Origin of the sequence: Salinispora pacifica CNR114 (genome assembly GCF_000514775.1) — a bacterium.
Lineage (GTDB): Bacteria > Actinomycetota > Actinomycetes > Mycobacteriales > Micromonosporaceae > Micromonospora > Micromonospora pacifica.
Genome location: NZ_AZWO01000015.1, coordinates 1 through 57416, shown reverse-complemented (window position 1 = coordinate 57416; position 57416 = coordinate 1). Strand labels below are relative to the sequence as shown.

Annotated in this window: 51 protein-coding genes, 2 tRNA genes and 1 riboswitch (1 of these 54 running past the window's edge); of the genes, 24 read left to right on the top strand and 29 right to left on the bottom strand. The window is 69.7% G+C overall.

Features of this window, described 5'->3' with window-relative positions:
* Positions 1-90 carry the 5' portion of a hypothetical protein gene (locus tag B118_RS0111030; protein WP_028192769.1) on the bottom strand. Its footprint begins 264 nt before the window's first position, so only the first 90 of its 354 coding nucleotides appear in the window; the start codon lies at positions 88-90; the stop codon falls past the left edge of the window.
* A 299-nt stretch (positions 91-389) separates the two neighbouring features.
* Here B118_RS0111030 and B118_RS0111025 point away from each other — a divergent pair, with 299 nt between their 5' ends.
* On the top strand, positions 390-1148 hold the full coding sequence (locus B118_RS0111025) for a VOC family protein (protein ID WP_018222443.1): 759 nt from the start codon (positions 390-392) through the stop codon (positions 1146-1148).
* Here B118_RS0111025 and B118_RS0111020 read toward each other — a convergent pair.
* The 7 genes from B118_RS0111020 to mqnE all read right to left on the bottom strand — a co-directional run bounded on the left by B118_RS0111020 (position 1135) and on the right by mqnE (position 8304).
* The gene (locus tag B118_RS0111020; RefSeq protein WP_018222442.1) at positions 1135-1950 is read right to left on the bottom strand and encodes an ABC transporter ATP-binding protein; all 816 of its coding nucleotides are present in this window, start codon (positions 1948-1950) and stop codon (positions 1135-1137) included. The genes B118_RS0111025 and B118_RS0111020 overlap by 14 nt on opposite strands.
* A complete protein-coding gene (locus B118_RS0111015; RefSeq protein WP_018222441.1) occupies positions 1947-3047 on the bottom strand; it encodes a FecCD family ABC transporter permease in 1101 nt (366 codons plus the stop codon). Before B118_RS0111015 ends, B118_RS0111020 begins: the two co-directional genes overlap by 4 nt.
* 33 nt (positions 3048-3080) lie before the next feature.
* Positions 3081-4019, bottom strand: coding sequence for an ABC transporter substrate-binding protein (locus B118_RS0111010; protein ID WP_028192768.1), 939 nt, complete (start codon positions 4017-4019; stop codon positions 3081-3083).
* A gap of 81 nt (positions 4020-4100) precedes the next feature.
* Positions 4101-4224, bottom strand: a riboswitch (cobalamin riboswitch).
* A gap of 82 nt (positions 4225-4306) precedes the next feature.
* Positions 4307-6187, bottom strand: coding sequence for a M14 family metallopeptidase (locus B118_RS0111005; protein ID WP_028192767.1), 1881 nt, complete (start codon positions 6185-6187; stop codon positions 4307-4309).
* A 119-nt stretch (positions 6188-6306) separates the two neighbouring features.
* Complete coding sequence (locus B118_RS0111000; RefSeq protein WP_018222438.1) at positions 6307-6639, bottom strand: DUF4229 domain-containing protein; 333 nt, start codon at positions 6637-6639, stop codon at positions 6307-6309.
* Positions 6640-6674: 35 nt separating this feature from the next.
* Complete coding sequence (locus B118_RS0110995; protein ID WP_018222437.1) at positions 6675-7097, bottom strand: hypothetical protein; 423 nt, start codon at positions 7095-7097, stop codon at positions 6675-6677.
* Between the two features lie 37 nt (positions 7098-7134).
* On the bottom strand, positions 7135-8304 hold the full coding sequence (gene mqnE / locus B118_RS0110990; RefSeq protein WP_018222436.1) for an aminofutalosine synthase MqnE: 1170 nt from the start codon (positions 8302-8304) through the stop codon (positions 7135-7137).
* A gap of 266 nt (positions 8305-8570) precedes the next feature.
* Here mqnE and B118_RS0110985 point away from each other — a divergent pair, with 266 nt between their 5' ends.
* The 3 genes from B118_RS0110985 (at position 8571) to B118_RS0110975 (ending at position 12936) form a co-directional block, all read left to right on the top strand.
* On the top strand, positions 8571-10178 hold the full coding sequence (locus tag B118_RS0110985; protein WP_080678041.1) for a C40 family peptidase: 1608 nt from the start codon (positions 8571-8573) through the stop codon (positions 10176-10178).
* Between the two features lie 530 nt (positions 10179-10708).
* Positions 10709-11347 carry a hypothetical protein gene (locus B118_RS32790; protein WP_238323902.1) on the top strand — a complete coding sequence of 213 codons (639 nt, stop codon included), beginning with the start codon at positions 10709-10711 and terminating at the stop codon, positions 11345-11347.
* Between the two features lie 197 nt (positions 11348-11544).
* Entirely contained in the window at positions 11545-12936 is a 1392-nt protein-coding gene (locus B118_RS0110975; RefSeq protein ID WP_043541198.1) for a DEAD/DEAH box helicase, read from the top strand.
* 33 nt (positions 12937-12969) lie between these two features.
* On the opposite strand, the gene cds1 is transcribed toward B118_RS0110975, so the two are convergent.
* Both cds1 and B118_RS0110965 read right to left on the bottom strand, forming a co-directional pair.
* Entirely contained in the window at positions 12970-14070 is a 1101-nt protein-coding gene (gene cds1, locus B118_RS0110970; RefSeq protein ID WP_018222433.1) for an L-cysteine desulfhydrase Cds1, read from the bottom strand.
* 156 nt (positions 14071-14226) lie between these two features.
* Positions 14227-14685: an Lrp/AsnC family transcriptional regulator gene (locus tag B118_RS0110965; protein WP_018222432.1), complete on the bottom strand. Its 459-nt coding sequence runs from the start codon at positions 14683-14685 to the stop codon at positions 14227-14229.
* 289 nt (positions 14686-14974) lie between these two features.
* Here B118_RS0110965 and B118_RS0110960 point away from each other — a divergent pair, with 289 nt between their 5' ends.
* Positions 14975-15247 carry a BldC family transcriptional regulator gene (locus B118_RS0110960; RefSeq protein ID WP_018217206.1) on the top strand — a complete coding sequence of 91 codons (273 nt, stop codon included), beginning with the start codon at positions 14975-14977 and terminating at the stop codon, positions 15245-15247.
* A 75-nt stretch (positions 15248-15322) separates the two neighbouring features.
* Here B118_RS0110960 and B118_RS0110955 read toward each other — a convergent pair whose 3' ends face one another.
* The 9 genes from B118_RS0110955 to hemL form a co-directional block, all read right to left on the bottom strand.
* Entirely contained in the window at positions 15323-15952 is a 630-nt protein-coding gene (locus B118_RS0110955) for a UbiX family flavin prenyltransferase (RefSeq protein WP_018222431.1), read from the bottom strand.
* Between the two features lie 55 nt (positions 15953-16007).
* On the bottom strand, positions 16008-16958 hold the full coding sequence (gene mqnP / locus B118_RS0110950) for a menaquinone biosynthesis prenyltransferase MqnP (RefSeq protein ID WP_028192764.1): 951 nt from the start codon (positions 16956-16958) through the stop codon (positions 16008-16010).
* Positions 16958-18418 carry a menaquinone biosynthesis decarboxylase gene (locus B118_RS0110945; RefSeq protein WP_027648930.1) on the bottom strand — a complete coding sequence of 487 codons (1461 nt, stop codon included), beginning with the start codon at positions 18416-18418 and terminating at the stop codon, positions 16958-16960. The genes mqnP and B118_RS0110945 overlap by 1 nt, the downstream gene beginning before the upstream one ends.
* A gap of 84 nt (positions 18419-18502) precedes the next feature.
* Positions 18503-19495 carry a c-type cytochrome biogenesis protein CcsB gene (ccsB, locus tag B118_RS0110940; protein ID WP_018811872.1) on the bottom strand — a complete coding sequence of 331 codons (993 nt, stop codon included), beginning with the start codon at positions 19493-19495 and terminating at the stop codon, positions 18503-18505.
* Positions 19495-21132, bottom strand: a complete 1638-nt coding sequence (gene resB / locus B118_RS0110935) for a cytochrome c biogenesis protein ResB (RefSeq protein WP_027648929.1) — start codon at positions 21130-21132, stop codon at positions 19495-19497. Before resB ends, ccsB begins: the two co-directional genes overlap by 1 nt.
* Positions 21132-21989: a cytochrome c biogenesis CcdA family protein gene (locus B118_RS0110930; RefSeq protein ID WP_028189334.1), complete on the bottom strand. Its 858-nt coding sequence runs from the start codon at positions 21987-21989 to the stop codon at positions 21132-21134. The genes resB and B118_RS0110930 overlap by 1 nt, the downstream gene beginning before the upstream one ends.
* Positions 21989-22564: a TlpA family protein disulfide reductase gene (locus B118_RS0110925; RefSeq protein WP_018222425.1), complete on the bottom strand. Its 576-nt coding sequence runs from the start codon at positions 22562-22564 to the stop codon at positions 21989-21991. Before B118_RS0110925 ends, B118_RS0110930 begins: the two co-directional genes overlap by 1 nt.
* Entirely contained in the window at positions 22564-23217 is a 654-nt protein-coding gene (locus tag B118_RS0110920; protein WP_018222424.1) for a histidine phosphatase family protein, read from the bottom strand. Before B118_RS0110920 ends, B118_RS0110925 begins: the two co-directional genes overlap by 1 nt.
* The gene (hemL, locus tag B118_RS0110915; RefSeq protein WP_018222423.1) at positions 23217-24554 is read right to left on the bottom strand and encodes a glutamate-1-semialdehyde 2,1-aminomutase; all 1338 of its coding nucleotides are present in this window, start codon (positions 24552-24554) and stop codon (positions 23217-23219) included. Before hemL ends, B118_RS0110920 begins: the two co-directional genes overlap by 1 nt.
* A gap of 136 nt (positions 24555-24690) precedes the next feature.
* On the opposite strand from hemL, the gene B118_RS0110910 reads away from it, so the two are divergent.
* Positions 24691-25014, top strand: coding sequence for an STAS domain-containing protein (locus tag B118_RS0110910; RefSeq protein WP_018217216.1), 324 nt, complete (start codon positions 24691-24693; stop codon positions 25012-25014).
* A gap of 3 nt (positions 25015-25017) precedes the next feature.
* Here B118_RS0110910 and B118_RS0110905 read toward each other — a convergent pair whose 3' ends face one another.
* Both B118_RS0110905 and B118_RS0110900 read right to left on the bottom strand, forming a co-directional pair.
* Positions 25018-25575, bottom strand: a complete 558-nt coding sequence (locus B118_RS0110905; RefSeq protein WP_018222422.1) for a response regulator — start codon at positions 25573-25575, stop codon at positions 25018-25020.
* Positions 25572-29111, bottom strand: a complete 3540-nt coding sequence (locus B118_RS0110900) for a HAMP domain-containing protein (RefSeq protein WP_028192763.1) — start codon at positions 29109-29111, stop codon at positions 25572-25574. Before B118_RS0110900 ends, B118_RS0110905 begins: the two co-directional genes overlap by 4 nt.
* Before the next feature lie 181 nt (positions 29112-29292).
* On the opposite strand from B118_RS0110900, the gene B118_RS0110895 reads away from it, so the two are divergent.
* Together B118_RS0110895 and B118_RS0110890 are read left to right on the top strand one after the other, a co-directional pair.
* Positions 29293-31392: a SpoIIE family protein phosphatase gene (locus B118_RS0110895; RefSeq protein WP_026271045.1), complete on the top strand. Its 2100-nt coding sequence runs from the start codon at positions 29293-29295 to the stop codon at positions 31390-31392.
* Positions 31393-31447: 55 nt separating this feature from the next.
* On the top strand, positions 31448-33544 hold the full coding sequence (locus tag B118_RS0110890) for a S9 family peptidase (protein ID WP_018222420.1): 2097 nt from the start codon (positions 31448-31450) through the stop codon (positions 33542-33544).
* A gap of 88 nt (positions 33545-33632) precedes the next feature.
* Here B118_RS0110890 and B118_RS0110885 read toward each other — a convergent pair whose 3' ends face one another.
* Positions 33633-34577: a threonine ammonia-lyase gene (locus B118_RS0110885; protein ID WP_028192762.1), complete on the bottom strand. Its 945-nt coding sequence runs from the start codon at positions 34575-34577 to the stop codon at positions 33633-33635.
* A 44-nt stretch (positions 34578-34621) separates the two neighbouring features.
* Here B118_RS0110885 and B118_RS0110880 point away from each other — a divergent pair, with 44 nt between their 5' ends.
* Entirely contained in the window at positions 34622-34816 is a 195-nt protein-coding gene (locus B118_RS0110880) for a hypothetical protein (RefSeq protein ID WP_018222418.1), read from the top strand.
* Positions 34817-34911: 95 nt separating this feature from the next.
* Complete coding sequence (locus tag B118_RS0110875; protein WP_018222417.1) at positions 34912-35262, top strand: STAS domain-containing protein; 351 nt, start codon at positions 34912-34914, stop codon at positions 35260-35262.
* Positions 35263-35327: 65 nt separating this feature from the next.
* Here the strand turns inward: B118_RS0110875 and B118_RS0110870 are convergent, their stop codons facing one another.
* Positions 35328-36629: an MFS transporter gene (locus B118_RS0110870; protein ID WP_420329453.1), complete on the bottom strand. Its 1302-nt coding sequence runs from the start codon at positions 36627-36629 to the stop codon at positions 35328-35330.
* 182 nt (positions 36630-36811) lie between these two features.
* Between B118_RS0110870 and B118_RS0110865 the strand changes: the two genes are divergently transcribed.
* The 4 genes from B118_RS0110865 to B118_RS0110850 all read left to right on the top strand — a co-directional run bounded on the left by B118_RS0110865 (position 36812) and on the right by B118_RS0110850 (position 39007).
* Positions 36812-37495: a FadR/GntR family transcriptional regulator gene (locus tag B118_RS0110865; protein WP_018813041.1), complete on the top strand. Its 684-nt coding sequence runs from the start codon at positions 36812-36814 to the stop codon at positions 37493-37495.
* Positions 37496-37577: 82 nt separating this feature from the next.
* A complete protein-coding gene (locus B118_RS0110860; protein ID WP_018821796.1) occupies positions 37578-37823 on the top strand; it encodes a hypothetical protein in 246 nt (81 codons plus the stop codon).
* Between the two features lie 29 nt (positions 37824-37852).
* On the top strand, positions 37853-38209 hold the full coding sequence (locus B118_RS0110855; RefSeq protein WP_018813039.1) for a hypothetical protein: 357 nt from the start codon (positions 37853-37855) through the stop codon (positions 38207-38209).
* A 78-nt stretch (positions 38210-38287) separates the two neighbouring features.
* Positions 38288-39007, top strand: a complete 720-nt coding sequence (locus B118_RS0110850; RefSeq protein WP_018222412.1) for a PP2C family protein-serine/threonine phosphatase — start codon at positions 38288-38290, stop codon at positions 39005-39007.
* 56 nt (positions 39008-39063) lie between these two features.
* On the opposite strand, the gene B118_RS0110845 is transcribed toward B118_RS0110850, so the two are convergent.
* Together B118_RS0110845 and B118_RS0110840 are read right to left on the bottom strand one after the other, a co-directional pair.
* Positions 39064-40497: an MFS transporter gene (locus tag B118_RS0110845; RefSeq protein ID WP_027646606.1), complete on the bottom strand. Its 1434-nt coding sequence runs from the start codon at positions 40495-40497 to the stop codon at positions 39064-39066.
* A 131-nt stretch (positions 40498-40628) separates the two neighbouring features.
* The gene (locus B118_RS0110840) at positions 40629-42104 is read right to left on the bottom strand and encodes an FAD-binding oxidoreductase (protein ID WP_028192761.1); all 1476 of its coding nucleotides are present in this window, start codon (positions 42102-42104) and stop codon (positions 40629-40631) included.
* Between the two features lie 476 nt (positions 42105-42580).
* Between B118_RS0110840 and B118_RS0110835 the strand changes: the two genes are divergently transcribed.
* Positions 42581-43114, top strand: coding sequence for a YbhB/YbcL family Raf kinase inhibitor-like protein (locus tag B118_RS0110835; protein ID WP_018222409.1), 534 nt, complete (start codon positions 42581-42583; stop codon positions 43112-43114).
* Between the two features lie 99 nt (positions 43115-43213).
* Here the strand turns inward: B118_RS0110835 and B118_RS0110830 are convergent, their stop codons facing one another.
* Positions 43214-43927 carry a class I SAM-dependent methyltransferase gene (locus tag B118_RS0110830; protein ID WP_026185657.1) on the bottom strand — a complete coding sequence of 238 codons (714 nt, stop codon included), beginning with the start codon at positions 43925-43927 and terminating at the stop codon, positions 43214-43216.
* Between the two features lie 210 nt (positions 43928-44137).
* Between B118_RS0110830 and B118_RS0110825 the strand changes: the two genes are divergently transcribed.
* The gene (locus B118_RS0110825) at positions 44138-45949 is read left to right on the top strand and encodes a DUF6311 domain-containing protein (RefSeq protein ID WP_018813036.1); all 1812 of its coding nucleotides are present in this window, start codon (positions 44138-44140) and stop codon (positions 45947-45949) included.
* Between the two features lie 82 nt (positions 45950-46031).
* On the opposite strand, the gene B118_RS0110820 is transcribed toward B118_RS0110825, so the two are convergent.
* Positions 46032-46811, bottom strand: coding sequence for a hypothetical protein (locus B118_RS0110820; protein WP_018813035.1), 780 nt, complete (start codon positions 46809-46811; stop codon positions 46032-46034).
* Between the two features lie 327 nt (positions 46812-47138).
* Here B118_RS0110820 and B118_RS0110815 point away from each other — a divergent pair, with 327 nt between their 5' ends.
* A complete protein-coding gene (locus tag B118_RS0110815; protein WP_027648919.1) occupies positions 47139-48659 on the top strand; it encodes a peptide deformylase in 1521 nt (506 codons plus the stop codon).
* Between the two features lie 94 nt (positions 48660-48753).
* On the opposite strand, the gene B118_RS0110810 is transcribed toward B118_RS0110815, so the two are convergent.
* The gene (locus tag B118_RS0110810; protein WP_018813034.1) at positions 48754-49872 is read right to left on the bottom strand and encodes a globin domain-containing protein; all 1119 of its coding nucleotides are present in this window, start codon (positions 49870-49872) and stop codon (positions 48754-48756) included.
* 143 nt (positions 49873-50015) lie between these two features.
* On the opposite strand from B118_RS0110810, the gene B118_RS0110805 reads away from it, so the two are divergent.
* The 4 genes from B118_RS0110805 (at position 50016) to B118_RS32360 (ending at position 53017) form a co-directional block, all read left to right on the top strand.
* Positions 50016-50786, top strand: coding sequence for a CPBP family intramembrane glutamic endopeptidase (locus B118_RS0110805; protein ID WP_027648918.1), 771 nt, complete (start codon positions 50016-50018; stop codon positions 50784-50786).
* Positions 50787-50989: 203 nt separating this feature from the next.
* Positions 50990-51080 (top strand) — tRNA-Ser (locus B118_RS0110800).
* A gap of 35 nt (positions 51081-51115) precedes the next feature.
* Positions 51116-51188: transfer RNA gene (locus tag B118_RS0110795), tRNA-Arg, on the top strand.
* A 383-nt stretch (positions 51189-51571) separates the two neighbouring features.
* Entirely contained in the window at positions 51572-53017 is a 1446-nt protein-coding gene (locus B118_RS32360) for a helix-turn-helix domain-containing protein (RefSeq protein WP_028192760.1), read from the top strand.
* Positions 53018-53026: 9 nt separating this feature from the next.
* Here the strand turns inward: B118_RS32360 and B118_RS0110785 are convergent, their stop codons facing one another.
* On the bottom strand, positions 53027-54058 hold the full coding sequence (locus tag B118_RS0110785; protein ID WP_043541191.1) for an NAD-dependent epimerase/dehydratase family protein: 1032 nt from the start codon (positions 54056-54058) through the stop codon (positions 53027-53029).
* Positions 54059-54497: 439 nt separating this feature from the next.
* On the opposite strand from B118_RS0110785, the gene B118_RS0110780 reads away from it, so the two are divergent.
* The 3 genes from B118_RS0110780 to B118_RS0110760 form a co-directional block, all read left to right on the top strand.
* Positions 54498-55862 carry a helix-turn-helix domain-containing protein gene (locus tag B118_RS0110780; RefSeq protein ID WP_028188825.1) on the top strand — a complete coding sequence of 455 codons (1365 nt, stop codon included), beginning with the start codon at positions 54498-54500 and terminating at the stop codon, positions 55860-55862.
* A gap of 14 nt (positions 55863-55876) precedes the next feature.
* Positions 55877-56359: a GNAT family N-acetyltransferase gene (locus B118_RS0110775; RefSeq protein ID WP_028188826.1), complete on the top strand. Its 483-nt coding sequence runs from the start codon at positions 55877-55879 to the stop codon at positions 56357-56359.
* Between the two features lie 888 nt (positions 56360-57247).
* Positions 57248-57416 (top strand): helix-turn-helix domain-containing protein (locus tag B118_RS0110760; protein ID WP_028192759.1); only part of this gene is annotated, 169 nt, incomplete at its 3' end.

Below are 57416 nucleotides of genomic sequence, written 5' to 3'. Positions count from 1 at the left end.
CTCAATAGCCGAATAGGTCAGCCCGCCGTCTGACACCACCGACACCAGTGACGGCCAGCTGGCTCCAACGAGGATCTCCGCGTCGCCCACCTACTTATGGTAGCGATCTGGGTGCGCCGAGACCCTACACAGCCGGGCATACCTCACCCGACCGGGGCAGTCAGCCAGGAGTTGTTCGGCGACAGATTAAGCATTTTTTGTTCAGTAACGCATTGGTGGCCCACGTGGGGTCCAGCCGCTGCGAAACCACCAGCAGCCAGGGCAACGCGGAAGCCCGAGTCACCTCTTGGCGTTGACGTTTGCCCATTTCCCGCCGGACGGGCTGTGGCAGTGTCATCATGCGGGTCGGGGCCGTGTCACCGGGGCCGCCCCGGACGAGAGGGGTTGAGGTGGGCATCGTTCCGGCGGGCACCCCCTGCTGGGCTGACCTGGCCGCGCCGGACCTCGACGACGCGCGCCGCTTCTACCCGGAGCTGTTCGGCTGGACCGGCCGGATCGCGCCGGAGCCCGAGGCGAACGGCTACACCGACTTTCTCCGCCACGGCCAGGCGGTGGCGGGTGCCGGGCTGCCGGCCATTCCCGAGCAGGTGCCGATCTGGTCGATCTACGTCGCCGCCGACGACGCCGACCTGGTGGCCGCGCGGGTCGAGGAGGCCGGCGGGCAGCTCGTGGTGCCCCCCTTCGACGTTTTCGACCGGGGGCGGATGGCGGTGTTGAGCGACCCGGCGGGCGCGACGCTGTGTGTGTGGCAGCCGTTGGGGATGCCCGGCGGCGAGGTCTTCGGGGTACCGGGGGCGATGAGCTGGACCGAACTGGTCACCCCCGACCCGGAGGGCGCGAAGGTCTTCTACGAGCTGGTCTTCGGCTGGCAGCCGGACGAGCCGCCAACCGGTCCGGCCGGACACACCGGCTGGCGCCTCGGCAGCCAGATCGTCGCCGGGATGACCACGCCGCTCGGCGACTACCCGGCCGGCGCGCCCGCGTACTGGTCGGTGTACTTCGGAGTGGCGGACGTGGACGCGACCGCCGCCCGGGCCGCCGCCCTGGGCGGGGCGATCCTGGTGCCGCCCCGCGACACCGCGGCCGGTCGCTGCACAGCCCTGCGCGACCCACAGGGCGCCCTCTTCCACGCGATCACCCCGCCCTGATCTCCAGCATCCGGCCGGGTGCGGAGGTGGGGCGGACGGGTACCACCAGTGGGCCGTGCTCGCCGTCGATCACCTTCACGGTGGCGCGGTAGTGGCGAGCCAGCAGCTCCGTCGTGAGCACCTCCCGGGAGGTGCCGACGGCGGCCACCTGACCGTCCGCGAGGAGCACCATCCGATCGGCGTACTCGCCGGCGATGGAGAGATCGTGCATGGTCGCCACCACGGTCAGGCCATGCGCCCGGCGGAGCTGGTCGACCAGTTCGAGGACGTCCTGTTGGTGGCCGATGTCCAGCGCGCTGGTCGGTTCGTCGAGCAGCAGCAGGGTGGCCCCCTGGGCGAAGGCCCGGGCCAGGAAGACCCGCTGTCGCTCGCCACCGGAGAGGGTGGCCAGTTCCCGGGCGTGGAATCCGGTGAGGTCCAGCCGGTCCAGGACATCGTGCGCGGCGGCCAGGTCGGCGGTGGACTCCCGGCCCAGCGGCGCGATGTACGGGGTGCGGCCGAGCAGCACGTAGTCCAGGACCGACATTCCGGCCGGCACCACCGGCGACTGGGCCACCGTCGCCACCACCCGGGCCCGGTCCCGGCGACGCAGCTGCTGGATCGGCGTACCGAAGAGGGATACCGCACCCTCGGTGGGCAGCAGGCCACCGACGGCGCGCAGCAGCGTCGACTTGCCGGCGCCGTTCGGGCCGATCACGGTCACCCACTCGCCGGCGGCGACACTCAGGTCGACCCCGGTGAGGATGGGTACGCCGGCCAGCCGGACCCGCAGGTCGCGTACCGCCACCGCCGGTGCGCTCATCCCAGCACCCGCCGGGCGCTACGCAGGACCAGCACGAAGAACGGGCCGCCGAGCAGGGCGGTCACCACGCCGATCGGGATCTCCTCGGGGGCGGCGGCGGTACGGGCGACCACGTCGGTGAGCGCCAGGAACGCCCCGCCGAAGAGCATCGACAGCGGCAGGATCACCCGATAGCTGGCGCCGGCGAGCAGTCGTACGGCGTGCGGCACGATGATTCCGACGAAGCCGATCAGCCCGGACGCGGAGACCGCGGCGGCGGTGCCGAGGGAGGCGGCGGCGATCAGCAGGTAACGGGACCGTTGCGGGTGTAGGCCCAGGCTGGTCGCCTCGTCGTCGCCGACCGAGAGGACGTCCAGCTCCCGCCGGTGCAGCAGGACCACCACGGCGGTCAGCAGGAAGTACGGCAGGACCAGCCACACGTCGTGCCAGCCGGCGGTGGCGAGCCGCCCGAGCAGCCAGGCATAGACCTGTTGGATGCTGTCTGAGTTGCGTTGCAGCAGGTACGTCTGGCCGGCGGAGAGGAAGGCGGAGACCGCCACCCCGGCCAGGATCAGGGTCGCCGGTGATCGGCTTCGGCCACCGGCGGAGCCGAGCAGGTAGGTCAGCGTGACCGCGCCGATCGCGCCGACGAACGCGGCCAGCGGGATGGTGACCGGCAGTCCGGTGATCGCCCCGCCAACCCCGCCAGCGGTGATCACCACGGTGACCGCGAACCCGGCGCCGGCCGCGACCCCGAGCAGGTACGGGTCGGCCAGCGGGTTGCGAAACACGCCCTGGTAGGCACCGCCGGCCAGGGCGAGCAGGCCGCCGACGAGCAGGCCGAGTACGGCCCGGGGCAGGCGCAGCTCGGTGATGATGGCGATCTCCCGCTCGGTGAGCCCGCTGTCGAGGCCGACCCCGGGGAGAAGGTTCAGCAGCTCGACCGCGACGCTGCCGGGTGGCAGGCTGACCGGGCCGAGGGAGACGCCCGCCACCAGGGCGGCCAGGACCGCGGCCAGCCCGGCGACGAGCCAGCCGGGCCGCAGCCCGGCGGGTCGAGCCGCGGCCGGCCGCCCCTCCGGCGGGCCGGAGGGGCGCTGGGTTACCACCTGCCGCATGGGAAGGCCTCTGCTATCGCCACCGGCCCAGCGTCACGCGGGGACCTTGGCGGTCGCCTCGATGATCGTGCGGAGCAGGTCGACGACGCGCGGGCCCCACCGGGAGGCGATGTCGTCGTCGAGCTCGACGACCTGGTTCTCCTGTACGGCGGTGATCGTCGCCCAGCCGGGTCGATCCTGGACCGACGCGACGCTCTGCTGGCAGCACTTGGTGTCGGCGAGGAAGACGAAGTCCGGGTTGGCCTTGACGATGACCTCCTCGGAGAGCTGCGGGTAACCGCCGCTCTCGCCGTCCGCGTCGGCCGGGTCGGCGATGTTCTCGAGCCCGGCGAGCGCGTAGAGCGAGCCGATGAAGGTCTTGCTGGTGGCGGTGTACAGCTCGGGGCCGAGCTCGTGGAAGTAGGTGAGCTTCTCCGCCCGCTCGGGCAGGTCGGCGACCAACTCCGCGATGTCGTCCTGCATCTGGCTGACCACGTCGGCGGCCTCGGCGGGGTGCCCGGTCAACGCGCCGACCTCGGTGAACTGCCGATAGGTGTCTTCCAGCGTGACCGCCGCCGGGGTGCGGAAGACCGGGATCTCCAGCGTGGTGAGTTGGTCCACGATCTTGTTCTGGTCGCTGGCGAGCAGCACCAGGTCGGGGTTGTGGGCGGCGATCGCCTCAGCGTTCGGCTGGAAGCCGGAGAGGTCGGTCCGCGGCGCCTCCGCCGGATGGTTGGAGTTGTCGTCGACCGCGACGACCTGCGGCCCCGCCCCGATCGCGAAGAGCATCTCGGTGGCGGTCGCCGACAGCGAGACGATCTTCTCCGGCTGCTGCTCCAGCGTCAGCGAGCCGACGGTTACCGGGAAGGTCGCGGCGCTGGACGCGCCGTCTTCGGCTGCGGGGGAGTCGGTGGTCTTCTCGGCGCAGCCGGCGAGTGCGAGCGCGGCCACCGCGAGGGCCGCGGTGAAGAACCGGGGGGTACGTCTGGACATCGGGCCTCCTGTCGGTCGAGGATTTGGTGCTTCGCCGACAGGGACCGAGGTGCCCGTCCACGAGGCGCCCTTCCTCGAGAGCGCGTATCGCGACCGACCGCAGGCGACCTGACTCGTCCCCGGGATGACCCCGGGGCATCACAGTTGCGGGACAGTGCCGGTTTCCCACCGGCTTCGCTGCGGAATGGTCGGTAGCACCGTAGCGCACGGTCGCGCCGGCGCCCGGAGGGCCGCAGACGTGTGACGAGGTGGGGGTGGGGGCCCAGGGATGGGCCCCCACCCGGAATTCAGGAAACGGTGATGGTGACGTTGTCGACGGCAGCCTCGACGAGGCTCCCGCCGGCGGCATCCGCCGCCGCCACCTGGATCTGGATCGACTGGCCGGCGTACGGCGTCAGGTCGAGGTTGGCCACCGACCAGGAGGCGCTGCGGTTGGTCGCCGCCCCGGCCTGGTTGAGCAGGGTGGTGGTGCCGCCGCTGTGCACGACGCTGACCCGGAAGTAGTCGGCTGAGGAGGCGTTCGAGTAGTGCGCCAGGTACCAGGCCAACGAGAGCGTCAGCGTGCCATTCGAGGGCAGGGCCACCGCCGGGGAGCGGGCGCTGGTCACGCCGCCGTCGATGTCGTGGGTGCCCGCCGAGGAGCCGGCGAGCCGGCCGGTGACCAGGTCGTTACCGCCCGCGTACGGGGTGAGCTGCTTGGCGCCGGAGTAGCTGGTCGCCTGGGCGGCACCCCGCTCCCACTGGCCGGTGGTGGCGCTGTCGGTGCCGTTGGGGTTGATCGTCCAGCCGGTCGCGGTCTCGAAGGTGTCCGCCCAGACCGTCTCCCCGCCGCCACCATCGCCGCAGTACTGGTCCTCCTTGCCGATCGCCCGGTACGGGCAGTCGGCGTACTCGGAGAGGAGCAGCACCGCTTCGCGGTTGCGGGCGGTCTCCGCCGGAATGACCTCATCGGGTGGGTAGAAGCCGCCGCCCGCGGCGGAGCGGGGGTACAGCTCGAAGGTGTACGCCCAGATCCCGTGCGCCCCCCACATCCAGTCGATGCTGCTGCCATCGGTGATGTACAGGTCGCTGGACTGCTGTGGGGTGTAGCCGTTGGTGGCCGCCATCTCCCCGCCGATGGTGGCGAAGGTGTTGTACTGGTCGGCGGTCATCCCCGGGGCGGTGTTGCTGTATGTGTAGCCGAATGGCCAGAGCACCAGCTCGGAGTAGGTGTGGAAGTCGATGTTGGCCTTGATCTGCTGGACTCCGCCGACGACCCGGCTGTCCACGAAGTCGCGCACCGCATCGGTCTCCGGGGCGGAGAAGGGCGACGGGCCCCGGTAGGTGCTCGACGAGGTGGAACCGGAGGAGCCGCCGCAGCAACCCCAGAGGTAGTCCCAGTTGCGGTTCAGGTCGGTGCCGACCCAGGACGAGCCGCTGTTCGGCTGCCGATTCTTGCGCCACGACCGGTACGAGCCGGTGGCGATGTCGTACTCGCTGCCGTCCGGGTTCACGGTCGGGACGATCCACAGTTCCCGGCTGTTGACCACGTTGGTGACCCGGGAGTTACTGCCGTAGTTGTCGGTGAAGAGGTTGAGCAGGTAGATCGCCATCTCCACGGTCAGGTGCTCCCGAGCGTGCTGCTGGGAGTTGAAGAGGATTTCCGGTTCGTCCTCGTCGGTCCCGACGTTGTCGGAGATCTTCACCGCCATCAGGTCCCGGCCCTCGTGCGAGGTGCCGATGCTGATCTTCCGCGCGATGCTGGGGTGCTCCGCCACCACCTGGTTCACCACCGCCGTCAGCTCGGCGTAGTTGTGGTAGTCGGAGTCGGCGGGCGGAAAGTCGGAGATGCCGACGTCCCCGTGGTCGTGATCGTGGTCGGCGTGGGTTACCGGAACCTCCTCCAGCTCGAAGCCCAGCTTGGTGATCGCGGTGGCCTCGGCGGCGGTGGCGGTGACGTGCAGGACGCCGTGCTCGGAGTAGTCGATCGCGGCGCCGGTGCTGGCGACCGCGCTGCGGTCGGTCAGGGTACGCGGGCCGAGCACCCGGTACTGGATGGCGGCCGACTCACCGCTGGGGTCCGGCGTGGTGTTCGCGGAGACCGGTGCCGCGGCGAAGGTAAGCAGGCCGAACCCCGCGGCGACGACGAGCGCGAGGCGGCGGCGAAGGGTGGGGGTGCGGAAGGCCATGGACAACCTCCTGATGAGCGCGGGAAACCTTCCCGCCTGGTACCGCACACTCCACCACCCAGCGCATGGTCATATCAATATTCTTCCATGCGTAAATTTGATGGGATCCCGGCCCGAGGTCAGGACTTCGGCGGGTCGCCACCCTGCTCCGCCGAGCCCATCCCGGTGGCGTCCTCGCCGCCCCGCTCCGCCGAGCCCGTCCCGGCGTCGTCCTCGCCGGCCAGCGCCGAACGCAGCCGCTCCTTCTCCGCGCGCCGTCGCTCGGCGGCGGCGGCCATCTCCTCGGCCATCTCCTCCCGCCACGGCCGCAGCAGGAAGAAGGCGAGCGCCGCCGAGAAGATCAACGCCACCATCAACTTGATAAAGAGATTCAACTCCACAAACCAGAGGGCCGCCAGCACGACGACAAACAGCCCGATCCGGCCCAGCGTGTACTTGACCGCCGCGCTCATCTCCGTACTCCGTTCTCCGCCGTCGACGGGCGGCCTCAGCCCGTCCTCCGGGCCAGCCACCGCACACCGTGGAACCACACCACCGCGTACCCGACGGTGAAGGCCGCCGCGCCCAACCCGCCGGAGACCACCGGCGGCAGGTCAGCGGTGAGGCCGGCCACCACCAAGCCGAGGGTCAGCCCCACGGCCCCGGCCACCAGGCCCGCCACCACCCGGGCGGCGCCAAACCCCCAGGCGCGGAAGTCATCCCAGTAGAGCCAGGCCGGCAGGATCACCGCCAACCACCCGTTGGCCTGGCCGAACTCCCCCGAACTGAGCGAGGTGAAGCCCCAGTCCAGTGCCACCAACGCGAGCACCCCGATGACCCAGCCAGCCAGGCTCACCCCGAGCAGGTCACCCAGGGTCAGCACCCGCCCCTCGGCATCTCGCCGGGGAATTCTGTTGCGCTGCTCGGTCATGGCCCTACGAGGGTACGCGAACCGCCGGCCAGGACGATCAGGCCCACACCTGCTGCGGCTGCGCGCGACGGTCGGCGAGCGAGGGCGCGGCGTCGTACTCGCGCACGACGTCGTACCGGGTGTTGCGCTCGACCGGGCGGAACCCGGCGTCCCAGATCAGGTCCAGCAGGTCAGCCCGGTTCATGGTGCTCGGCGTGCCGTACGAGTCGGCATCATGGGTGATCTTGTATTCGACCACCGAGCCGTCCAGGTCGTCCACGCCGAAGTTCAGCGACAGCTGGGCGACCGAGAGCCCGTGCATCACCCAGAAGCACTTCACGTGCGGGACGTTGTCGAAGAGCAGCCGGGACACCGCGTACGTCTTCAGCGACTCCGCCGGCGAGGCCATCGTCGTCCGCGCCTGGATCTGGTTACGGATCTTGCCGTCCGCCGAGTCGACGAAGTCATGCTGGTAGCGCAGCGGGATGAAGACCACGAAGCCGTTGGTCTCGTCCTGCAGCTCCCGCAGCCGCAGCACGTGGTCAACCCGGTGCCGGGGCTCCTCGATGTGCCCGTACAGCATGGTTGACGGGGTCTTCATGCCCTTGTTGTGCGCCAGCCGGTGGATCCGGGACCAGTCTTCCCAGTGGCAGGCGTGGTCAACGATGTGCTGCCGCACCTCCCAGTCGAAGATCTCCGCACCGCCGCCGGTCAGCGACTCCAGACCGGCGTCCATCAGCTCGTCCAGGATCTCGTCGGCGCTCAGTCCGCTGATCTTCTCGAACCACTGCACCTCGGTCGCGGTGAAGGCCTTGAGCCGGACGTTCGGCAGCGCCGCCTTCAGCTCACGGAGCACCTTCGGGTAGTAGCGCCACGGCAGGGTGGGGTGCAGCCCGTTGACGATGTGCAGCTCGGTGAGCTGCTCGTCCTCCATCTCCTTGGCCTTGCGGACCGCCTCGTCGATCCGCATCGTGTACGCGTCCTTCTCGCCCGGCTTGCGCTGGAACGAGCAGTACGCACAGCTGGCGCTGCAGACGTTGGTCAGGTTCAGGTGCCGGTTGACGTTGAACATCACCCGGTCGCCGTTGCGCTCGGTCCGCCGGTGATGGGCAAGCCGACCCAGCCAGGTCAGATCGTCGCTGTCGTAGAGGGCGATCCCGTCCGCGCGGGTCAGCCGCTCGCCGGCGTACACCTTCGCTTCGAGCTCGCGCTTGAGTCCGGCGTCCATCTCCAGCCCCGTCCTTCCGCCTGCGGTCCCGGTCGAGCCTACGTGGGCCGAGGAACCAGCGGTCAGCGCGGGCGGTGGGCCGCGACGAACCTCACCGCTCTCCTCCGTCGCCGTCAGCCGAATTCTCAGCCACTCGTAACCCGGCCATACATCGACATCGCTGCTCATCTGCGGTAGGACAGGGTGAGGCCGAGTGCGACACACCACTGGTAGCGTCCGGGCACCGTGTGCCCCCAATGCACGGATTAACCCAGACAAGGAGCGGAATGGGCGACAGCAGCTACGGACGGCGACCTCGACGAAGCCCAGTGATCTCGCCGGTGCTCCGTCCAAAGCTCTGGTCCGCGTTGCTGGGCATCATCGCCGCCGGTGCGCTCAGCGCGCCGGTCTACGCCGATCCGCCACTGCCCAACACCGTGCCCGACAGCGGCGCCCGCCCGGTCCTGTCCGGCCCACTGAGCCTGCCCGGCGGTGAATCGCCTGCCCCGTCGGCCACAACGCCGGTCAACAACCTCATCAACGGGCCACTCGCCACCCAGATCTACGCGGCCGAGGCCCGCATCGGCCAGCTGAGCGACGAGCTACTCCTGCTGAAGCAGCAGCGCACCGAGGCGGAGGCACAGCTGGTCGCCGCCGAGCAGGAGCTGAACGTGGCCCTGACCGCGCTGGCCAAGGCCCAGTCGCGCGCCGATGCCGCGGCCGCCGACGCGCTCAAGGCGGCTGCGGCGTTACCCTCCGCGCCCTTCGCCGACGATCTCCAGGATCTGAGCGAGCTCTCCGGCCTCGCCCGGGGGAAGGACGTCGCCGGCGGGGAGAGCACCGCGGCGACCCGGGAGCTCAACCGTGCCCGCGCCGACGAGCAGGCCGCGCAGCAGGTGATGACAGCGGCGCAGTCTCGGCTACGTTCCGTCAACACCTCCTACGCCAGCACCGAGCAGGCGTTGCAGAGCGAGAAGGCGAAGCTCACCACTCTCCGCCGGGACAACGAAGCCCAACTGCTGGAGCTGGAGCGTCAGCAGGAGGCGGCGGAGCAGGCGCTCGGCGCGCAGTGGGTCGCCGACGAAACGGCGAACGGGCTCGCGGCGCACCCCACCGCCCGCGCTGCGGTCGGCTACGCGCTGGATCAGCTCGGTGATCCGTACCTCTGGGCGGCCGAGGGACCGGATCGGTTCGACTGCTCGGGCCTGATCTGGGCTGCCTACCGCTCGGCCGGCTACCGCAGCCTGCCCCGGGTCTCCCGCGACCAGTACTACGCGACCCGAAACCGCACCGTTCCGCGGACCGGCCTACTCCCCGGTGACCTTCTCTTCTTCGCCTCCGGGTCGAGCTGGACCAGCATCCATCACATCGGCATGTACATCGGCGGTGGGCGGATGGTCCACGCCCCGAGCAGCGGCGACGTGGTCAAGATCTCAACTGTGACCTGGTCGCGCCTCTACGCGGCGACACGAGTGGTCGACGGGGTCCCCGCGCCCACGTCAACCCCGACGCCCACGCCGACCGCCTCGACCACCCCGAAGCCGACACCGTCCCCCTCGGCCACGAGCACCCCGCCGCCGTCGACCAGCCCCAGCGCCACGCCATCGCCCTCGACGAGCCCCAGCACCACGCCGTCGCCGTCGACCAGCCCCAGCACCACCCCATCGCCCTCGACCTCGCCAACCAGCCCCCCGCCCCCCACGACCAGCCCCAGCACCACTCCGTCCCCCACCGCCTCGCCCTCGGCGTCTCCGACCAGTACCCCACCGCCCACCACCTCATCCTCGGCACCCCCGTCCCCCACCGTCTCGTCCTCAGCGGTACCGACCGAGAGCTCATTCCTGCTGGGCTACGACAGCTCATTCCGGCTGAGCTTCGGCGCCTTCCTGCCGTAACCGGCGCGACCGCGCCGACCAGCCGACCAGCCGGCCCGACGGGTCAGCGCCACATCCGTAGCCGGGACACCTGGGGTGGCCCGGCAGATGTCCGGTAGCCCTGCTCCGGCTGTGCTACCTGGACGGAATGTGGCACGGTGAGACCAGGCATTCCCGGCTCGGGTGGCACGAGTCCGGGTGCGAGCACGGCGCGGAGGGCGAACATGGCCGAACAGAACGACCCGGTGGACCCATCCGCCACGGACACGACGGTTATTCGGCCGGCGACGGGGCAGGCCTGGGTCTACCACCAGGCTGGCCCCAGAGAGCCCGAGCCGGTGCAGCCACCCGAGCCCATGCAACCACCCGAGCCGGTGCAACCACCCGAGCCGGTGCAACCACCCGAGCCGGTGCAGCCACCCGAGCCATCCGTTCCAGACCCAGCTCCACCGGCACCCGAGCCGGCGCCGGCCCCCGGTCCCCACCCGCCGGGGCCGATCCGACCACAGCCGGCGCCACCTGCCCCGACACCGGCGCCACCTGGGCCGCCGGTGCCCGCGCCAACCGACCCGGCGCCGACCTCCCCGTTCCCGCCACCACCGGCCGCCTCCGGCGGCAGCACCGGGCCGTCCGGGCGAGCCAATGCCTCCGCGCCCGGCCCACTCCCCACCCCGCGCACCGCGACATCGCCGATCTCCGAGGTCCACCCGGAGTCACCACCGCCGGCGGCCTCGGCCGCCACCACCCAAGCCCTCCCCCCAACCAACCACCAGCACCCCACCCCGGCCTCGGCCGCCACCACCCAAGCCCTCCCCCCAACCAACCACCAGCACCCCACCCCGGCCTCGGCCGCCACCACCCAAGCCCTCCCCCCAACCGGCCAGCAGCAACGGCCGAGCATCGGGCACCAAAACCCGTATGAGGGTGACCTGAGCAGCCTCTACGGTGACGGGTCGGGCCTGTCCACCGTCGCCTTCCCGGTCAACCCGGTGGAGAACTCGGGCTCCCTGACCGGGCATATCCTCGCCCAGGGCCGGACAGAGATATCGAACGAGCAACGTCCCAGCAACACCCGGGTGCTGGCCGCCCTGGCCGCCTCGCTCGCCCTGCTGGTGGCGATCGGTGTGGTGGTCGTCCTCATCGCCAACAATGCGCTGGACGGTGCGTTCGAGAACCTGTCCAGCGGGTGAGCCCGCCCACTGTGCCCCGGCGGGTGTACGGCGCGGTGGGTCATCGCCGTACACTGGCGCGGAAACTGACCTGGCGTGCCCCTTCGCGCGCCCATGGGCGATCTTGCGGGTGATCCGGCGGCATTTCGTCGCGGCGGCCATCGCGAAGATGCGCCCCACTCGAAAGGCCATTCTTGACCACGTCGATCGACCCTGGCATGCCCCCATCCGCCCCCGAACTCGTCGACTTCGCCGCGCTCGGCCTGCCCCAACCCCTGGTCCGGACGTTGGCCCGGCAGGGGATCACCACTCCGTTCGAGATCCAACGCGCCACCATGCCGGATGCGCTCGCCGGCCGCGATGTACTCGGCCGCGGCCAGACCGGCTCCGGAAAGACGCTGGCGTTCGGCCTCCCCCTGCTCGCTCGGCTGGCGGACGGGGAACGGGCCCGCTCCCGACACCCGCGCGCGCTCGTGCTGGTACCGACTCGGGAGCTGGCTATGCAGGTCAGCGACGCCCTGTTCCCGCTCGGCCGGGCGATCGGGGTGTTCCTGCGGACCGCGGTCGGCGGAGTGCCCTACGACCGGCAGATCAGTGCCCTACGACGTGGCGTCGAGGTGCTGGTGGCCACCCCTGGCCGGCTCGCTGACCTCATTGAGCGGGGCGTCTGCCGCCTCGACGACATTGAGGTCACCGTGCTGGACGAGGCGGACCAGATGGCCGACATGGGGTTCCTGCCCGAGGTCACCGAACTTCTGGCCAAGACCCCCGCCGACGCGCAGCGGCTCCTCTTCTCGGCCACCCTGGACCGTGACGTGGACGCGCTGGTACGGCGCTTCATGACCGACCCGGTCACCCACTCGACCGCGCCACCGACGGCGGCGGTGGAAACGATGGATCATCACCTGCTGCTGATCCCACCGCAGGACAAGTTCTCGGTCGTCGCGTCGATCGCGGCCCGGGAGGGGCGGACGATGGTCTTCGCCCGGACCCAACTCGGCGTGGACCGACTGGTGGGGCAGCTCGCGGCAGTCGGGGTGCGCGCCGGCGGCCTGCACGGCGGCAAGACCCAGCGGATGCGTACCCGCACCCTGGCCGAGTTTCGGGAAGGCCGTACGAATGTCCTGGTCGCCACCGACGTGGCGGCCCGCGGCATCCACGTCGACGGCGTATCGCTGGTACTGCACGTTGACCCGCCGAAGGATCCGAAGGACTACCTGCACCGAGCGGGGCGGACCGCACGGGCCGGCGAGACCGGCGCGGTGGCGACCCTGGCACTGCCGAAACAACGCCGCGGCACCCTCGCCATGCTGGAGAAGGCGGGGGTGGCCCCGGCACAGACCCGGGTGCGAGCCGGTGACCCAGCGCTGGCCGAGCTGACCGGAGCCCGGGAACCGAGCGGCGTACCCGTTCGGGACGAGCCCGAGCCCGAGCCGCGCCGACGCGCTGGCCGGCCAGACGGGGCTCGCCGGTTCCCGGACCGTCACCGCCGTGGCGAACCGGTACGTTCCGGCGATCGCCGCCACCCGGGCCGGTCGACGGAAGGCCGGTCGGAGCGGCGATCGGGGGATCGGCGGTTCGGCGGCCGCCCGGCAGCGAACACCTACTGACCGGCCGGCGCCGGGCCGGCCGGAGGGCACTCCTCAGGCCGGCCAGGCGCCGCTGGCCAGGAACCGCTCGATGGTCGCCAGATGTGGGGCGAGATCCAGCCCCTGGGCGGCCACCCAGTCGTCGGCGTAGTAGGTGTCGGCGTAGCGGTCTCCGGCGTCGCAGATCAGCGTGGCCACCGAGCCGGTCTTCCCCTCCGCGAGCAGGCCGGCGATCAGGCCGAAGGCACCCCAGAGGTTGGTGCCGGTCGAGCCGCCGAGCCGGCGGCCGAGCACCGCGGAGCCGGCCCGCATCGCGGCCAGCGAGGCGGCGTCGGGCACCTGCACCATCCGGTCCACCACCGATGGCAGGAAGGATGCCTCCACCGTCGGCCGCCCGATGCCCTCGATTCGCGAGCCGCGGCCGGTGCGCACCGACCAGTCGGAGGCCTGCCAGGCCGGATAGAACGCCGAGTTCTCCGGGTCCACCACGCAGAGCTTCGTGGGCAGCCGCCGGAAGCGGGTGTACCGGCCGATGGTGGCACTGGTGCCGCCGGTACCGGCCCCGACCACGACCCACGCCGGCACCGGGTGCCGCTCCAACGCCAGCTGCGAAAAGATCGACTCGGCGATGTTGTTGTTGCCCCGCCAGTCAGTGGCCCGCTCGGCGTACGTGAACTGGTCCATGAAGTGGCCGCCCGTGTCCTCGGCCAGCCACCGAGCCTCGATGACCACCTTGGCCGGGTCGTTTACCAGGTGGCAGCGCCCCTCCTGGAACTCAATCTTCGCGATCTTCTCCGGCGAGGTGGACGCCGGCATCACCGCGATGAACGGCAGCCCCAGCATCCGGGCGAAGTACGCCTCGGAGACCGCCGTCGACCCCGAGGAGGCCTCCACGATCGTGGTACCCGGGCCGATCCACCCGTTGCAGAGCCCGTAGAGGAACAGGGAGCGGGCCAGCCGGTGCTTCAGGGAGCCGGTCGGATGCACCGACTCGTCCTTGAGGTAGAGGTCGATACCCCACGGCCGAGGCAGGGGGAACGGCAGCAGATGGGTGTCGGCGGACCGGTTGGCGTCCGCCTCCACGGCGGCAATCGCCTCGGTCACCCACCCCCGGCTCGCCTCGTCACACCGGTCCAGATGAGTCACGTCCAGCAACCTAGCAAGCCGGGCCGCCGCGGCCTGATCCTGGCCCGCGCGCAGTGACAGAGCTTTGCGCGGGGGTCGACCGGGCCCGACGGGCGGGTTGACCCCCGGGGGAGGTCACGAGGCGTGGTCTACCGCATCGGCTCGGGCCGGCGGCGAGCTGGCCGGTCAGGCCGGCGGCGTACCGACGGGCTGGGGGCGGTTCTCCCACTTGGTCGACAGGGCGATCCCGGTACGGGTGGAGGCGACACCGGGAGTACGGTTCAACCGTACGATCAGCGCCTCCAACTCCCCGATGGTGCCGACCCTCGCCTTGAGCAGGAACGACTCCACGCCGGCCATGAAATAGCAGGACTCAATCTCCGGAATGGCGCGGAATGCTTCCAGCACGTCGTCGGTGTCCGCGGCGGACTCCTCAATGATCTCGATCAGGGCGGTCACGCCCAGCCCGATGCTCTCCGGCTCGATCTCGGCTCGGTACGCACGGATGACTCCACTGGACTCCAGCTTGCCGACCCGCTCATGCACTGCTGGTGCCGATAGGCCCACCTGGCGGGCAAGCTCGGCGTACGAGAGGCGGGCGTTGCCCCGCAGCAGTTCGATAATGTTCAGGTCGATCGCGTCCACGGACTGTAGACCCTAGTAGCACTGACAGACCCTAATAGCACTGACCCACCCTCGGGCGTCCGGTCCCGATGGTCGGCCCCGCGCCCTGCCATTGTTGACGAACCAACCGCAACAGGGCACAGCTACGGGTACCATTGCCTAACCTCCTGATCAGTGCTTTTCTCGCGTTCGGCGGACACGACTGGCTGCCGGTGCTGTAATTGCCATACGTCCCTCATGACGGCTCTGGGCTCGCACCGCCGGGGGCAGTGTGTTCAGCCGGGGGCTTCGTCGATGCGAGGAGGGGGCTGTGGACACTGGAGATCGCCTGCTGACACCGGGTGAGGTCGCCGCGCTGTTTCGGGTGGATCCGAAGACTGTGACCAGGTGGGCGGCGGCTGGCCGGATAGGCAGCATCCGAACTCCGGGCGGGCATCGCCGATTTCGGGAATCCGAAGTTCGGGCCCTGCTCGAGGGCGAGGGAATGTTGGATGAGGCGGAGGGGATGGAGCGACCGAACAACGCTGGTCCCGCCGCCCCGACCGGCCCCGGACCCGGCCCGGCCAACGCCGGGATGTACTGAGGCGGTAGCCGGCGGGTGATCGCCGCCCGCTCCGCACCGCCACCGTCAGCTCGGGAGCGCGCCGCCACCGTCAGCTCAGGAACGCGCCGCTCCCAACTCACCCGCCCAGCGCCGGAAGAGCGTGTGCGGCACACCCAGGGCATCCAGCACCTTCCCGGCGACGAAGTCGACCAGCTGGGCGGCGGAGGCCTCCGCTCCCGCCCCGTAGAAACCGGGGCTGGCGGGCAGCACCACCGCACCGGCGTCGTGCAGCGCGACCAGGTGCTCCAGGTGGCTCCGGGTCACCGGTGTCTCCCGCGGCACGACGACCACCGGGCGGCGCTCCTTGAGGTTGACCTCGGCAGCGCGTTGCAACAGGTCCTTGGAGAGCCCGATGGAGATCCCGGCGCAGGCCGCCGTACTCGCCGGGACGACCGCCATCCCACGTGCCCGGTAGGAGCCGCTGCTCGGCCCGGCGGCGAGATCGCCGGCCGGCCAGTGCCGGAGATCGGCTCCGCTCAGGTCGCGCCCCAACCAGGCGGCGAGGTCCTCCGCCCAGTGCCCGTCCCGGAACGACCGCCCGGTCTCGTCCAGGATGGTCAGCCGGGCCGCCCGGGACACGATCAGATCAACGGCTTCGCCCGCGTCCAGTAGGGCCCGCAGGACAGCAGCCGCGTACGGCGTGCCGGAGGCTCCGGAGACACCAACCACCCATGGTTCACGCATGGTCCCAGCCTGCCTGGTCACCCTCGGCCGCCGACGGGCACCCCCGGTTCCCTGGTCAGGGCCGTAGCCCGAGGCGTACCACCAGGTCAAGCAGGGCGAAGCCGAAGAGCGCGATCCCGACGAAGCCGTTCGCGGTGAAGAAGGCCCGGTTGACCCGGCTCAGGTCGGCCGGGCTCACCACCACGTGTTGGTAGGCGAAGGCGACCGCGGTCAGCGCCAGCCCGATCCACCAGAGCCAGCCGAAGCCGACCAGGGCGCCGAACCAGACGAAGAGCACGAAGGTCACCACGTGCGCGACGGTGGACGCGTGCAACGCGAACCGCAGCCCGTACCGGGCCGGGACGCTGTGCACGCCGATCTCCCGGTCCACCTCGGCGTCCTGACAGGCGTAGATCAGGTCGAAACCGCCGATCCACAGCCCGACCGCCACTCCGAGCAGCCAGGCCGGCCCGGAGCCGGCGAAGGTACCGGTCACCGCGAGCCACGCACCGACCGGGCCGACCGCCTGCGCCACCGCCAGGACCGCGTGCGGCCAGTTGGTGAACCGCTTCGCGTACGGGTAGCCGACCAGCGGTACGACCGCGAGCGGCGCCAGCACCAGACAGAGGGGGTTCAGCAGCGCGGCGGCGACCAGGAAGACCGCCAGGGCGACGCCCGCGCCGGCCCAGGCCGTACGCGGGCTGACCGCCCCGGTCACCAGTTCCCGGTTGGCGGTGCGCGGGTTCAGCGCGTCGATCCGCCGATCCAGGATCCGGTTGGCGGCCATCGCGAACGTCCGCGCCCCGACCATCGCCACGGTGATCAGTAACAGGTCGAGCCAGCGCACCTGACCGCCGTTGACCTGCATCGCGGTCAAGGCGGAGAGGTAGGCGAAGGGCAGCGCGAAGACGGAGTGCTCGATCGCCACGAGGTCGAGGAACGCCCGGATCCGCCCGCGCGAGTCCGCGCTGGCCGATGCGGCGCGGGCCGGGACGGCGAGGTCCCGCGGATCGGAGAAGCCGGACATCAGATGCGGTACTCCTTCCAGCGCTTGTCGACCAGCGACACCACCTCGGGGGACATGGTCATCTCCTCGGGCCAGCCCCGGGTGTAGCCCTCGCTGGGAAGCTTGCGGGTGGCGTCGACGCCGGCCTTACCGCCCCAGAACTGCTGGTACGAGGCGTGGTCCAGATGGTCCACCGGCCCCTCGGTGAGCAGCAGGTCCCGGGTGTAGTCCACGTTGCCGAAGGCCCGGAACGCGACCTCGTTGTAGTCGTGTACGTCGCAGTCCTCGTCCACGATCACGATCAGCTTGGTCATCGACATCAGGTGCGCGCCCCAGATCGCGTTCATCACCTTCTGCGCGTGCTTCGGGTAGCGCTTCCGGATCGACACGATCGCGCAGTTGTGGAAGACCCCGGCTGCCGGCAGGTCGTAGTCGACGATGTCCGGGATGAGCAGCTTGAGCAGCGGCTGGAAAATCCGCTCGGTGGCCTTGCCCAGACCATGGTCCTCCTGCGGCGGCTTCGAGGTGACGATCGAGTGGTAGACCGGGTTGCGCTGCATGGTCATCGTCTCGACGTGCAGGACCGGAAACGGCTCCACCGGCGTGTAGTAGCCGGTGTGGTCCCCGAACGGCCCCTCGGGCAGCCGCTCACCCGGCTCCAGGTAGCCCTCAAGCACCACCTGGGCGTGCGCCGGCACCTGGAGTGGCACGGTCAGGCAGTCGACCATCTCGACCCGCTCCCCCCGCAGGAAGCCCGCGAACAGGTACTCGTCGATATCACCGGGGAGTGGGGCGCTCGCGGCGTACGAGATCACCGGGTCGCAGCCGATGGCGATGGCGACCGGCAGCCGTTGGCCGAGCCGCTCGGCGACCGCGTGGTGGGCGGTGGAGTCCTTGTGGATCTGCCAGTGCATGCCCAGCGTGTTCCGACTGTGCTGCTGAAGCCGGTAGAGGCCGAGGTTGCGCGCGCCGGTCTCGGGATGCTTGGTGTGGGTCAACCCGTAGTTGTGGAAGACCCCCCCGTCACCGGGCCACACCTGCAGGCCGGGCAGCCGGTTCAGGTCGACGTCGTCGCCCCGGTACACCACCTGCTGGCAGGGGGCCGTCTTGACCTTGCGCGGCGGCACCGACTTGAGCTGCATGACCTTGCCGAGGCCCTCCCGGATACCACTCCAGCCGACCGGCAACTCCGGCCGCACCAGCGCGCCGATCCGCGCCCCGATCTCGTCCAGCGACTCGACGCCGAGCGCCATCGCCATCCGCCTCTCGGTGCCGAACAGATTGATCGCCACCGGCATCTCGCCCCGGGTCGGCTGCTCGAAGAGGAGGGCCGGGCCCCCGGCCCGAACCGTCCGGGTGACGACCTCGCTCAGCTCCAGCGTCGGATCCACCGGGACGTCCACCCGCCGTAGCTCACCCGCGCGCTCCAGCGCCGCCAGGAAGTCCTTCAGATCGGAGTACGGAAAGCCACGAGCCGCCATACCCGCAAGTCTCCCCCACCGCCCGGCCCACCACCCCAGCCGGGGTGCGGGAACGGGGCCTCGAGCACGTGTCGTGCTACGGGATCAGTCGAGGCCGCCGTAGGAGTGCAGCCCCTCGAAGAAGATGTTCACGCCGAAGAGGTTCATCATCACGGTGAGGAAACCCAGGATCGCGAGCCAGGTGGCCACGTTCCGTTTGACGCTCGGGGTGGCTCGGGCGTGCAGATAGCCGGCGTACACCACCCAGGAGATGAACGCCCAAATCTCCTTCGGGTCCCAGCCCCACGCACGACCCCACGCTGCCTCGGCCCAGATCGCGCCGGCGATCACCGCGAAGGTGAAGATCGGGAACGAGAAGGCGTGCAGCCGGAAGGTCAATCGCTCCAGGGCCGCCGCGGCCGGCATGCGCTTCGCCAACAGGTAGGGAAAGCTGCGCCGACCCTGCTCGTAGCCGGCCCGCATCAGGTAGGCGCACGCTGGTACCACGCCGAGCAGGAAAATGCCGGAGCTGAAGACGATCGTGGCGACGTGAATGATGAACCAGTAGGAGTTGAGCGCCGGCACCAGCGGCACGATCGGGGTGTAGAGCAGCAGCTCGGCGGTGGCCACCAGCAGCACCATCACCAGCGTCAGGAGCAGCCCGAGCCGGCGCAGCGTGGGGCGCTTCCAGAGCACGACGAACCAACTGGCGACCCCGATGAAGGAGACCGTCAGGACGAACTCGTACATGTTGCCCCAGGGCATCCGGTCGGCCGCGACCCCGCGGGCGATCAGCGCACCGAGGTGCAGCAGGGCGGCCAGCACGGTCACAGCGACCGCGCCCAGGCCGGCCATCCGGGCGCGGGCGGCGGTCCGCTGAGCGGCAGTCCGCTGGGCGGCGGTGGCAGCACGGACGGTCGGCTCCGGCCCGGAACCCGCACCGCGGGCCGCCCCGACCCCGGCGCCGACCAGCTCGCGGGCGGGCGGGGCGACGCGAACGCGGGCGTTGCCCAGCGCGTACTCGACGGCGTGCACCACCATCGCGACCAGGTAGGCCAGGATCGAGAAGGTCACCAGCTGGTCGGAGAGTACGGACATCACTCGGCTCCTACTCGCGCTCCGGCCGGCCCATCAGGATCGGCCCGCCGCCCGGCTCCGCTGACCGCCGCGACGAGCCGGGTGAATTCGTCGGCGAAGCCGGGATGGTCAACGCGCGGCAGACCACCGGCGTCGACCAAACTACTACCGGGCGTCGAAGATTCACCCGCGGGGTCGGCCGGGCGTACCCGGAAGAAGACCCGCCGGCGGCGGCCGAAGAGCGAGCCCATCAGGCCCAGCAGCAGCGTGCCCGAACTGATCAGCAGCAGCGTCGAGCCCGGGTCGTGCCGCACGGACAGGACGATGTACGGCTCGGTGCCCAGGAACTCCAACGTGGTGCCGTCGTCCAGGGTCCAGACCTCACCGACCTGAAGCAGCTTGGTGCCGACCTCCTTGACCCGGCCGGCGTCGACCTGCCGCTGGTCCAGCTTGTACACCGAGCCGGGGATACCGGCATCCAGCCCCAGATTGCCCCGGTAAGCAACGAGATTGAGCAGCGGATTGCGCTCGGTCGGGAACTCCGAACGGACGAACGGAGCCTGCTGTGGGGCGGTCGGCAGGTACAGACCGCTGAAGGCCACCTGGAGCTCCGGGTCCCGCTCACCGGTGGCCGGGTCGACGTTCGCGTCCGGGAAGGCCGCCAGCCCCTCCCCGGTCAAGCCGATGTCCCCGGTGCTCAGGAAGGGGTTCGGGCTGGTCTGGCTCCGCCCGAACCGGTCGGTGTAGCGGACCACCGGGGCGTATCCGTGGCCGAGCAGGTAGACGTTCGCCCCGTCCAGCCGCAGCGGCGAGTTCACCGAGAACTCCGCCGGGCGGGGGGTGCCGCCGTTCTCGTCCACGGTCACCTTGGCGTTGAAGAACTCCGGCTGGCCGTTGGACTCCAGGAACCTCGCCTCGAAGTCGTCCAGCTGCAGGCAGAAGCGGGGCAGATCGGCGCTGGCCACCTGGGGGCCGAACGACGTCTCGGCGTACTGCTGCTGCGTGTTGCAGAAGGCGTTGTCCGCGCCGGCGACCAGGACCCGGTTACCACTCCAGCCGTACCAGGAGCCGAGGGCGACACCGACGAGCACCACCACCAACGAGGCGTGGAAGAGCAGGTTGCCGGTCTCCTTCAGGTAGCCCTTCTCGGCCGACACCTCGTCGCCGCGTACCGCCACCCGCCAGCGGTGCCGGCGCAGCACGGCGGCGATCGCCGGCGCGCCACCGGCCGGGGCCGCGAACACGGTGTGCTGGGGCAACCGGTCCAGCCGCTTCGGCGCCGCGGGTGGCTTGGACCGCAGGGCACGGACGTGCTCACGCAGTCGGGGCGTGATGCAGCCGACCAGCGAGGTGAAGAGCAACAGGTAGATGGCGGAGAACCAGACCGAGCCGAACGCGTCGAAGGCGCCGAGCCGGTCCAGCACCGGCGCCAGATCGGGGTACGCGACGAAGTAGTCCCGGACGTCCTCGGGGTTGACGCCGCGCTGCGGCAGAACCGACCCGGGAATCGCGGCGATCGCCAGCAGGAAGAGCAGCACCAGCGCCGTACGCATGCTGGTGAGCTGCCGCCAGGAGTTACGCAGCAGCGCCAGTACCGGGTTGGGGCGGCGCCGGGGGGTCTCGGCCGGCGGTGCCGGCCGGTCGTCGGTGACCGTCATCAGATGCTTACCTGGCCCGTCCCGAAGGTGGTCTGCAGCAGGGTCACGAAGCTGGTCCACCCACCGGTGACGAGCGCGAGGCCGATCAGGATCAGCAATCCGCCGCCGATCCGGGTGACCCACCGGCTGTTGCGACGTACCGCCTGGAAGACCCCGAGCAGGCGGTGGAACCCCAGCCCGAAGAGGACAAACGGCACCCCCAGCCCAAGGCAGTACGCGACGGCCAGTACCACTGCCCGGTTGGTCTGCCCCTCGACGAGGGCCATGCCCATCACCGCACCGAGGGTCGGGCCGGTGCAGGGCAGCCAGCTGAGCGCGAAGACCGCGCCGAGCACCGGCGCGCCGAGCAGCCCGGCGGCCGGCAGCCGTTGGATACGCAGCTCGCGCTGCAGCCCCGGGACCACGCCGAGGTAGCCCAGTCCGAGCAGCACCACCACGCCGCCGATGACGATCTCCAGCGTCCGCTCGTGGGCGAAGAGGACCTGGCCGACCGTGGTGACCAGGACCGCGGTGACGGTGAAGACGGCGGTGAAGCCGGCGATGAACAGCAGCGTGCCGGCGAGCACCCGGCCCTTGACGGCCATGGTCCCACGCCGGGCGGTCTGCTCCCGCACCGCGACCGCCCCGGCGCCGCCCCCCGGGTCTCCCCCGGCCACCGGTGGCGTGCGGCGGGAGTCGTCGCCCGCTCCCCGACCTTCCAGGTCGGCGCCGGCCAGACCGGTCACGTAGGAGAGGTAGCCGGGCATCAACGGCAGGACGCACGGGGACAGAAAGCTGACCAGCCCGGCCAGTGCCGCCGTGCCGATGGCGAGCAGCAGTGGGCCGGACTGCGCGATCTCCCGGAACGTCTCGCCCATCAGTGGCCGCCGGTCGAGGCGGGCGACTCCGCGGCGACCCGCTCGACGATCGGTTGAAGCCCCTCCTGCCGGACGGCGGCCCGGATCACCGCCGCGATCCGCCCGTCCCGGTCCAGCACAACCGTCGCCGGGATGGTGTTCGGTGGGATGTCCAGCTCCAACGCCAGTCGGCTGCCGGGATCGAAGATGCTCGGGTAGGTGACCCGGCCCTCCTCGAAGGCGATCGCCTTGTCCCGGCTGTCCTGCACGTTGATGCCGAGGAAGGTCACCCCGGAGCCCTTGGTGGCCTGGTAGGTGGCCTCCAGGTCATCGGCCTCCGCTCGGCAGGGCGCGCACCACGAGCCCCAGAAGTTGACCACCACGACCTGCCCGCGGTCCTGCGCCACGTCGTAGCTGCCCCCTTCGAGCAGCTCACCGGCGAGCTCGGGCGCGGCAGAACGCTGATCCGGAGCGCACTCGATCACGCCGTCGGAGTTGGTACCGCAGGCCTGCCCCCAGTCCGGGGTGGCGCAGGCGGCGAGTGCCACCGCGACCAGGGTGGCGAGCAGACCGGCGGCCCACCTCCGGAGAGTCATCAGGCCCCCTTGGCGGTCCGAGCCGTCGACGACATCGCGATCAGGTGGGCGGCCGGCTCGGTGTAGCCGATCCCGACCACCTTCGCCCCCTCGAAGTGAAAGGTGGTGAGGCTGGCCAGCCCGCACTGCCGCTTGCGCGGGTCGTGCCAGAGGCGCTTACGCTCGACGAATCGACGCAGCGTCCAGATCGGCAGCTGGTGGGAGACGAGCACCGCCTCCCGCCCCTGCGCAGCCTCCCGAGCGGCCTGCAGGGCGGCGAGCATTCGCTCCGCGATGGCGCGGTACGCCTCGCCCCAGGAGGGGGTGACCGGGTCCCGCAGCACCCACCAGTTTCGCGGGTCACGGAACGAACCGTCGCCGGGCGAGACCTTCTTACCCTCGAACCAGTTCGCGCTCTCGATCAACCGCTCGTCGACCCCGATCGGAAGCCCGAACTGCGCGGCGATCGGCTCGGCGGTCTGCTGGGCGCGCTCCAGCGGGCTGGCGACGACGTGCACCACCTCCCGCTCGGCGAGGCCCTGCGCGGCGGCCTTCGCCATCTGCACGCCCAACTCCGACAGGCGGAAGCCCGGCAGCCGCCCGTACAGGATGCCCTCCGGGTTGTGCACCTCACCGTGTCGCAGCACGTGGACCACTGTCTTACTCACCGTCACTACCCCCCGTGACCTGCCGCGGCTGCCGCTGCCGCCGCCGCTGGCAGCGCCGCGGCGAGCTGCTCCAGGGCGGCGTCGTCAATCGCCGCCGAGACGAACCACGATTCGAAGGCGCTCGGCGGCAGGTAGACGCCGGCCGCCAGCATCGCGTGGAAGAACGCCCTGAACGCGGGCACCTGCTGGGCACTCGCGGTGGCGTAGTCAAAGACGTCGGCGTCGGTGAAGAAGATTGAGAACATGTTGCCGGCGGAGGACAGCCGGTGCGGCACTCCGGCGGCGGCGAGCGCCTCGCTGGCGAGCCGGCCCACGACGGCGGCCGTCTCGTCCAGCCGGCGGTAGAGGGCATCGTCGGCGAGTCGCAGCGTGGTGAGCCCGGCGGCGCAGGCGAGCGGGTTACCGGAGAGGGTGCCGGCCTGGTAGACCGGGCCGGCCGGAGCCAGCTGGGACATGATCTCCGCTCGCCCGCCGAAGGCGGCCGCAGGGAGGCCGCCCCCCATGACCTTGCCGTAGGTCCAGAGGTCGGCGGCGCAGGGGTCGAGGCCGTGCCACCCGGCGCGGGAGACCCGGAAGCCGGTCATGACCTCGTCCACGATCAACAGCGCACCGTTCGCGTGGGCGAGGGCGGCGAGGCGCTGGTTGAAGTTGTCGCGGGGTGCGACCACGCCCATGTTGCCGGCGGCGGACTCGGTAATCACCGCGGCGATCTGCGGGCCCTCGGCGGCGAAGACCGCCTCGACGGCGGCGAGGTCGTTGTACGGCAGCACGATGGTGTCCCCGGCCGCCGCGCCGGTCACGCCCGGCGAGTCGGGCAGGCCGAGGGTGGCGACACCGGAACCGGCGGCGGCGAGCAACGCGTCCGAATGTCCGTGGTAGCAGCCCGCGAACTTGATGATCCGGGTACGGCCGGTGTAGCCCCGGGCCAGCCGGATCGCCGACATGGTGGCCTCGGTCCCCGAGTTGACCAGCCGTACCTGCTCGACGGGCGCACGGTCAACGATCTCCGCCGCCAGTTCCACCTCACCCGGGGTGGGGGCGCCGAAGCTCGTGCCGAGCGCGGCGGCGGAGCGAAGGGCCTCCACCACGGCGGGGTGGGCGTGCCCGAGGATCATGGGGCCCCACGAGCAGACCAGGTCGACGTAGCGCCGCCCGTCGGCGTCGTAGAGCCACGGCCCCTCCCCCCGGACGATGAAGCGCGGGGTGCCGCCGACGGCACGGAACGCGCGGACAGGGGAGTTCACCCCGCCGGGCACAAGAGCGCAGGCGCGGTCGAACAGGGCCTCGGAGGCCGGCGCGGCGGCCGGGTAGCGGCCGGGTCCGGCAGGGAAAACGTCGGTCACGATGTCGCCATTGTGTCAGCGTCGGCGGGCAGACCGGCAGGCACCCCGGGGACTCATGGGTTACCGCCACACCGCGGCCGGGGCCGCGGCAACTCGCCGTCATGGTGGCGTCGACCGGCCGCGTTAGGCTGGCCGGGTGGATCGTGCCGAACTGTCCATCACGTTACACCGGTTGGGGGACGAGGTTGTCCTTCGCCTCGCCGGTGAGATCGACATGATGACGGCCGCCCAGCTCTCCACCGTCGTCAACGAGGTGCTGACCGAACCGCCCCCACGGATTGTGCTGGACCTGGCGGCCGTCACCTTCTGCGACTCGCAGGGTCTGGGCACGCTGGTCGTGCTCAGCCGCAAGACCAGTCACTCCCAGAGTCTGCTGGTCCTCACCAACGTGGCCGAGTTCCTGCGCCGCGTCCTCGACATCACCGGTCTGCGGAGCGCCCTGATGATTCGCGACGACTGATTCTCAGCCGATGTTGCCCCAGCGGGCCTGCTCCAGCAGGCCGATCGCGCGCTGCACCGCCGCCGGGTCGGTCTCGGCGCGAAGCAACGCGGTGGCCTCGTCAATGGCGTCGGTCAGCAGCCGCCGCTGGGTCTCCTGCTCCTGGAGCAGGGTCGACTGCGCAGTCAGCTGCCCGGTCTTCACCCACAGGTCGACAAAGACCGACACCTTGGCCCGCAGTACCCACGGGTCGAACGGTTTGGTGAGGTGGTCCACCGCCCCCGCGGCGTATCCCCGCATCGCCAGCTGGGCATCCTGGTCCGCGGAGGTGAGGAAGATGATCGGCACGTGCCGGGTTCGTTCCCGCCGCTTGATGTGACTCGCCGTCTCGAAGCCGTCCATCTCCGGCATCTGGGCATCCAGAAGGATCACCGCGAAGTCGTCAACGAGCAGCCGCTTCAGCGCCGCCTCGCCGCTCTCCACGGCCACCGACTGGACCTGGAGCCCCTGCAGGATCGCCTCCAGGGCCGTCAGGTTCTCCCGCCGATCATCCACCAGCAGCGCCTTCGCCAGCTGCGTCATGGGCCCTCCTCGCTCCGGCCTCCGCTGATCCAGGACGAGATGAGCTCGATCAACTCGTCCAGGTCAACGGGCTTGGTGATGTATCCGCTGCCCCCGGCCGCCAGCGCGGACTCCCGATCACCGGGCATCGCCTTCGCGGTCAGGAAGACGATCGGGAGGTCGGCGAAGCGATGGTTACGGCGGATCTGCCGCGTCGTCTCGTATCCGTCCTGATCGGGGATCATGGCATCCATCAGTACGATGTCCGCCTCTGGATGCTCGGCCAGCAGGCGTACGCCGTCGGCCCCGTTGTCCGCGTACAGCACGGTCATCCCGTGCAACTCCAAGGCACTGGTCAGGGCGAAGACCGTACGCACGTCGTCGTCCACGATCAGCACGGTGGCGCCGGCCAGCTGGCGGGTCGCCGCCGCCTCGGCGGTGCTGGGCAGCAACTCCACGGCGGGCATCAGTAGCGACGACGGGAGACCGGCCCGGCCGGGTGAGGGCGGTGCCGGCGCCACGACCGCATCCGGGGCCAGGACGTCGGGGAGGAAGAGGGTGAAGGTCGAACCCTGCCCGGGCACCGACGAGACGCCGATCGCGCCGCCCAGCAGCCGGGCCAGATCCCGACTGATCGACAGGCCCAGGCCGGTGCCCCCGTACCGGCGGCTGGTCGTGCCGTCGGCCTGCTGGAAGGCCTCAAAGATGATCGACAGCTTGTCGTCGGAGATGCCGATCCCGGTGTCCATGACGGCGAAGGCGACCACCTGCCGCGCGTTGGTCAACGCCGGCACGTCGAAGACCGCCGACTCCGGCGCGGGGGCGATCCCCAACCGCACCGCCCCGGTGTCGGTGAACTTCATCGCGTTGGAGAGCAGGTTCCGCAGAATCTGCTGCAGCAGCTGCACGTCGGTGACGATCTCCTTCGGCAGTTCCGGACTGACCCGGACCTCAAAGTCGAGGCCCTTCTCCTCCGCCTGCGGGGCGAACGCCTGCTCGACATAGCCGCGGACCTCGGTGAACCGAAGCTCAGCCGGCTCGACGTCCGTCCGACCAGCTTCGATCTTGGACAGGTCCAGAATGTCGTCGATCAGCGTGAGCAGGTCGGTGCCGGCGTTGTGGATCGTCCGGGCGAACTCGATCTGTTTCGGGCTGAGGTTCCGCTCCGGGTTCTCCACCAACAGCCGGGCCAACAGCAGCAACGAGTTCAGTGGCGTACGCAGCTCGTGGCTCATGTTGGCCAGGAACTCCGACTTGTACGCCGAGGCCCGGGTGAGCTGCTGTGCCGTCTCCTCCAGGCCCAGCCGGGCCAGCTCGACCTCCCGGTTCTTGGTCTCGATGTTGCCCTTCTGCTCGGAGAGGAGCTTCGCCTTCTCCTTCAGCTCCGCATTCGTCCGCTGCAGTTCGGCCGACTGCTCCTGCAGCTCGTGGGCCAGCCGCTGCGACTGGGCCAGCAGTTCCTCGGTACGCCGGTTCGCCTGGATGGTGTTGACCGCGACGCCGATGGTGAGGACGAGTCGTTCCAGGAAGGAGAGGTGTAGGTCGGAGAGGGCGGTCACGCTGGCGAACTCGATCACGCCGAGCAACTCGCCCTCGAAGATGACCGGTAGCACCACCAGATCAGCCGGTGGGGTGTCCGCGAGCCCGGAGCGGAGCCGGAGCCGGCTCTCCGCCGACCCGCGGACCCGGATCGTGCGCCGAGACAGTGCCACCTGGCCGACCAGCCCTTCGCCGGGGCCGAACGTCACGTCTTGGCCACGAGCGACGTAGCCGTACGAGGCGGTAAGCCGCAACCGGAAGTTCCCCTCGGCGTCATCCATCAGGAAGAACGCGCCGAGCTGCGCGTCCACCAGCGGCGTCACCTCCATCATGATCATGCGACAGACCTCGCCGAGATCCCGCTGCCCCTGCAGCAATCCACCGATCCGGGCCAGGTTGGAGTCCAGCCAGCCCTGTTCGGCATTGACCGTGGTCGTCTCGCGGAGGGTCCCGATCATCTGGTTGATGCTGTCGGTAAGCTCGGCGACCTCCCCCTGCGCCTCGACCGCGATCTGCTGGGTCAGGTCGCCGCGGGTCACCGAGGTGGAAACCTCGGCGATCGCACGCAGCTGAATGGTCAGGGTGGAGGCGAGCTGGTTGACGTTCTCGGTGAGGTCCCGCCAGGTCCCGGCGACGCCCTTCACCTGGGCCTGACCACCCAACTTCCCCTCGGTACCCACCTCCCGGGCCACCCGGGTCACCTCATCGGCGAACGACGACAACTGATCCACCATCGTGTTGACGGTGTTCTTCAACTCCAGAATCTCGCCCTGCGCGTCAACCGTGATCTTCTGCCCCAGATCACCCCGCGCGACCGCCGTCGTGACCGAGGCGATGTTGCGCACCTGCGAGGTCAGGTTCGACGCCATCGAGTTCACGTTGTCCGTCAGGTCCCGCCAGGTCCCGGAGACCCCCTTCACCTGGGCCTGACCACCCAACTTCCCCTCGGTACCCACCTCCCGGGCCACCCGGGTCACCTCATCGGCGAACGACGACAACTGATCTACCATCGTATTGACGGTGTTCTTCAACTCCAGAACCTCGCCCTGCGCATCAACCGTGATCTTCTGCCCCAGATCACCCCGCGCNACCGCCGTCGACACCTGCGAGATGTTGCGGACCTGGCTGGTCAGATTGCCGGCAAGTTGGTTGACGTTCTCGGTNAGGTCCCGCCAGGTCCCGGAGACCCCCTTCACCTGGGCCTGACCACCCAACTTCCCCTCGGTACCCACCTCCCGGGCCACCCGGGTCACCTCATCGGCGAACGACGACAACTGATCTACCATCGTATTGACGGTGTTCTTCAACTCCAGAACCTCGCCCTGCGCATCAACCGTGATCTTCTGCCCCAGATCACCCGTCGCCACCGCCGTCGACACCTGCGAGATGTTGCGGACCTGTGCGGTCAGGTTCGAACCCATGGTGTTCACCGAGTCGACCAGGTCCTTCCAGGTGCCGGCAGCGCCCCGAACGTCAGCCTGACCACCCAACTTCCCCTCGACGCCCACCTCCTGCGCCACCCGGGTCACCTCGTCGGCGACGGACGACAACTGATCCACCACGGCGTTCACCGTGCGCCCGATGCGCAGATACTCCCCACGCAGCGGTCGGTCATCCAGTTCCAGCGCCACGTGCTGGGAGAGATCGCCCCTGGCGACCGCCGCGATCACCCGCGCGATCTCGATGGTCGGGCGCCCGAGGTCCTCGATGAGCGAATTGACCGCCTGCTGCCCCTCCGCCCAGGAACCATCCAGGTCCTCGTCGTCGAGGCGTTCGGCGAGTCGCCCGTCCCGGCCCACGATCCGGCTGATCCGGCGCAGGTCGTGGCACTGCCGTTCCTGGAGCGACACCACCTCGTTGAAGGCGTCCGCCAACTCGCCCGCCCGGCCCGATCGGTGCGGCAGCCGGACCTTGAGATCGCCGTGGCGAACGCGCCGAAGCGCCTCGGTCAGCTCGATGAGGACCGCATCGGGGTCCGGCACGGACAGCTCCGTCGCCGGCTGCTTCGCCGTGGTCATCATTCCTCGCTCAGATCGGGGCCGCCTGCTGCCGGCAGGCCGGATCTCCCACTATTGTGCCCAGCACCGGGTACGCGCCAGACCGACGCGACGTGAGCTGGCACCGGCCCAGGGCTGCCCAGCGTCAGCCCTCCGCTGGTTCGGTTGGCGCCCACCGCGGCAGCGGTGAAGGATACGGGGGGTGTCAGCGGAGAGGGGGGCCGTGCCGACCGAAGACCGGGACGAGCACATCCGGCGGGTCCGGCTTCCCGCCGACCCCCGGACGCCCGCCGCGGCGCGCGCACTCGTCCGGTCGCTGCTCACCGAGGCGGACCTGGCGGAGCTGACGAACGAGGCGCTCCTGCTCACCACCGAGCTCTCCACCAACGCGGTGGAGCACGCCCGCACCGAACTGGACCTTGAGGTCGTCGCCGACCGAAGAGGGCTCACCGTCACCGTCTCCGACTTCGCCCGCGGGCCGGTCGACGAGCTGACCGTCGGCGTTCGCAACGAGAGCAGCGACATCGCCGACATCGCCGAACGGGGCCGGGGCCTGCTCCTGGTTGACCACTTCGCCAGCCGCTGGGGCACCACGTATCTGCCCGCCGGTAAGGGTGTCTGGTTCCGACTCGACCGGTCCGACTCCCCCGACCACCCCTGCCGGCTCCCGGTCACCGCCGGGCCGACCACGACGGTGACCGGTGACCGAGCCACCAACGAGGGCAGCTTCCCGCCGAGCGCCGCGGCGATGAGTGAGCTGATGCAGACCGCGCCCGACCCGTACGCGGAGGACTCCCTGCCGGAGTTCGCGACCGACCTGTTGGCCCGGGTGGCCGAGATGGTCGGCGCGGCCGGCGGCCTGGTCCGGCTGGACCGGGGCGACGGGCAGGGCCCGCAGCTACTGGCCCGTTACGGCCGGCAGCCCCGGGTCGACAACGATCTGGTCCGGGTGCCGCTGACCGTGCACCGCCCGTACGTCGGCGAGTTGGAGCTGGACGCGGCACCGTCCGCGTACGCCCAACCGCTGGCGGTGTTGATGGCCGAACGGCTCTCGCTGCACCTGGAGAACGACCGACTACACCGGGCCGACCTGCGCCGGCAGGCCTGGCTGACCTTCCTCGCCGAGGCGAGTGAGCTGCTCGCCCAGTCGCTCGACGTCGAGTTGACCATGGCGCTCATCCCGCAGCTCGTGGTGCCCCGCCTCGGGCAGTGGTGCGCGGTACACACCGCCGATGAGTGGGGGCGGCTGCGCCTGGCGGCGGCCAGCCACGCGGACGAGTCGATGCTGCCCCAGCTGCACGCCGTGCTGGCGGAGACCGGGCTGGACTCGGTCCAGGCCCGGCTGCGGGAGGCCTCCCGCAACGGCACCCAGCTCCCACTCGGCGCGCCGACCGAGGGCTTCGCCGTCCCGCTGATCGCCCGCGGCCAGCGGCTCGGCACCCTCGCTGTTGGCCGGCACCAGCGGCACCGGCACGACCCGGACGAGGTCGCCGTACTGGAGGATGTGGCCCGGCGGGCGGCGCTGGCGATCGAGAATGCGCGCATCCACGCCGAGCGCCGCCGGGTCGCCCAGGCACTCCAGCAGTCGCTGCTACCGCCCGTGCTGCCGGTGGTGGAGGGGCTCGGCTTCGCTGCGGAGTACGTCCCGACCGGGGACGACGCGGACGTCGGCGGCGACTTCTACGACGTACTGCCGTTGCCGGACGGGCGGTGGCTGGTGGTGATCGGTGACGTATCCGGTAAGGGAGTGCAGGCGGCCACCCTCACCGGACTGGTCCGGGATGTCATCCGGACGCTGATCGGGGACGGCAAGCCACTGTCGGAGACGCTGATCCGGCTCAACGAGACGCTGGTCGAGCGAGGCGGCGGGCGCTACTGCACCCTGGCCCTGGCCGCGGTGGGACCGGGTGCGGGTAACCAACTGGAGGCGGGTAGCCAACTGGAGGTCAGCCTGCACCTCGCCGGGCACGACCGGCCGGTGCTGCTGACGGCCGCCGGTGCGGCCCGGTTCGTCGGCACCGGCGGCACCGCGCTCGGGCTACTCGACTCGATCTCCTCGCCGGCCACCGAGCTCACCCTGGAGCCCGGCGAAGCCTTGATCTTCTACACCGACGGGGTCACCGAGCGGCGGCGCGGGCGGGAGCTCTTCGGGGTGGACCGACTCCGGGAGGCGACGGCGCCGCTCGCCGGCTACTCTGCGGACGTGGTGGCGGCACGGCTGCGCTCGACCGCGCTCGGGTTCTCCACCGAGGCGCCCCGGGACGACATCGCGATCCTGGTCCTGCGCAACGACGCCAGCTAGCCGCGGCCGCGTGAGCAGGAGGGTGGCGGGGCGGCCCGGCCGGTAACGTAACGCCGTGACCACCGAGACCCCAGCGCCCGTCGCCAAGCGGATGCCGACCGAGCGAACCCACCACGGCGATACCGTCACCGACGAGTACGCCTGGCTCGCCGACAAGGACGATCCCGCCACGATCGCCTACCTCACCACCGAGAACGCCTACACCGAGGCCCGGACCGCCCACCTCGCGGAGCTGCGCGAGCAGCTGTTCGAGGAGATCCGCCGGCGGACCCAGGAGACCGACCTGTCGGTGCCCACCCGCAAGGGCGGCCACTGGTACTACACCCGCACGGTCGAGGGGCAGCAGTACGGGGTGCAGTGCCGCCGGGTCGTCCACGATGGCGAAACCGACCCGCCGGTCAGCCGCGACGGTGCCCCCCTGGCCGACGAGGAGGTGTTGCTCGACGGCAACGTGCTCGCCGCGGGGCACGACTTCTTCGCGCTCGGGGCCTTCGACGTGAGCCCGGACGGACGCTGGCTGGCGTACTCGACCGACTTCTCCGGCGACGAGCGGTTCACGCTCCGGGTCAAGGACCTCAGCACCGGGGAACTACTACCTGACGAGGTGCCCGGCACGTTCTACGGAACGGCCTGGTCCGCCGACGCCTCGGTGCTCTTCTACGTCACCGTTGACGACGCGTGGCGGCCACACCGGGTCTGGCGGCACACGCTGGGCACCCCGGCCAGCGAGGATGTGGTGGTCCACCAGGAGGACGACGAGCGGTTCTGGGTCGGGGTCGAACTGACCCGCTCGGAGAAGTTCCTCCTCATCGACATTCACAGCAAGGTGACCAGCGAAGTCCTGGCCATTCCCGCCGGCAACCCGACCGGCGCCCCGGTCCCGGTGGCCCCCCGCCGCCAAGGCGTGGAGTACACGGTCGAGCACCACGGCCACCGGTTCCTGATCCTGCACAACGACGGCGCCGAGGACTTCGCCCTCGCATACACCTCGGCCGACGCCCCCGGCGACTGGGTGCCGCTCATTGAACACTCCCCCGGCACCCGCCTGGAGGCGGTTGACGCCTTCGAGAACCATCTGGTGGTCACGTTGCGCGCCAACGGGCTGACCGGGCTGCGGGTGTTGCCGATCGGGGGCGGCGACCCGCACGACATCGACTTCCCCGAACCGCTGTACGCCGTCGGCCTGGACAGCAACCCGGAGTACCGCACGAAGCAGCTCCGGCTCCGCTACACCTCACTGGTCACCCCGGACTCGGTGTACGACTACGACCTGGTCAGCCGCCGGATGACGCAACGCCGGCAGCGGCCGGTGCTGCCCGGGCCGGACGGCCGCCCGTACGACCCCGCCGGCTACGAGCAGCACCGGGACTGGGCGATCGCCGACGACGGCACCCGGGTGCCGATCTCGTTGGTCTGCCGGGCCGGTACCCCGCGTGACGGCTCCGCGCCGTGCGTCATCTACGGCTACGGCTCCTACGAGGCGAGCATGGACCCCTGGTTCTCGGTCGCCCGGCTCTCCCTGCTGGACCGGGGGGTCGTCTTCGCCGTGGCACACATCCGCGGCGGCGGCGAGTTGGGTCGGCGCTGGTATGACCAGGGCAAGCTGCTGGCCAAGAAGAACACCTTCACCGACTTCGTGGCCTGTGCCCGGCATCTGGTCGAGGCGGGCTGGACCGCGACCGACCGGCTGGTCGCCCGAGGCGCCTCCGCCGGCGGGCTGCTGATGGGCGCGGTGACCAACCTCGCCCCGGACGCGTTCACCGGAATCGTCGCGCAGGTTCCCTTCGTTGACGCGCTGAGCTCGATCCTCGACCCGTCGCTGCCGTTGACCGTCACCGAGTGGGAGGAGTGGGGCAACCCGCTGGACGACCCCGAGGTGTACGCGTACATGAAGTCGTACACGCCGTACGAGAACGTGCGGGCCGTGGACTATCCCGCGATCCTCGCGGTGACCAGCCTGAACGACACCCGGGTGCTCTACCACGAGCCGGCGAAGTGGATCGCGCGACTGCGAGCCACCGCGCCGCGGGGCGACTACCTACTCAAGACCGAGATGGGCGCCGGGCACGGCGGGCCGAGCGGTCGGTACGACGCCTGGCGGGAGGAGGCCTTCATCAACGCCTGGCTGCTCGACCAGCTCGGTCGCGCCTGAGGCCGGCCCGGGTCATCGAGGGCGGGCGGCGGCCCGGCTCCCTTCGCGGGGGCCGGGCCCGGCAGGCACACCATCGGGTCGCCGGGAGCTAGGCGGCGAGCGCCGCGGCCAGCACGGCCGGCTCCACATTGCCGCCGGTCACCACGGCAACCGTACGCCCGGTGGGTAGCTCGGTGCGGCGGAACAGCCGGGCGGCGACCGCCACCGCGGCGCTCGGCTCCACGACGAGCCGCGCGTCGCGGACCAGCCGGCTCATCGCCGCCCGAATCTCGTCCTCGGTGACGGTCACGATCCCGTCCAGCCGCGCCAGCAGGTGTGCGAGGGTCAGCTCGGACGGCGGCAGGCGCAGCCCGTCGGCGCTGGTGCGGTAGGTGCGCTCCTCGCCCCACGACACCACCGACCCGGCCGCCAGCGAGTCCCGGGTGTCGGCGGCCAGCTCCGGCTCCACGCCGATGACCGCTGCGGTCGGCCGCAGCGCCCGGACCGCGGTCGCGACGCCGGAGGACAGCCCGCCCCCGCCAACCGGCACCAGCACCACCTCGACATCGGGTAGGTCCGCCACGATTTCCAGGCCGATCGTTCCCTGGCCAGCGATGATCCACCGGTCATCGAAGGGGGGCACCAGCACCGCGCCGGTCTCCGTCGCGATCTGCCGCGCCGCCAGCGCACGGCGCGGCGGCGGTACCGGCACCACCTCGACGCCGTACGCCCGGATCCGGTCGACCTTGGCCGCCGGCGCCCCCTCGGGTACGACGACCCGGCACGGCACACCGGCGGCGGTGGCCGCGTGCGCCAACGCCAGGCCGTGGTTGCCCGAGGAGTGGGTGACCACGCCGGCCGACCGCTGCTCCGCGGTGAGCCGGGCCACCGCGTGGGTCGCACCCCGCAGTTTGAAGGAGCCGACCGGCTGCAGGCTCTCCGCCTTGAGCCACAGCTCCGCATCCCACGGGGCCCGCATCAACGGGGTACGTAGGACCTGGCCGGCGATCTCGGCGGACGCACTCCGGATGTCGTCAACAGACACAAGCTCCATCACCTGATCCTGCCCGGTGCGGATCCCGCCTAGACTCCCGGGGCGTGAGCAGCGAACGTCCGGTCGCCAGCGGCGGGGAGGATTTGCCGACGGGCGACCGGCCCAGCCTCCGCGTGATCGCCCAGGATCGGCGGGTCTGGGCAATCCTCGGCGTGGTCGCCGCCGGGCTGGTCTGCTGCTGCGCGTCGGCCGTCGGCACCCTGTTCGCCCTCGCCGCCGGCCTCTTCACCGCCGGCTGAGCACGAGGCCGGCGGCGCGGGCCGGAATCAACCTCCTGATCTGCGTTACACCCCCTGGTGGGTTACCGTTTTGCTGGTAGCAGGAGGTCCGGCGGATGTCGTTGACGGTGCACACCCAACAGCGCGGCGACGTCGCCGTCGTATCGGTCGTCGGCGAGCTGGATCTGGCGACCGCGCCGCGGTTGCAGGAGCACATCACCGACCTGTTGGACCGGGGCCGCAGCCGGCTGGTCTTCGACCTGACGCTGGTCTCGTTCTGCGACTCGACCGGGCTGGCCACCTTCATCCACGCGAAGAACAACTGCGACGAGGCGGGCGGATGCGTCCGGCTCGCCGCCCCGCAGCGCGATGTGCTGCGCATCCTCGAGGTCTGCGGGCTCTCCGAGGTGTTGCGGACCTACCCGACGGTCGAGCAGGCCGTCAACCCCACCGCGTCGCCATCGTGACGCCCGCACCGCCATCGTGACGCCCGTACCGCCATCGTGACGCCCGCGTCGTCGGCCCCCGGGCGCTACCTCTCGTCCTCGATGTAACGCGGACGGGCGATGACCAGGCCGGCGCTGGCCTGCACCGCAAGCGCCAAGAGCAGAAATCCGACCGGCACGACCCACCCACCGGTGGCTCCGTAGAGGACGCCGACGAGCAGCGGCCCCAGCGCCGCGACGAGGTAACCGGTGCTCTGCGCGAACGCCGACAGCGCCACCGTTCCCTCCGCCGTACGCGCCCGCAGCCCGATGGTCGCGAGGACCATCGGGAAGGCACCCTGCCCGATGGCCAGCAGGGCCATCCAGAGCAGTGCGCCGCGGTACGGCGCCAGGGCCAGCCCCAGGTAGGCCAACGTCGACGCAGCGGCCAACGACAGCACCAACGGTCGCAGTGTCCGCAGCCGACCGGCCAGCGTCGGCATCAGGAGTGCGACCGGCACGCCCAGCGCGGTGACCCCGGCGAGCAGCAGGCCCGCCGTCGCCGGGCGGAACCCGGCGTCCCGGTACAGCTGCGCCAGCCACCCCATGATCGCGTACCCGCTGAGGGACTGGGTGCCGAAGTACACGGCCATGGCCCAGCCGAGCCGGGTGCGCGCCGGGCGCACCCGCACGCCGGTCGCGGTCTCGGTCGGCGTCGATCTCCGCGCAACGGAGCGGGCCCGGCGGGCCAACGGCACCCATGGGAGTACGGCCAGCACGGCCAGCCCGGCCCAGACCCCGAGCCCGGCCCGCCAGGAGCCGAAGGCCTGCGCGGTCGGCACCGCCGCCGCGGCGGCCACCGTCGTACCCGCGGTCATGGCCGTCGTGTACGCCCCGATGGCCAATCCGGTGCGGTGCGGGAAGTACTGCTTGACCAGCAAGGGTAGGAGGATGTTCGCCACCGCGATCCCGGCCAGCGCCAACCCGCTGGTGAGGACGAAGACCAGCGCGGAGTCGGTGGCCACCCGAAGCACCTGGCCAGCGGCGAGTACCGCCATCGCCACGACCAGCACCCGAGCCGGTGCGACCCGACGGACCAGCCACGGGGTGATCGCCCCGAGCCCGGCGAACGCGATCGTCGGCAGCGTGGTTACCACGCCGGCCATGGTTCCGGAGAGTCCGAGCCCGGTACGGACCTCGTCCAGCAACGCACCGAGGCTGGTCACCGCGACCCGCAGATTCGCACCGACCAGAACTATCCCGACGAGTACGAGCGCGGCTCGGCGCGCCACCTGGCGCTCCCCGACCGGAGCCGCGGCCGTGCCGTCCGACCCGCTCTTCGTGGGCGCGCCGCCCGGAACGCCCACTACCTCCGGGACCACGTCGCCCGAGCCGCTCTTCGTGGCCACGCCGCCCGGAGCGCCCGCCCTCGCGGTGGCCGCGCTCGGCGGGCGAGGGTGGCCGGGCACCTCCGGAAGGTTGCTCTCGCGGGGCGGGCGCGGCTTCATCCTGGTGGACGTTGCGGACGGTGGCGGGGTCATGCCCCCGAACCTACAATCATGGGATGAATTTTCGGCAGGAGATGTAACCAGTGCCACCCGAGGTCGAAACCACCGCCGTCCCACCGCGGGGCCAGCGGATCCAGGAGACGATTGCCCAACTCCGCGACCGGATCCTCGGCGGCGAGTGGCCGGTGGGCAGCCGCATCCCGACCGAGCCGCAACTCGTCGCGGCCCTCGGTGTGGGGCGCAACACGGTTCGCGAGGCGGTCCGCGCGCTGGCGCACGCGGGGGTACTGGAGATCCGGCAGGGCTCCGGCACCTACGTGGTGTCGGTTGATGAGCTGGCCCCGGTGGTGGCCCGCCGACTCACCGACGACCGAATGACAGAGGTGGTCGAGGTTCGGCGCGCCCTGGAGGTGGCGGCCGCCCGACTCGCCGCGCTACGGCGCACCACCGAGGATCTGACGGCGCTCGCCGGCGCGCTCGCCGCCCGGGAGTCCGCGTGGCGCGGCGGACGGGTCGACGAGTTCGTGGCGGCCGACGCCATGCTGCACACCATTGTTGTCGCGGCGGCACACAACGAACTCCTCGCCGAGTTGCACGCCTCCATCGGCATCGCGATGCGCAGCACGGTCGCCGCGACACTGGGCGAGACCCTGACGCCCGATCGCTACGTGGACCACTCCCGGCTGGTCGACGCCATCCGGGCCGGCGATCCGGAGCGGGCGGCGATCGAAGCAGGTGCCTACCTGACGGCACCGCCGCCGACCTAGGTCCCCCCGAAGCACACCGGCACCCGTGGAAATCCCACGGGTGCCGACTCGATTCGTACACCTGTTCGATAAAGTCCTGGTCATGGAGCAACGAAAGCACTGGTGGAACGGGAAATGGGGGCGCTTGGCCCGACGCGACGTCTTCCTCCGCGTCAACGCCGACCGGTGGCACGTCGAGCAGCGCGCCGGCGGCTCGGAGGGGGTCTCCCAGTTCTACGAGTACAGCAGCATCGAGGAGGCCGAAGAGACGATCCGGGCGCTACTCCACGGTACCGACACGTGGCGTGAGCTCTCCCCCCGCCCTCCGGGCGGCTGGGGCGGTGTTTAACGCACAGAACGGCCGGGAACGGCGCCAGCATGAACGAGCAACGTGTCCTCTCTCGGATCACCACCGGGATGCGGGTGGTTGACGTCGCCGGTAGTGAGATCGGCACCGTGGACCTGGTCCAGCGCGACGACCCGAACGCGGTGACCGTGCAGACACCGGCCACCGACCCGGGCAGCAGCCTGAACGAGCTGATCGAGGCCACCGCGGTGGAGGAGCCGGACGTCCCGGCCGACCTGGCAGCCCGGTTGCGCCACTCGGGCTACCTGAAGGTCTCCACCGACCGGGTCCGCACCGGGGCGGTCTACGTGCCCGCCGACCAGATCGCAGCAGTCACCGACGCGGTCCGCCTGGACGTCCCGCTGGCGGAGTTGCCCGCCGAGGAGTGACCCCGCCGACCGAGACTTTCCCAACCCCGCACACCTGTGTAGAGACGAACGCAGGGTGTTCTTGGCAAGCTTGGTCCCATGACGTTGATCCTCCGTTCGGCCATCCGCAACGACATCGGCCTTGTCCGGAACAACAACGAGGACTCCGCCCTGGCCGGTGAGCGCCTCCTCGCAGTCGCGGACGGCATGGGCGGCCTGCCCGCCGGGGAGGTGGCGAGCGAGATCGTCATCCGAATCCTGGACGAACTGACTCCGCCAACCACCCCCGCTGCGGCCGCCGACGCGCTCCGCGCCGTGGTCAGCGCCGCCAACCAGCGCATCCACGCCGCGATCGTCGCGGATCCCGCCCGGGAAGGCATGGGGACGACGCTGACCGCCACACTGCTCGCCGACGACACGCTGGTGCTGGCCCAGGTAGGCGACTCCCGCTGCTACCTGTCGCGCGATGGGGAGCTGAGCTTGATCACCCGGGACGACACGTTCGTGCAGGCGCTGGTAGACCAGGGGGCGATCACCTCCGAACAGGCCCGGCACCATCCCCAGCGGTCGCTGGTGACCCGAGCGGTGCAGGGAGCCGGCGCTCCACCCACGATCGGGACCCTGACCGTGACCTCCGGCGACCGGCTGCTGCTGTGCAGCGACGGGCTCTCCGACTACGTCGAGCACGAGGCGATCGCCGCCACCCTGACCCAGTACGGTGACCGGCAACTCTGCGGGGAGCAGTTGGTCAAGCTCGCCCACCAGGCCGGCGCACCGGACAACGTCACCGTCGTGGTTTCCGACGTGACCACAGCCTGAGCGACCAACCGGCGGGACGGGCCACCGGCGGGACACCGGGTGGCCTGTTCACCGCGCTACCTGTTCCCTCTGGTGAAGACGTCCAGCAGGGCGATCAAAAGGGCGACGAGGATGAACGCCGAGATGATCAACAAGGTGGTCCGGAAGGCCGCCAACCAGTCACCGCCGGTCCGATCCAACGTCACGAACAGCGCGGAACTGACGCCGACAATCCCGGCTGAGATTCCCAGGCGGTGCCCGGTCTGCAACATCCCGGCCGCACTGCCGGCCCGCGTGTTGGACACCTGTGACATGGTCACGGCCTGGTTGGGGATGTTGGTCAGTCCGCTACCCAGGCCGCTGAGGACGAAGCCCGCGCCGAGGCCGGCGAGGAGCAGTGGCAGGGCCGCGGAGTGCGGGCTGTCGAAGGTCGGCAGGAAGAGGTCACCGATCATGACCGCCACCACTCCGACGAGAGACGTCAGCAGTCCGAGGGCTACTACTCGGCGACCCGCTCGCCAGGCCAGCCGACCCCCGACGACCGCCCCCACCGCCGTGCCCCCGGCGATCGGCACCATCACAAGACCCGTGGTGATCGGACTGTGACCCACCCCATCCTGCAGGTACAGCGCGAGTACGAAGTACAGCGCGTCGTACGCGCCGAACAACACCGCGATGAGCGCGCCCAGACCGTAGGACCGGACCCGCAGTAGGCCCAGGTCAACCAGCGGCGACCCCCGGTGCGGACGCCGCTCCCAGAGCACGAAGCCGGCGAGGACGAGCACGCCAACCGGCACCAGCACCCACAGGACAGGGGTCCGGGCGGTCTCCTCCACCATCGGAATCCAGAGCGCCACCATTCCGACGACGAACAGGACGACGCCCACCGGGTCCGTGCGTCGCCACCAGAATCGGTCCGGGGGTGCCCGCAACGCGGGAATCACGAGAAACCCCAGCGCAGCGGCCAGGAAGGCGATCGCGGCGGCCGCGACGAAAATCAGCCGCCAGCCGTGCTCCGGACTGACGTCAACCAACACCCCGCCCAGAACCGGTCCGGACCCGAGGGCGACGGCGAACGCCACCCCGAGCAAACCGTACGGACGGCCCCGCTCCTCCTTGTGGAACAGCTGCTGGAACAGCCCGAGGATCTGCGGGCTGACCGCCCCGAGCGCACCGCCCTGCACCAACACGGAGAGCACCAGCCAGACCGGTGTTTGGGCGAGGGCGGCGGACGTGGCCGCCACCCCCGCGAGCGCCAGGCCGGACACGAAGACCGCGCGCCGTCGCCACACGTCACCGAGCCGGCCACCGGGCACCAACATCAGGGCGTAGGCCAGCGCGTGGCCAGCGACCAGCCACTGCTGGCCGTCCTCGCCGAGGCCGATCGTCGCGGCGATCTGCGGCACTGCGATGACCAGCATCGCGGTGGTGACCGTCCCGAGGAACACGACCACCTGACATACCGCGGCCACCAGCCACCGTCGGGCCCGCCCACGGGATCCCTCCCCCACCGGCGTCCGCCCGGAACGGGGCTCGCGGGCCGTCAACGCGACATCCCGGCACACTCGCGACTGGTCACGCGCCCCTCACCCGCCCGTACGGCGTCTCCTCTCATCCGAACGACTCTCCTGGCTCCACCTCGTCAGTGCGGCCGGATGCTCTGCTCGTACTGGAAGAACTCATGCGGGTCGTACTTGGTCTTGATCTCACGCAGCCGGGCGTAGTTGTCGCCGTAGTACGCGGTGGCCCAGTCACCGATGCTGCTGTCCGGGACGTTGACGTAGGAGCCGTTGACGTAGGGCAGCAGCGCCTGGCGGAACTGCTCCGTCCATGCCATGACCGTCTTCTGCTCCTCGTCGTTCTCCCAGTTCCCGCTCCACTCCATGTAGTACCTCGGGCTCCGGTGGAAGAACGCGGTGGCGTCGGTCGGAACCCGCTCCACCGCACCGCCCCAGTTCAGACACCAGATCTCGCCGCCGAGACCGGGAAGTTCGGCCAGGTGCCGAACGATGGTGTCGATCCCCCGCTTCGGGAGCAGGTCATACACCCAGGACGAGGGGATGTGCGTCTTCCGCGGCGGGTCCGTCGTTCCGGCGAGTTGGTTCCAGGCGTCCAGGTAGGAGGTGGTCTCCGTGATGACCTGAGGATTTCCGATCTCGATCAGCGGCCGAATTATCTCGCGCAGCCGGTACTCAGAACCGCGATAGATACCGTTACAGTAGATATGGCCGTCTGTGCGGGTCTTCGGGTTGAACACCGAACCGAAACCGTCGTCAGCGAAGGGCGCAATTCTCTGCCAGCGCTCGAACAGCTTCCCGACGTACCGCCAGTCATCCCAGGTAATCTGATACACCACGACATCCGAAACCGGATGGACGCGGTACGTGTATTTGGTCGCGATGCCGAAATTGCCGCCGCCGCCCCCACGCGAGGCCCACAACAGATCGGCGTGCCGCGTCTCGTCCGCGTGGACGAGCCGGGCGCCCCGTTTTCCGTCGGGAATGACAATATCGAGACCCGCCAGGCTGTCGCTGGTCACCCCAAGACTCCGACTGAGCTGACCAATCCCGCCGCCCAACGTGACCCCGGCGACGCCGACACCGACCTCCGCTCCGGTGGGAATCGCGAAACCCTGCTCCCCCAACGCCTCGACGACCTGGTCCTGGGTCGCTCCGGTCTGCACTGTCACCTGGCGCGTGTGCGTGTCCAGCTCGATTCCCTGCATGTCACTGACGTCGATGATGACGCCGCCGTCCACCGCCGACCACCCCTCCAGGGCGTGCCGACCACCGCGAGCGCGGAAGGCCACATCGTGTCGACGACACCAGGTGATCGCGTTGATCACATCCTGGGCGTCCTGGCAGAAGACGATGACCAGCGGGTACGGATTGAACTGTCGGTTCCACCCGAGTCGCGCGGCGTCGTAGTCGGCGTCGTCGGGGAACACCAACCGCCCGGTCAGCCTTCCCGGGTCCGGGTGTGGACTTCGCCCCGCCGTCGCCTCGCCCAGCGCACGGTCACCGTAGGTCGCCAGAGCGGAGGGCGAGATGGCGGCAGCGCCGGCAACTCCCGCACCCACCGCCAGGACCCGTAGGACGTTTCGTCGAGTGGCTTCCATTTCCTTCTCCTTCAGCACCGGAACAACGATCTAAGATGACCCGACCCACGCGATTACGACTATTCGTGGCAACAATTCCGACCCGCCGTAACCGACCTGGCAGCACCGGCCGTACCACGCACGCCACCAGTCGACTTGGGCGGCACGATGTCAGCAAACACACCTCGCGTCACTGGAGGTACGTTTCCGTTCCGCAACACCGGTTCGTCAGTTTTGACCGTATCAGCCCGGTCTGCTACTCGAAGGCGCTTGACGGGATCGCTAATGCTGCGTGATACGCCCGAGGCTGTTGGGAATTCAGTCGCCTAATGGGAAACCGCAGCAGGGGGCCGGATCGCGCCCGTGGCCCGGCGGGCACGCCACCCGGAGCGTGGGGTCCTGCTGGACGCGAGGAGGCGCTTCCGGTTCGCCACCACGGCTCGACGGGGTATGAAGGTGCACAGGCGACAATCCGCACACCGGAAGGACCTGGCTCGATGACCCTGGAACGACCGATCGCCCCGGACCCGTACGAACTACTGCCGACGGTGCCATCGTTCACGCTCACCAGTGACGACGTACGTAACGGCGAGCCGATGGACGCGATGTACGTCCATCCGAGCGCCGGCGGCGACGACCTCTCCCCGCACCTGGCCTGGTCGGGCTTCCCCGCTGAGACCAAGGGGTTCGTGGTGACCTGCTTCGACCCGGACGCGCCGACCGGCAGTGGCTTCTGGCACTGGGTGCTGGTCAACCTACCGACGGGGGTGACTGAGTTGCCGCGGGGCGCGAGCGGCGATGCCCTGGGCGGCGCCTTCGCGGTTCGCAATGACTACAGCCAGCGGGATTACGGGGGCGCCGCCCCGCCACCTGGAGATCACCCACACCGTTACCTCTTCGCGGTGCACGCGCTGGACGTGGAGCGCCTCGACGTCACCCCCGACGCCTCCCCGGCGTACGTGGGCTTCAACCTCGCCTTCCACACCCTAGCCCGCGCGGTGATCCGGCCGACCTACCAGGTCACGCGGTAGCCGTCCCGCGTTCCACGATCCGCGTCCGGCCTGGTAGCGCCGGCGGGCACGGCGGAGGCGACCAGCGCCGGATCGCGGGGAAGGCGGGTGACTGTCGGGTCAGGAGGGCGTCCGGGCCACCGCGAAGACGGACTGGCCGAACGGGGGGCGGACCAGCTGTTCGACGGCCTTGGTCAGCGGAAGCACCAGGGTGTCGTACACCTTGACCATCGGGCCCTCCTTCGGCATCAGCCGGAGGACCTTGGTCGCCATGAAGTAGCCGATCAGCCCGAGCGCATTCGCGTAGTGGATCTTTTCCACGGTCAGCCCGGCTTCGGTCATCGCTGCGGCCAGGGTCTTTTTCGTGTACCGCCGGACGTGGCCGGTGGCGATGTCCGCGGGGCTCATCGCGAACTCGAACGCCGGCACGATGATGATCACCGGGCTGCCCGGCCGGACCAGGTCACGCATGCCGCGCAGGGCCCCGACGTGGTCCTCGATGTGCTCCAGGACGTTGTACGAGACGGCGGCGCTGTAATCGCCGCGGTCGGTGTGCGGCAGCAGCATCTCCCGCACCTCGATGCCCGGCTGCTCGGCGGCGAGCCGTTCCTTCAGGGCGACCAGTCGCTCCGGGTCGGCCTCGGTGGCGGTGAAGTGGGGTACCCGCTCGGCCCACTCCAGCGCGTAGTCACCGAGGCCGCTACCAACCTCGATCGGGTTCTCACCGAGGTACGGCAGGGCCAGCTCAACGAACCAACGGCGGTGGTTCACGGCGGTCGCAAGGCCTTCCAGCACCTCGGACTGGACACGCTGATTACCAGTTATTTCTGCCATACATCGATTCCTCACGGTGTGGACTGGCTTGACCCCGCCTGGACCGACAGAGTGAACCATCCACATAGAAGGCGGAACAAATCGGGGCATCGGGGTGACCGAAATGCGATCGGGCTAGGTACATGATCAGCAGCCGGGAGCCGGCACATGCTACCAATCGCCCAAAACCTGGCCCAGCGCGGCCATCGCCTGACTACGCTCTGAATTGGTATGACTACCGCTGATTCGAGTCACGCCGCCGACGCCTCCGCGGAGGGAGCGCCGGCCTCCCCGCCTGACCAGCCCCGCAGCCGTTGGCGGGTCGACCTGTTGGCAGTACTGAGCTTCGTCCTGCTCGCGTTCTGGGTGACCATCCGGCTCTGGCTGGACCCCGAAGACGGGCTCCGGGACAACCGCACCGATCAGTCCCAGTTCGAGTGGATGATGGCGCACGGTTCACGAGTGGTGACCGATTTCGCCTATCCGTTCACCTCGGATCGAATGAATGTGCCGGAGGCCGTCAATTTGATGGCCAACACGTCGGTACTATCCGTATCTATACCAATGACGCCGGTCACCCTCCTGGCCGGCCCCCGGATGTCCTTCCTGCTCTTCCTAACCCTGGGTATGGCAGCCACCGCGACATCGTGGTATTTCCTGCTCTCCCGGGTGGTGGTCCGCTCCCGCGGCCCGGCCTGGCTCGGCGCCACGTTCTGCGGGTTCGCACCCGCGATGGTCTCGCACGCCAACGCCCACCCCAACATCGTCTCCCAGTTCGTCGTACCACTGATCATCTGGCGCACCCTGCGCCTCAGCGAGCCGGGCCGCTGGCTCCGCAACGGGATCCTGCTCGCCCTGGTCATCGTCTGGCAGGCCTTCCTCAACCTGGAAATCCTGCTGATGACCGCGATCGGCCTCGGTGTGGTCATGGCCGCGCTCGCCCTCCGCCGGCCCGACCTGCGCCAACGGGCACGCCCATTCCTCGCCGGGCTGGGTGTCGCCGCAGCGGTCGCGCTCCTCCTGCTGGCGTACCCGCTCTACGTGCAGTTCTTCGGCCCCGGCGCCTACCGAGGACTCTCCCCGCTCATCCGCGGCTACTCCACCGACCTCGCCTCGTACGTGGCGTACTCCCGGGAGTCGCTGGCCGGCGACGAACCGGGCGCGCGTGGGCTGACGCAGAACCCCACCGAGGAGAACGCCTTCTTTGGCTGGCCCCTGTTGGTGCTCGTCGCCGCCCTCGTCTGGTGGCTGCGCCGCAATGTCGTCGTCCGGGCCCTGGCCCTGCTCGCGGTGCTCTTCGCGGTGCTCTCACTCGGCCGGGAGATCGTGTTCAACGGCGAGCTCACCGGCATTCCGGCCCCCTGGGCCGTGCTGGAGAACCTGCCCATCCTGCACTCGGTGGTACCCACCCGATGGGCGCTGGCCATCACCCCGCTGTTCGGGCTCCTGCTCGCCTACGGGGCACAGCGCGCCCAGACCCTCGCCAACCGAAATCCCGCCGCCCGGCCGCAGATCCGCTTCGCCACCATCACCGTACTGGCGATGGCGCTCGTGCCGCTCCTACCGACCCCGCTGCCGGCGGTCCGACTGGAGCCCACCCCCGCCTTCGTCACCTCCGGCACGTGGCGGCCGTACGCGACCGATGGACGCAGCATCGTCACCCTGCCGCTACCGAGCACCCACTACGCCGACCCGCTGCGGTGGTCCGCCGAAACGGGACTGGACATGCCGATCGCCCGGGGGTACTTCCTCGGCCCGGACACCCGCCCCGGTCGGCACCGGGTCGCCCTGTTCACCGCGCCAGCCCGCCTGACCAGCGAATTCTTCGAGGAGATCCGACGCACCGGCGCGGTGCCATCGATCAGCCAGCAGCAGCGGACGGCCGCCGAGGAGGACCTACGGTACTGGCGGGCCGGCGCAGTCATCCTCGGTCCACACGAGCACGCCGACGCGCTACGCCGCGGCATGACCGAACTGATCGGGACAGCGCCGACCTACACCGGGGGTGTCTGGCTCTGGGACGTGCGAAACCTCACCTCCTGACCGAGGCCGGCCCGATCAGGGCCGGCGAAGCCGACCGACGTCGGCCCGATCAGGATCAGCGAAGCCGGCCGAAGCCGGCCGATCAGGACCGGCGAAGGCAGCAGCCCGGGCACGTCGTCGGGCGAGGCAGGGTGAACGCGAGGCAGCAGGTGTACCGCTGCACCGTCGGTTCGCCGGTCGGACCCGGCACCAACTCGACCAGGTCCCGCAGGTCGAGCGTCTGGAGCAACGTGTCGATCGAGGCGACGGAGGAACCCGGCAGGCCATCGGCGGCACGCAGGATGACGTGGGCGATCCCGGCGGCCACCGAGCCCAACAACGTTCGGGTGCCGATCCGCACTTCCGCCTGGATTGCCGCGATCACCGGGCCGAGGTGAGCGTCGAGCAGCGTCGCCCGGAGCACCGCGAGCAGCTCCACCTCGCCGGCCACCACCCGCACCTCGGGCCGGCCGGACAGCGCCAACGGATCGCCGGGCAGGACCGCCACCGCGGTTGACCGGCGCAGACCCAGGGTGAGCAGCGACCGCTGATCCGCGAAGTGGATCAGCACATCGGCGGGCACAAGCAGGGGAACCCGCCGGACCGCGGCCCAGCCCAGTACCGCCGGCAGAGCAGCCCAGTAGCTGTACGCCTTCCAGGCCAGCGCCGCACTGGCGTGCCGGGTGCCGCCCCACTGGTCAGTGGCCGCGGCCAGAAGCTCGGGCAGCCGCGTTCCGTCCACCAAGCTGGTGGCGGGTGACCAACCCGCCTCGTCGGCGACCAACAGGCCGCGGGCCAGGCCGGGCACATCGTCGGTGCCGAAGAGCTGGCGTAGCGCCGTGGTGACCGGAGCCAACGGCGCGGTTGCTGCCGTGCCGGGCATAGCTGTTGGCACCCACGCTCCTCCCGCCTTCCGCACCTGATAAGCCAAGGCTAGCCTAACTCTGCTGGGGCTCAACAACTCGGCCCGTCCGCACCTCGACGACTCCGGCCAGCCTTGCCTCGGCGACTCCGGCCCGGCCCGGCCCGCCTCGGCGACTCCGGCCCATCCCGCGCCTCGGCGTACTACCCGCCCACCGGCCCGGGGAAACAGCCGCCGCACTATCGACCCTCGTCGCTGGAGAGTCAAGCCTCATGTCGACAAGGTGGCACTTCTCTATCCGACCGATGACAGAACGTGAAACTAATAGTCCCGGCCCCAAGGAGGCTGATGACGACATCACCGCTCGATCGGGCGGCCGACGCCTTCGCCGTCGAACTCGCCCGCCACCGGACCGAGCGAGGGCTGACCAAGAAGCAGTTGGCGACGCTGATGGGGTTCGACCCGTCATACGTGAGCCACGTGGAGGGACGCCGGCACCGGCCCACCGAAGACTTCGCCCGGCGGGCAGAGGCCGTGCTGGAGGCCAGCGGAGCGATCTGGCAACGCTTCTGCGAATACGACGAACTCCGACACAACCGCAGCGAACGGACGGCATACCGCGAGCCGCCCGCCCCCGGGCAGTGGCTGCCCCCCGGCACCGGCCTGATCGTCGAACGGGAACACGCCAGCCTCACCTACCGAGACGAGACGTACCACTGCGTGATCCGCCGGGAGCTGCACAACGCCGGGACCGAGCCGATCACCCGGTACCTCATCCGCGTCGCCGTTGACCGCTACCCGGGTGACCCCGGCCGCTCCAACCGGCACCACCGGACACACCCGCTCACCTTCGCCGAGTTGCAGCTTCGCGCGTACCGGCTGGACGGGCCGGAGCGCGAGGCGATGCACTGGCGAACCAAGCACGACCGAGATGCCTTCAAAGAGATCTGGCTGCTCTTCGAGAACGCCGACCGGCGCTTCCCGCTCTACCCGGGCGACCGCGTCACCATCGAGTACGCCTACCACGTCGGGGCGGACAAGTGGGGCCCCTGGTTCCAGCGAGCCGTCCGGGTACCCACCCGGCACCTCGCCGTCCGGCTCGACCTGCCCACCGCCCTCGACCCACAGGTCTGGGGCGCCCAGACCTCGCTCTCCGCGGCGGAGGGCCCGCTGCGTACCCCGGTGACCCGCCGGGAGGAGGGCGACCGAACAATCTTCGCCTGGGCGGCCGACGAGCCGCCGCTGAACGGCCGCTACCGGATGCAGTGGCGATTCCGGTCCCGCCCCGAAGGGGAGCCGACAGAGCCCGGCTGGCTGCGACCAAGCGACCGGATGCGGAGCCTCGGCATCCTCCAACACGACGCCGATCTACTCCGCCGGCCCACCCAGCCGTTCGACCTACCCCGCGAGGTCGGGGCAGCCCAGGAGACCGTGGAACGGCTCACCACAGCCCTGCTCCGCCTGGACGAGCTACACCCGTTCAGCAAGGGGGTCGGTGTCGCCGCTCCACAAATCGGCATCGGCCGCGCCGCCGCCGTCGTCCGCCCCCCGGACCGCGGCGGCGAACCCGTCGTCCTGCTCAACCCGCGGGTGGTCGACGCCGCACCCGACACCGACGAACAGTACGAGGGGTGCCTCTCCTTCTTCGACCAGCGCGGTCTCGTGCCCCGCCCGCTGCGGATCGACGTCGAACACACCCACCTCGACGGCAGTCGGGTCATCACCTCCTACGAGTACGCCATGGCGCGCCTCGTGGCACACGAGATCGACCATCTTGAGGGGCTCCTCTACATCGACCGGATGGCCCCCGGCGTGCCCCTGGTGCCGGTCGAGGAGTACCGGCACACCGGGCAGCCCTGGCGCTACTGACAACGTCGGTACGGCCACGTCCGCCCGGGGGAAGGAGGGCCGGGCGGACGTGGCCGTTGTGGGCGGTGCCGGTCCGCCCGATGGGTAAAGTCCGCTACAACTCACCGAAGGTGTCGTACCGAGTGTGCTCCGACGGCACCTCATCGCCGGAGAGCACCCGCAACGTGGCCCGGACCATCGTCGCCGACCCGGAGACGTAGCAGTCATGCGCCGTCCACGGGCCGTACCGGCCGACCACCTCGGAGATGTCGCCCAGCTCACCTTCGAAGCCCGCATCCGCGCTACACGCCGGCGTCACCGACAGCCACGGATGCCGGGCGACCAGTTCCTGAAGCCCGGCCAGGCCATAGAGATCAAGAGGCGTACGGGCGCCGTAGAAGACGTGCACCCAGCGGGTCCGGTTATAGCCCGCCAACTCCTCGACCAGCGCCTTCACCGGAGCCAGGCCAACGCCGCCAGCGACACAGAGAATATCCCGGTCCGACCCCCGATCCAGGGTCATCGACCCCATCGGCGCCGCCAACCGCAACAGTTCGCCCGGCTTCACCCGACGAACCAACGCGCCGGACAACCATCCCGCACCCGGCGGCGTCCGAACGTGGAACTCCAGCACGTTGTCGTCGTTCGGCGCGTTCGCCACCGAATAGGTCCGCCACACCCGCGGATGGTGGCGGGGCGCCTCGATACTGACGTACTGGCCTGCCCGCCACCGCAGCGGATGCTGGAGGGCGCGGACCGTCAACACCGCCGTGTCCGGCCCGTATCGAACGTGGGTCAGCACCTCGGCGTGCCAGAACGGCGGGTTGTCGTCCGCGGCCGCCCCCGCGAGCATCTTGCCCGAGATGGCCGCGTACGCGTCCCGCCAGGCCTGGTCGAAGGTCAGATTCCAGCCGTCGCCGGCGGTGCTGCGCAGGGCGTCCAGCAGGGCGACGCCCATGGTCTCGTAGTTCGTCGCCTCGACGTGGTACTTCCGGTGGTCCCGACCCAGCGAGCGGAGGAACTCGTCGAAGCCCTCCGGGTCGTCCACCGTGTGTGCGGCGGTGATGATCGCCTCCAACAGCCGATCGCCCTGGCCCGACATCTGCGCCGGAAAGAGCGAACGCAACTCGGGGTCGAGCAGGAACAGCCGGGCGTAGAAGTGCTCGCTCAGCCGGTCCCGGTGCTCCTCGACCAGGGTCCAACTCTCCTTGAGTAGCCGCGCGACGTCGTCCACGGGAGCGCGCTCCTTCTCCGTACGGGGATCGGGCAACCCAAGAATGGCCACGGAGCGTGCCAACCGGTCGCACAGAATGTGCGACCGGTTCATGAGGTCTCCTCGGTGCCACGATCAGGAGTCGGGTCAGGCACAGTGGTGCGGTGACCCTCGAACTGGACCGACCGTTGACTCGCCGGACACTGAGCACCGAAACATGGCTGGTCCTCGGCTTGTCGCTCGGCCAGTCAGCCGTGTACGCCCTGACCTCGATCGTCGCCAAACTCACCGCCGAGGGACCACTGTCGGCGCAGACCGCCGCCCTGAACACCTCCCGGTCCGAGCGGCCCTACCTCGACCTCACATACCAGCTGCTCGGGATCAGCTTCGCCCTGCTGCCGGTGCTGCTCGCCATACACCTGCTGGCGCGCAGCCCCGGCGATCCGGCCCGGACTCTCGGCCTGGACGCCCGACGGCCCGGCCAGGACCTCGTCCGCGGCGCCGGCCTGGCCGCGCTGATCGGCCTGCCCGGCCTGGCCCTGTTCTGGGCGGCGGCGCAACTCGGGCTCAACGCGACGCTGGTGCCCGCCGCGCTGCCGGACGTCTGGTGGGCAGCACCAGTGTTGATCTTCGCTGCCGTGCAGAACGCCGTACTGGAAGAAGTGATCGTGGTCGGCTACCTCGTCACCCGGCTGCGGCAGCTCCAGTGGCGACTCGGTGCGGTCGTCGCCACCAGTGCGCTACTCCGCGGCTCCTACCACCTCTACCAGGGGTTCGGCGCGTTCGTCGGAAACGCGGTCATGGGCGTCATCTTCAGCCTGTACTTCCTACGAACCCGGCGGGTGATGCCACTGGTGGTGGCGCACACGCTCCTGGACATCGTGGCCTTTGTCGGCTATACGGCGCTGCCGAAAGAGTGGTTCGACTGGCTCTGACGTCCGCGGCGATACCGACCTCGCGGCGGCCGACACCCGCCTCGGGCCCCACCCCGGACCCACAGCTCGTGGCGACCCGAACCCGGCTGCCGGACGGGCCAGCCGTTGGCCGCCGGCGGTCCGACCGGCCCACGGGTAGTCGCTTTGCTCCCGGCGGCCGGGGCCCTGTATTCTCAACCCCCGGTGGCCTGCGAGGCCGCCAGGGAGACTTCGCCTAGTCTGGTCTATGGCGCCGCACTGCTAATGCGGTTGGGGTTTTAAAGCCCCTCCCGGGTTCGAATCCCGGAGTCTCCGCGCGAAAGTCGGTCGTGTAGGCTGACCAAGCACCAGCGCCCGTAGCTCAACGGATAGAGCATCTGACTACGGATCAGAAGGTTAGGGGTTCGAATCCCTTCGGGCGCGCAAGATCGCAAGGCGCTTGACCTGCAAGAACAGGGGTCAAGCGCCTTTGCTTTGTCATCCCTAGTGGACGGTTGGGTGCTCCGTGGGTGCTCGTGCGACGCGCATCCCCTCCGTCCCGCTCCATCCCGGCAGTAGCCCATCCTGTCCCAGTGGGTTTTGATCATGGTTCCCCCCTTTCGGCCTACGAGCCCAGACAACGAGACGGCGAGGCCGGCCGGGCTCCCTGGTCGGGTGTCGCGGCGCTGGCGGTACGTCTTCGTCAATCTCTCCGGCTCGCGGGCGCCGATATGTCCCTGTCGCTGACATCCGTTAATGTCAACGTGCCGTTAGGGAAATAGAGCGCGGTGACCGTCTTCCTCCGATCGCGATGGAGGTCCTCCCTCTTGGACCCGCAGCAACTCAAGGATGTGAAGCGGGCGCTTGGACGGCGGCTCGCTGCGTGGCGCAAGACGCGTGGCCTGATTCAGGATGACGTGGCGCGGCTGGTGAACAGCACTCGAAGCACGGTGGCCGGGGTCGAACGCGGCGAGCAGGTGGTCGACCGGGTCTTCTGGGTGCAGTGCGAGTCGCTTCTCCAGGCCGGCGGCGAGCTGATCGCCGGCTACGACGAGTACCGGTCGTTCGAGATCAGGCATCGGGAGGAAAAGGCCGACGCGGCACTCCACGCCCGCTGGGGCACAGTCCTCGATCACCAGACGATCACCGAGGCCAGTTCCCCCAGCCGGCTTCCCGATCCCGACAGGCTGTTGCCGACCACAGGTGCTTCCACTGGTGACTCAGTATTGGTGCAGGATCCGGGTGAAGCGTACGTTGGAGCGCGGCAGGCGATCATGATCGCCGCACGGGAGACCAGCAAGCACGCGATGGACGCAGGGGCTAGGGCCGTGTCGGATCTGACGATTGAGCAGCTACGCGATGACGCGATCGGGATCGCACGGGGTTTCGGGCAGCTGACACCCGCCGCCACGATCAACGAGGCGCTGCGGGTGCGTGGGCTCGCCGTCGAGGCACTGGAGCGAACCCGGCGGCCCGGCCAGCAGCACGAGTTGTATCTGATCACCGCGCAGGCGGCGGCTTTGTTGGCCAGCGCGGCTGCTGACCTGGGTTTGTGGTCGCCGGCGATGCAGTACGCCCGGGCCGCCGACACCTACGGTGAGATCATCGGCCACCACGGAGTTCGTGCCTACGCCCGGGGGATGCAGGCCACGATCGCGTACTGGACTGGCCGGTACGAGGAGGCGGTGCGGTACGCCGCTGCGGCGGTAGATATCGCCCCGCCCGGCGTTGCTCACGTGCGCGCCCAGTACGTGCTAGCGCGGGCGTGGGCCCACCGCGGAGCCGTGAACGAGGTCCGTGCCGCGCTCACCTCGGCCGACGACGCTCGCTCGCAAGATGGCAACGACGTACTCCACGACGTCATCGGCGGCGAGTTCGGGTTCACCGCTTCGCAGCAGGCGCGATGCGCGAGTACCGCGTGGCTACGGGTCAACAAGCCCGAGGAGGCCACAACGGCGGCGACGCAAGCACTGCGATTGGCGGCGACGCCCCGCGGCATGCCCTGGTCGACGGTCGAGGGCGAGGCCCGAATCGACCTGGCCATGTGCCACTTGTCCACCAGGCAGTTGGACGCCGCGCAGGACACGCTGACACCGTTGTGGTCCACGCCGCCCGAGTGGCGACGAACCGGCCTGCTGGGACGGCTGGACCGGATGCAGGAGCTGCTAACCACGGACCCGTGGTACCAGGTGCCCCAGGCGCGCCAACTCGCCGAACGAGCGGAATCCTTCGTCGCGGCCCGGCCGACGCCTCCCGCACTGCCCACTGGGTGACTCTCTCGTTCAGCTTTCCTGTAGCCAGGTCCGCAACAGCTCGCGTTCCTGGGCGGCGGAGATGCCGTGGTCGGCGGCCCGACCCGCCTCGCCCTCCCCGGTAATGGGGCTGCCGCCGCCGTTCATCCACGCCCACGTCTGGCTGACAGTGTCACGCAGGGGCCTGCACGCCAGCCCCGCCGCAGCCGCGCGAGAACTATCGACGGTCCAGACACCGCGATGGGTACGCCACAGAGGCAGTTCCGTCCACTGCTGCACACCCCGCCCGACAAGCCAGTCGGGATCAGCCCAAACTGGCATGGTGTCAGCGCCGGTCACCGCGACGCAGGTATCGACGAGTTCAGCGAAGGTGGCATGGCCGATCGGGGCGGTGACGTTGAACGAGCCGTGGACCTTCCCCTCCGCGCAGGCCAGGGCGAACGCGGCGACGTCGCGTACGTCGACCGGCTGGATAGGCCGCTCCGCTGGGCCGGGCGCCAGGAGCTGGCCACCACGGGCGGCGCGTGTCAGCCACCAGGTCAGGCGGCCAACGTATTCGTTCGGGCCAAGAATCACGCCGGGACGCAGGACGACGGCCCGCTCCTGGCCGACGGCTTGGACGACAGCGTTCTCGCATCCAGCTTTGAGCGCCCCGTACTGGCCGGCGTATCCAAGATCGGCCCCGAAGGTCGCATCAGCGTCCGGTGGGCAGTCGAACAACGGTGATTCGTCGTCCAGGGGCTCGTCCGGCCAGCCGGTGTAGACGTTGACCGAGGACACGTACACGTAGCGGCCGACGACCGGGGCCAGCGCGGTCGCAGCGGTCAGGACCTGAGACGGGACGTAGCCGATCGTGTCGATAACGGCTTCCCACGGACCATGCTCGGCCAACCGCTTCAGGTCTTCGGGCCGTTCCCGATCACCATGCACGACCTGCACTCCGGGCAAGTCAGCGGCGGAAACGCCCCGGTTGAAGGTGGTCACCGACCAGCCGGCGGACAGCGCAAGCTCGCCGAGAGCACGCCCTAGAAACCAAGTTCCACCAAGGATGAGCAGCCGCATGCCTGCCATCATCGCCTACGACAGGAACACCAGCACCCCCGCACGATCCAACGCACTCCTGCCGACCGCGCGCTGAGCGTGCGGCAGAGCGAAGACAGGGCCGATGCGGGTATGTCAGCCGGAGGCCCCAGCGTCGCCGACAGACGCGAGCCGGGATGTCGAAACTTCGTGTCGAGAGTGTTCGACACAGCCACGGACCCGTTGAGTAGAGGCTGGTGCGGTGCCGCGTACTGCTCTGCCAGCGCAGGCATATCCCTGCGTGGCCTGCTCGGTGTGCGGCTACGGCAGACAGGTGCTAGGCCGGTGATGGTGTCGTGGTCGTCCTTGCCTGCTAAGGGCGGAAGTGACCCATGCCGTGTGCTATCCATATCAGCTTGCCGCGAGGGAAACGTAGCGAGAGGTGATCATCACCTCCGACGACGGTAGAGGGGGCGTCCCTGTGGATCCGCAGCAACTCCGTGACATGAAACGGGCCCTTGGGCGGCGGCTCGCCGAGTTGCGCACCAGGCGTGGACTAACCCAGGACGACCTCGGGCGGCTCGTGCACAGCAATCGGAGCACGGTGGGTAATGTCGAGGTCGGCCGGCAGGTCTCGGATCGTGTGTTCTGGGTGCAGTGCGAGTCGCTCCTGAAGGCCGGTGGCGAGCTAATTTCCGGCTACGACGAGTACCGGGCCGGCGAAATCCAACATCGTGAGGAGAAGGCTGAGGCAGCACGCCACGCCCGTTGGGGTGCGGTCCTCGATCATCGGACGATCACCGAGGCCAGTTCTCCCATCCGAACTCGGGGCGGAGACGAGCCACCCGCACTCCCGGCAGGCTCCAGCCCCGCTGCTGCCAACCTCGTCGCTATGATCGACGAGGTTGATGACTTGCGCCGCTCACTCAACGCAACATTGACCCCGGGGCCGATCAACGACGCTGGTCTCGACGAGTGGGGAAAGATCGTCACCCGTCACGGCCGTGCGACCCGGGACCGCTCAACCGGGGCGCTGCTGCGGGATATCGCTGACGACCTCATCGAGTTAAAAGAGCTCATCAGTCGTCGTCCGTCAGCGTCCGCGCTGCGTTGCCTAACCGGGATGGCCGCGCAGATGTCAGGCCTACTGTGTCTTGTCCTTTGTAGAATTGATGACAAGGCCTCAGCCCTCCGCTGGGCACGTACGGGCCGGCTCGCGGCCGTCGAAGCCGGGAATCCCATGATCCAAGCGTGGGTTCTCGCGCAGGAGGCCCATGCCCACTACTACAGCGCCGACTTCCATGACGCTGTCGAGGCCGCACGTCATGCGCAGGAAATCGCCGGACACAAGGCCTCCGCGGGGACAGCCCTGGCAGCGGCGATCGAGGCACGGACGCACGCCGCGACCGGGCGAAGGAAGCAGACTCGGGCGGCGCTGGGACGGGCCGAAGATTGTCTGTCCCGTCTGGAAGGAGAAGCTTTGAGCGCCTCTGCGTTCGGGTACAGCGAGGCCCAGCTGCGCTTTCACGAGGAAAACGCCTACACCCGTCTAGGTGACGTCAGCGCTGCGCTCGCCGCACAGGAGCGGGCCCTCCAACTCTGCTCCCCCGGCGACTACACCGACTGGGCGCTCACCCGGCTCGACCGTGCTACCTGCCTGACGACAACGGGCGACGCATCCGACGCGCTTGACACACTGACCGAGACAATCGGGAGTCTGGAAGGGCCAAAACGTCAGGGCATCATCGCTGATCGGGCACGCCGCGTCCTCGACGCGTTGCCTCCGACGCAGCGCTCGTCCTCGACCGCACAAGACATTCGGGCACTCCTAATCCAGCCACAATAGAGAGGTGCAGTGCTTTGACCGTTGTAGTACCCGCCAGGAAAGTCCATGTTGACGCGGTCGCCACCCTGCTTGAGGAAATGGACAAGTTCTATGGCGAGACTAAAATCGAGCCGCTCGACGTGCGGGTTCGCCACATCAACGAGGCGCTCTTCGGTGACCCGCCCTTGGCGTATGCCGTGCTCGCTTGGAACGAGGACGTGCTGGTAGGGCTCGCGACGTACTCCTTCCTATGGCCGGCCGTCGGTCTCACACGCTCTCTCTATCTCAAGGAGCTGTACGTAACGGAGGCGGCCAGGACACGAGGGGTCGGGAGGCTACTCATGAATCACCTCGTCGAGGTAGCAGTCGCGCACTCCTGCAGCCGGATCGAGTGGACCACTGATCGGAATAACGCGGGGGCACAGCGCTTCTACGAGGGCCTGGGCGTCGCGCAAAACGGACACAAGATCTTTTACCGGATCGAGGGTCAATCGCTAGAGCCACAGAGTGGAGCCTGATCCAGGTCGCATAAAGGCAGGATCTCGCTCTCGCTGGGGCCGCCACTCCGGTCAGTCAGTTCAGAGTAGCTGCTCCAACTACAGTTGCGGTACGTCGTAGAAATCCCGATTCGGGAGCCGGTGCATGGCCGGCGCGGTGGTCTCGACGATCAGGATCTCGGTAAGGAATTGGACGCCGGCATCGGCGGGTGGCTGCTGCAGGTGGTCGCATTGTGTCCCTTGAGCCGAAAATAGTGTGGATGGGGCGGCCTGATCGTCTGGATGGTCTGAACCCAGGCGAGGGTGCCGCCGCCGAGGGCTTCGATGTTGGTCATGTCGACGTATGGGGTGCAGCAGACCCAAGTCCAGATGGGCGCGTCGGGGTTGTCGAGGCGCTGGCATCTACCGACGATCTTCGCCGTGTTCAGCCAGCGATGAACATGGGGATGTAGCCCTGCTTGATCCTACAGGTGCGGCAGGCCTCGACGAGCGTAGTGAAGATGTACCCGCCGTGATCGAAGACAACGCCGGTCATGCGTTCTGGTTTGAGGTCATGACTACGCATCCGGGCTTGCCTCCGGTTGGTCATCTGCGTTGGCGGGTGGGGCCAGAGCGATGCGGTGGGCTCGCTTAGCCCGCCCTCCGCGGCGATGGCCGTGGCGATTCTTCGCGATTGGGATCACCGGACGTTCGATGGAGCTGTGTCGAAAGTCGATGTCGAGGGTGTTCGACATCGCTGCTGTGGGCGTTGAGTGAGAGCACGCAACCGTGGAACTCAAGCGCGTGGGAGCCTGCCGATGGACGCACACCGCCGACCCCGGACGCCGCGTCGTGCTGGGTGTCGGCTCCGCCTGAAAACTGACCACGTGGTTCCGGCTGAATCGGGATCACCTCCTGAAGCATCGGGAGGTGCTGAGCGTGGAGGACTGGGCAGAGATCCGGCGGCTGCGGCGGTCGGAGGGTATGGCGATTCAGGCCATCGCACGGCGGTTGAGGATGTCTCGCAACACCGTGAAGAAGGCCCTGGCCAGTGATGAGCCGCCGCGGTATCGGCGGGCGGCGAAGGGCTCGATCGTGG

Coding starts and splice junctions, on each gene's coding strand:
- B118_RS0111010 (WP_028192768.1), bottom strand. CDS start 4,019: ATGTCCAGACGTACCCCCCGGTTCTTCACCGCGGCCCTCGCGGTGGCC.
- B118_RS0110925 (WP_018222425.1), bottom strand. CDS start 22,564: ATGACTCTCCGGAGGTGGGCCGCCGGTCTGCTCGCCACCCTGGTCGCG.
- B118_RS0110905 (WP_018222422.1), bottom strand. CDS start 25,575: ATGACGCAGCTGGCGAAGGCGCTGCTGGTGGATGATCGGCGGGAGAAC.
- mqnP (WP_028192764.1), bottom strand. CDS start 16,958: ATGTCCGGCTTCTCCGATCCGCGGGACCTCGCCGTCCCGGCCCGCGCC.
- B118_RS0110995 (WP_018222437.1), bottom strand. CDS start 7,097: ATGACCGAGCAGCGCAACAGAATTCCCCGGCGAGATGCCGAGGGGCGG.
- B118_RS0110860 (WP_018821796.1), top strand. CDS start 37,578: ATGGAGCAACGAAAGCACTGGTGGAACGGGAAATGGGGGCGCTTGGCC.
- mqnE (WP_018222436.1), bottom strand. CDS start 8,304: ATGGACGCCGGACTCAAGCGCGAGCTCGAAGCGAAGGTGTACGCCGGC.
- B118_RS0110975 (WP_043541198.1), top strand. CDS start 11,545: ATGCCCCCATCCGCCCCCGAACTCGTCGACTTCGCCGCGCTCGGCCTG.
- B118_RS0110875 (WP_018222417.1), top strand. CDS start 34,912: ATGTCGTTGACGGTGCACACCCAACAGCGCGGCGACGTCGCCGTCGTA.
- B118_RS0111020 (WP_018222442.1), bottom strand. CDS start 1,950: ATGAGCGCACCGGCGGTGGCGGTACGCGACCTGCGGGTCCGGCTGGCC.
- B118_RS0110825 (WP_018813036.1), top strand. CDS start 44,138: ATGACTACCGCTGATTCGAGTCACGCCGCCGACGCCTCCGCGGAGGGA.
- B118_RS0110815 (WP_027648919.1), top strand. CDS start 47,139: ATGACGACATCACCGCTCGATCGGGCGGCCGACGCCTTCGCCGTCGAA.
- B118_RS0110820 (WP_018813035.1), bottom strand. CDS start 46,811: ATGCCCGGCACGGCAGCAACCGCGCCGTTGGCTCCGGTCACCACGGCG.
- B118_RS0110955 (WP_018222431.1), bottom strand. CDS start 15,952: ATGCGTGAACCATGGGTGGTTGGTGTCTCCGGAGCCTCCGGCACGCCG.
- B118_RS0110830 (WP_026185657.1), bottom strand. CDS start 43,927: ATGGCAGAAATAACTGGTAATCAGCGTGTCCAGTCCGAGGTGCTGGAA.
- B118_RS0110835 (WP_018222409.1), top strand. CDS start 42,581: ATGACCCTGGAACGACCGATCGCCCCGGACCCGTACGAACTACTGCCG.
- resB (WP_027648929.1), bottom strand. CDS start 21,132: ATGACGGTCACCGACGACCGGCCGGCACCGCCGGCCGAGACCCCCCGG.
- B118_RS0110945 (WP_027648930.1), bottom strand. CDS start 18,418: ATGGCGGCTCGTGGCTTTCCGTACTCCGATCTGAAGGACTTCCTGGCG.
- ccsB (WP_018811872.1), bottom strand. CDS start 19,495: ATGTCCGTACTCTCCGACCAGCTGGTGACCTTCTCGATCCTGGCCTAC.
- B118_RS0111005 (WP_028192767.1), bottom strand. CDS start 6,187: ATGGCCTTCCGCACCCCCACCCTTCGCCGCCGCCTCGCGCTCGTCGTC.
- B118_RS0110840 (WP_028192761.1), bottom strand. CDS start 42,104: ATGGAAGCCACTCGACGAAACGTCCTACGGGTCCTGGCGGTGGGTGCG.
- B118_RS0110985 (WP_080678041.1), top strand. CDS start 8,571: ATGGGCGACAGCAGCTACGGACGGCGACCTCGACGAAGCCCAGTGATC.
- B118_RS0110785 (WP_043541191.1), bottom strand. CDS start 54,058: ATGCGGCTGCTCATCCTTGGTGGAACTTGGTTTCTAGGGCGTGCTCTC.
- B118_RS0110855 (WP_018813039.1), top strand. CDS start 37,853: ATGAACGAGCAACGTGTCCTCTCTCGGATCACCACCGGGATGCGGGTG.
- B118_RS0110885 (WP_028192762.1), bottom strand. CDS start 34,577: ATGGAGCTTGTGTCTGTTGACGACATCCGGAGTGCGTCCGCCGAGATC.
- B118_RS0110850 (WP_018222412.1), top strand. CDS start 38,288: ATGACGTTGATCCTCCGTTCGGCCATCCGCAACGACATCGGCCTTGTC.
- B118_RS0111015 (WP_018222441.1), bottom strand. CDS start 3,047: ATGCGGCAGGTGGTAACCCAGCGCCCCTCCGGCCCGCCGGAGGGGCGG.
- B118_RS0110930 (WP_028189334.1), bottom strand. CDS start 21,989: ATGGGCGAGACGTTCCGGGAGATCGCGCAGTCCGGCCCACTGCTGCTC.
- B118_RS0111000 (WP_018222438.1), bottom strand. CDS start 6,639: ATGAGCGCGGCGGTCAAGTACACGCTGGGCCGGATCGGGCTGTTTGTC.